This window comes from Corynebacterium phocae (assembly GCF_008693075.1).
Lineage (GTDB): Bacteria > Actinomycetota > Actinomycetes > Mycobacteriales > Mycobacteriaceae > Corynebacterium > Corynebacterium phocae.
The window spans coordinates 1-57,671 of record NZ_VXKJ01000034.1 but is presented as its reverse complement, the minus strand read 5'-3'; the positions used below and the strand labels follow the sequence as shown (position 1 = coordinate 57,671).

The window sequence follows — 57,671 nt, the reverse complement described above, 5'->3', positions numbered from 1 at the left end:
TTGCCCTCAAGGTCGCGGGCGGCCGCCGGGTCACTGGAAGCCTGCCCTGGACGAACCAACTCACCATTGACGTCGATGATGGAATCCATCTCTTGGGTGGCTTCGCGCAAATGGATGAGCTCGCCTTCCGGATTGACCTCCACGATTCCAGCCTGAACCGGCACGCCCATGGATACGCCAACGGCGCGACGGGAGACATCGGCAGCACTACGCGCATTCTCCAAGTCGCGGTGGAGAGTTTCTAGCTGGTTGTCCAGCGTGGCCTCCTGCGAGGAAAGCTGTTGAATGCGAAATGCCTGCGAAGTCGCGCTCCCGGAGAACCACATTGCCATACACACCCCAGCAATTAGCAGCGCAATGGAATAAGCCGAGAGCTTAGTTAGCAGACGAACCTCGCGCGAGGTGGTAACCCGGCGTCCACGTTCGCTAACAACCTGCTTGGATCCAAGCCGCGAGGCCGCAACGCGGTCTTTGTGGCTGCGGATCTGCACCTCCGTCCGGCTGAGCATCCCGGGTGCTAGACGTTTATCACTAGCAGGCCGGGCAGCCTGGCGCGCGGCAAAGTGGTCACGGCTAGTCCGAGTGCGGGTCAGCACCGAAGAATGCTGGCCTGCGGTACGTGGCACATAAGAGTCATTACCGGTCGTGTAGTCCCTGCTTATTGCCATGGTCCTTACGCGGCCTTTCTATCTAGGAGTGGGTGTGAGTCTGTCATGCGGTCTTTATGGGGTCGGGAGCTAAAAACTTGGGCTCGCCGTCTATTCGCTCAAGCGCGCGAACGCGAACCGAAGCGGCCCGAGGATTTTCAGCTATCTCCTCTTGGCTAGCCTTCTCCGCTCCGCGCGTTACCACCTTGAAATGTGCTGCGGTTCCGGGAAGGTCCATGGGCAGTCCGGCAGGAGTGGTAGAGGTGGCAAGCTGCTTGAAGGCACCTTTGACAATCCGGTCTTCCAAGGACTGGTAGCTCATAAACACTGCGCGCCCACCAACTGCCAGAGCGGAGGTGATAACGGGCAGGACTTGTTCGATGGCCTCAAGCTCGCGGTTGACTTCTACGCGCAGCGCCTGAAACGTGCGCTTGGCTGGGTGGCCGCCGGTGCGCCGGGTAGCCGCCGGGATAGTGTCGTAGAGCAGCTCCACCAGGCGGGCGGAATCTACAAAAGGCTCCGCTTCGCGCTCTTTGAGTACGGCTGAGGCGATCTTTCCGGCGAAGCGTTCATCGCCGTAAGTTTTAAGTATGCGGGCCAGGTCCCCATGTGAATAAGTGTTGAGGATATCCGCCGCCGTTAAGTGCTGGGTGGGGTCCATGCGCATATCCAGCGGGGCGTTGGTGCGGTAGGCGAAACCGCGGTCGAGTTGATCCAGCTGCATGGAGGATACACCCAGGTCAAACAGGGCTCCGGCGACGCCGTGCTCACGCGCGGTGGCAAAGATGGGGTCTGTGCCCGTGGCAATCGCGCTACCTACCTCATCGAAACGCGCGTGGACGCCAACAAAGCGGCTACCAAAGCGTTTCAGACGGTCAGTGGCAGATTCCAAGGACGCCAAGTCCCTATCAACGCCAATCAAGCTGGCGTGGGGGAACTTTTCTAGGAAGGACTCCGCGTGCCCGCCAGCCCCGAGGGTGCCGTCCACGATGACGGCGTTAGATCCGGCGGCAGATACGGAGCTGGAAAGGAGTTCGGCCATGCGCGCACGCATCACGGGAACGTGACCGTGGTTTTCTTCCGTGTCGTATCCGGTCACGGGGTTCTCCCTTCCTTGCTGGTTGGTGTGGGCTGGCTTAGTAGTCACAGCCAGATATAAACGAAAGTGCGTATAGAGCCCTGTCCGAGGCAGGTTCTGATATCGGGGAAGTACACCAGAATCATCCACCTCGGGCAGAGTCCGTACACGCACTTACTCTGTTGAGTCTTGTGCCTCCTACAGCAGGCCCATGAGGACGTCGTCCGCATCAGCTGCCGAGTAGGCGTCTTCGGTTTGCGCTTGGTACTCAGCCCACTTGGCTGCGTCCCAAATTTCGAGAAAATCCACCGAACCAATCACTACGCACTCCTTCTTAAGGTCTGCGTATTCACGATGAGCCGCGGACAAAGTGATGCGCCCACTGCCGTCAGGCCGTTGCTCATCCGCACTTGCTGCCAAGTTACGGATAAACGCACGGGCCTCCGGGCTGGTGCGCGAGACCGCCGCGGCCTTACGGGCCCGCTGGGCAAACTCTTCGCGCGGATACACCGCTAGGGAATGGTCTTGCCCCTTGGTCACCATCAACCCGCCCGCTAGTTCATCACGGAACTTCGCTGGGAGGGTCAACCGCCCTTTGTCATCAAGCTTGGGAGTGTAGGTTCCAAGAAACACGTCCGGACCCCACCTTCCTTGTGCTGTGAATGATTGTGATTGAAGCGCCGGTTTTCTCTACTGCTTTTAAATTTTCCGGAAAGAAAAGCTACCCTCTCTTCCACTGCGCCCCACTCTACCCCACTTTGCCCCACAAACTCTAGCTAAGCGCGCATGTTTCATAAGTGTAATTTTTAAAACAGCAGATAGAGGGCAGGAATTTCGGTGGGGAAACTTCCCCTACCCCCCGCCAAAACTATCCCCAATGCGCCACATTTGTACCAGCAACACACCCCAACCCCTTTAAACACCTCCAGCCACAGCAGTAGAATCACGCCCCGTTCCAGGCGCTTTTCACCGGACTGAGCCCAAGCGTGCAATCGGCGAAAATCCGCCGGACTTAACGAAGCCGCCCCGAGTTGGCTCATTTTAGTCAGGTTTCGAGATCTTTTGGATGAGACCGGCTAAGTCTGGCGACTGCGGCGTTAGGCCTACATTTTTTGCTCCTCGATTTGAGATTCTATTGCACATTCCCTCTTTATGGCTCTGACTAGGTGTTTCAGGGATTTCGTGGTGTGACGTCCGGACAAGTTCTCGCGTGTCACCGCAGTCACGCCCACGGGCAGGTGCCCTTGAATAGAGTATGCGCGCGAGGGCAAATTGGGCGGGACTGCAGAGCGAATTTCGCTGTCCGTACTGATTTCTCAAATTAAAAACGCGGCTAGTAATCCTAATGACCTGCTCAGGGGCAATATCTGGCCGCGACGGTTGCGCTGCAACCGCCCAGCCCACTAGCAGCAATACGAATACGGGGCAGTGATACACACAACAGAGTGACTACCCCCATCAGCTACCCGCTTAGTCAGGAAAAGTCACTGGTCCCACACCCGAATCTGCAGGCCACAATGTCAATATTAAATAAGTCACACTGGAATGACCCAAGTCAGGTTAAACACCTCCAGCCACAGCAGTAGAATCACGCCCCGTTCCAGGCGCTTTTCACCGGACTGAGCCCAAGCGTGCAATCGGCGAAAATCCGCCGGACTTAACGAAGCCGCGGCGGGCGGTGCGGGAGTGGGGCAAAGTGGGAGACGGTGGCAAACAAAAATCCGGTCCCGCCTTGATTAAAGGCGGAACCGGATACTAAGTAGCGTAGGTGGGCTTAATTACCCTCAAAGCGACGGCGGAAATTCTCCTCCAATTTAGAACCCGTACTACGACCACGGGAGCCACGCTTGCTAGCGCCGGAAACCCGACGCCGGGAAGGATGAACCGCCCCGGAAGGTTCCGCCGGCGCCGCCGAAGAACCGCGCAACATCCACACACCAGCGCCGAACATCACCAGGAAACCAACCACGGACAACGCTACGAACCACAAAGACTGCTGCGCCAACGCGACGCCGCCAACCATCATGGCCAGGCCCACGACTATTAAAGCGACACCGCGAAGCGTCAAGGTGCCCGACCGGCCACCAAAATTAATGTCCTGCTTCACAGAAGCGCCAAACTTTGGGTCCTCTGCCATCAAGGACTTTTCGATCTCTCGAAGTGTGCGCAGCTCTTGCTCAGAAAGAGACACGGGTTCCTCCCACGCAATTTAGGGTTTATACGGCACCGCCCCACAATAAGGAGGTGCGACTTTCACTTTATACAACGAGACTACAAAGCTTTTAGTTCCCATGCGCGCAATCTAAGCAAAACCCACCCCCACCGATGGCCCGGCGGGGATGGGAATGGGGGCACCGCGGGAATGGCGTCCGGTTAGCATGGCAACCGGTTAGGCAGCAGCGGCCACAAGCTCTGTTCCCTCAGCCGCATAAAGGAAGTCCGCGACAGAAGAGATGAGCGCCATCGCGTTATCTGCAGACACAGAGTCCTCCAGCCCGGAAATAAGGCGCGACCGCAGACGGGAATAGGGGCGGAATAACTCCACCCACTCCCCCGCCGCGCCGCCCACCAAGGACAGGCGGTCCCACGCGCTGGCGGGCAGACGCTTGCGGCGCCCCACCGAGGAATCAGCCACCCACGCACCCGCCGTGCGCAGCGCCGCCTGATAGGCGTATTCCACCGCTTGTTCGAAGTCACCGGCAGCGGCCCGGGAGCGCGCCCGGAGCAAAAGGTCATGCGCCTGGAGTAGGAAGCGGGTGCGCTTTCCGGACAGGGAGTTCCGGCCAAAGGCCGTGGTTGCGGAAATTACTTGAGCCATGATGGCCTTCCTTTCTACTGCGGTGAGTATGGGTGGTGGGTACGGGAAGAACTATAGGTGAGGGTGGGGACGGTGCTGGGATCTAAATTAGTACGTTTGTTCGAGGTTGGCAAGGGGTGTACGCACAAGGGAGGGATTTTTATTGCCATTTGCTAGCCGGGGCCGGAAAAATTTGTTTCGATAGAAGGCGTGACCTTTCATCTGCACCGCCTCAGCCCGGCCGAGTTTTCCCTGTACGCGCCGCAACTCGTGGACGTCTACCTCGCAGCCATGGGCTACAACCCCCAGGTGCGCGCCCACCGGGTCAGCACCTGGCGCCGCGACGTCGTCAGACCTGGGTTCACCGCGGTGATCGCGGAACGCAGAGGGCTTATCGCTGGCGTGGGCTATGGGTTTCTTGGTTCCCCCGATACCTGGTGGGACAGGCACCTGCGCCTGGGCCTGGAGAAGCAGGGCGGCCCCACCGCAGCCCAATGGGAAATGCTGCGCAGCTATTTCGAACTCACCGAAATCCACGTACACCCCAACTTCCAGGGGATGGGCATTGGCCGGGCACTACTCCAGGAGCTGCTGTGGAACATCCCGGCGCGCTACGTCCTGCTGTCCACCCCGGAGGTAAAAGACGAGTCCAACCGCGCCTTTGGGCTTTACCGCTCGGTCGGGTTTTTCGATATCCTCCGTGATTTCACCTACCCCGGGGATGAGCGCCCCTTTGCCGTCTTGGGCGCGGAACTGCCCCTGAAGGCCACACCGCAATAGCCGCGATAGCGCGGGCGGCAAGGTATCGTTAAACGCGTGAAAGATTCTGTGACTTCCCCCCACCGCCCAGGTCTACTCTCAGCACCAGACTTTGCCACCGCCGTCAAGGAGCAATTGGTCAAATATTTTGACTCCCGTCGTTCGGAGGTCTCCGGCATCGGGCAACCGGTGGTGGACAACACCCGTTTCTTGGAGGACTTTGTTCTCAACGGGGGCAAACGGATTCGCCCGCTTTATGCGTGGGCCGGCTTTGTGGGCGCGGGTGGGATGGACACAGACATAAGCCCTGCCGCCATGCTAGAAGTCGCTAGCTCGCTGGAGTTTATCCAAGCCTGTGCGCTCATCCACGACGATATTGTGGACGCCTCGGATACTCGGCGCGGCAACCCCACGGTGCATCGGCAGCTTGAGGCATTCCACCGGGCCCAAGGTTTATCCGGTGACCCCGCACGTTTTGGCCGCTCCGCCGCCATCTTGGTGGGGGATCTTGCCCTAGTGTGGGCAGAGGACATGTTCCAGTCCGCGCAGCTGCCAGCCACCGCGCGCGCTAGGGCGCTAGAGCCGTGGCGGGCCATGCGCACAGAGGTCATCGGCGGGCAACTGCTAGACATCAACCTGGAGGCCTCCGGCGCGGAGTCAATCGAGCTATCGGACGCCGTCAATAGGTTTAAGACCGCCGCCTACACCATCGAACGCCCCCTGCACCTGGGGGCGGCCATTGCCGGCGCGGACCCCGCACTCATCGAGGCCTTCCGGGGCTACGGGCGCGATATCGGCATTGCCTTCCAGCTGCGCGATGATGAATTGGGCGTCTTCGGTGACCCGAAAGTCACCGGAAAGCCCGCCGGGGATGATCTGCGCGAGGGAAAACGCACGGTACTCCTGGCGCTGGCACTCCAGCGCGCGCACCCGGCGGACGCTGCCATCCTGCGCAACCTGGTGGGGGTTACCGATGACCCGGCCGATATCGCCACGATGGCGGAAATAATTGAGACCTCCGGGGCCCGCGCGGAAATGGAACGCCGCATAGACGCACTAACATCTTCCGGCCTGGCCTACCTGCACTCCGCAGGCGTCCAGCCGGAGGTGGCGGACATGCTTGAGAACCTGGCCATCAAAGCCACCGCCCGAAAGAGCTAGCCATGGTGCGAACCCCCGAGGTAAGAACCAGCGTTACCCCCTGGCCCCTTAGACTAGGTGTGGCAGGCACCGTAGTCTTGGCCCTGGCATCCTTTGGCGGCGGGGCCACCCGTCACCGCGGCGGGGTCCTGGAGGCACTTGGGCTGTCTTTTTTCAGCTTCGGCCACGGCAGAAACTTATCGATCCTGGGATTTTGGACAGGCGTATTCCTCCTGGTGGCGGCCTGGGTGGGGGTGGGAAAATACCTCGTGGCCCCGGTCCTGGCCAAAAGGAATATTCCGGACGCTTTCTCCCGGCTGCGCACCACGGTGTGGGTATGGGTGGCACCGCTGCTACTAGCCGGCCCCATAGCCTCGCGTGATGTCTACTCCTACCTCATGCAAGGGGCCATGGTCCGCGATGGCTTTGACCCCTATACCCAGGGCGCGGCCGTCAACCCCGGGCCGTTCCTCTTGGAGGTGTCCCAGGACTGGCGTAACACCACTACCCCTTATGGCCCTTTGCACCTGTTGACGGGAAATATGGTCACCAGCGTGGTAGGCGACAACGTCACGGCCGGGATAGTTGTCTACAAGCTACTGTCCGTGGCGGGGTTCCTGGCCATCTCCTGGGCGGTGCCACGGATCGCCACGGCCCTAGGCGGCAACCCAGTAGTGGCGCTGTGGCTAGGGGTTGCCAACCCGGTCATGATCATCCACCTGGTTGGTGGAATGCACAACGAGTCCATCATGGTGGCCTTGGTCAGCCTGGGTCTGTTGGCGGCGCTGCGCGGCGGGCGCGGGTCCATGGCTGGGGGCGTTGGGCTCATCGCGCTGGCGGTATCGCTGAAGGCCACCGCCTTTTTGGCCATGCCGTTTGTGCTATGGCTGTTTATCAACCGCGCTACCCAACCGGCAAAGAAATTCGCGGCCTTCCTGGCCGGCGGGGTGGTAATAGTGGCAGAAACCGCCCTGGTGCTCGCGGCCGTCACCGCGCTATCCGGGGTGTCGTGGGGCTGGTTGACTGAGATCTCCGGGAACTCGAAGGTGATTAACCCACTGGCTGGGCCCACGCTGCTCACGGATTTCCTCACGCCGCTGCTGCAACTCTTCGACCCGGAGGTCACCTACAACGGAGTGCTATCCGCCGCCCGCACGGCGGGAATGATCTGCATGCTGGTGGGCCTGGTGGTTGTGTGGTGGCTGGCGCGCGGCGGCCGCCGGCAGGCTATTTTTGGCACCGTGGCCGCCTACCAGGTGGCGTTCGCGTTCAACTCAGTGACTCTGCCGTGGTACTTTGCGTCCAGCATCTCACTGGTGGGCACGCCTACTCCCCCGCGCTGGTTGCTCAAGCTAGCCACGGGCGGCTCCGTGGTGGTGGCGCTGGCCTTTGCCGGGGACGGCAACCACCAGCTCTACAACTGGTGGTGGATGCTAGCCACCGCAGCCGGCGCGTGGTGGGCTGCGGGGTGGATCTTTGACCCGCAAGCCACCAAAGCGCGGGCTTAAAACGCCGATGCCTGCGCGCGCCGGATGACCTCCCTGGCCAGGTGGCCGTGCAGGGCGTCAATTGGGCGCCCGGGCAGCGTGTCATCTGCGGTGAAAAGGTGCGCAAAGATTTCCTCATCGCTATAGCCCGCGTCTGTCAGTACCGTGATGGTGCCGGTGACGTACTTGGATACTTTGTCTTTGGCGTTGAAAAACAACTCCGGGACTAACCGGATACCGTCTTTGTTGCGCCAGGCGATCATCTTGCGGTCATGCAGCAGGTCATGCACGCGGGAAACGACAATTCCCAGGCGGTCGGCTACCTCGGGTAGCGTCAGCATCTCATCTCCGGAGAGGAGTTCATCAAGGTCGTATTTGTTTTCTTCTACTTCGCTCACGCCACCACTTTAACCCGGCTGGCACGGTATGGATCAATCTAGCTGGAAAATAGGCCATACTGTAAGGCATGAGTTCTTTGGCTATAGGCGACGTCCTAGATGACCGTTACCGGATTGACCGCCCCATCGCGCGCGGCGGGATGTCCACGGTATACCGCTGCGTGGATATGCGGCTGGGGCGTTCCGTGGCCGCCAAGGTCATGCATGAGCATTTGGCGGAAGATCCGCAGTTCGTGCAGCGCTTTACGCGGGAGGCCCGGGGCATGGCGCAGCTCACCCACCCCAATTTGGTGTCCATCCATGATTTCTCCGCCGGCGGACAGCCTATATTTTTGGTGATGGAGCTTATCACCGGCGGGACGTTGCGCGAGCTGTTGGCGGAGCGCGGACCCATGCCCCCGCACGCGGCCACTGCCGTTATGCGCGCGGTGCTCAGCGGGCTTTCGGTCATCCACGCCCGCGGCTTGGTACACCGGGATATCAAGCCGGATAACGTGCTCATTGACTCGGATAACCGGGTGAAGTTGGGGGATTTTGGGCTCATTCGCGCGGCCGCGCAGGCGGGCACCGGTAATCAGATAATTGGCACCGTGTCCTACCTCTCCCCGGAGCAGGTCACGGGGGATAACATCACGGCGGCCTCGGACGTGTATTCCGCGGGCGTGGTGCTCTACGAGCTGCTGACCACGGAGACGCCTTTTAAGGGGGACAGCCCCTTGGATCACGCTAAGGCGCGCCTGCACCAGGATGTGGCGGCGCCGTCTTCCCGCGTGGAGGGCGTTCCGCCGTTGTTTGACGCGTTAGTTGGTTCCGCCACGGCGCGCGATCCCCAGCAGCGCTTTGCCGATGCCGCCGAGTTCTTGGCCGCCCTAGACGACGTCGCCGCAGAGCTGGAATTGCCCGCTTTTGTGGTGCCGGTTCCCAAAAATTCGGCCGCCGCGCGCACGGCCGCCCAGCCCACTAACTTCACCGGTATCAACCACGACCCCGTTTTTGACGCTACCCGGGAATTTCCCGCAGTTGAAGATGAGCAGGCTCCCCCCACCCGCAGCGAGTCCGCTAGTGCTAGTTCCACCAAGGTGTCCCCGCCCTCCCCGCCCGAACGCCACAAGGAGACGCTGTTTGACCATGGGCAGACCCGCCAAGACAATCCGGAAACCCTCTACGACCAACCGGGCCGGTTGAGTTTTCACCACCCAGACTCACCCCGCCAAGTCCCGGCCCCCAGCTACCCCGGCCCGCAAGCTCGGCCGCAGGTTCCGGGGCAGGTTCCGGCGCAAGCTCGGTCGCAGGTTCCGGGGCAGGTTCCGGGGCAAGCTCGGTCGCAGGTTCCGGGGCAGGTTCCACAGCAGCACATGCCCCCGGCCGCGCCGGCTGCCGCCCCACTGCCGGCGCGCGTTCCCGGCCAGCTAGCTGGTGGGCACCCCGGCGGACAAGTCCCCGCGCTAGGGATGAGCCACACGGTGGAGCCGCACCGGCCCCGTCAAGTCCTGAGCAACCGCTCACCAGTGGTCTTCGTTCTCTGGCTACTGGCGGTCCTGGCGCTAGCCGCCGCGCTAGCTATCGGCGGACTGTCTCTTGGCTCAGGGGTTTACTTCTAAAGACCTCTAGCCATCGCGGCAGGTGGGGGACATCGAAAAACCGCCGCACTCCGGGGATAAGTTCCGGGGTGCGGCGGGGTAGAACAAAAGTGATCTACTTCTTACTTGTTCTGGTTGCGCAACATCTCTGATACCAAGAAGGAAAGCTCCAGGGATTGCTGCGTGTTGAGGCGGGGATCGACCGCGGATTCGTAGCGGCCGGGGAGGTCTACCTCGGAGATATCGGCGGCACCGCCAAGGCACTCGGTGACATCTTCTCCAGTGAATTCCAGGTGGATGCCGCCGGGGTGGGTGCCCAGCTCGCGGTGGACCTCGAAGAAGCCTTGGACCTCATCCAAAATCTTGTCAAAGTGGCGGGTCTTGTAGTTGTTCGAGGTGGTGAAAGTATTGCCGTGCATGGGGTCCGACTGCCAAATAACCTTGTGGCCGGAGTCCTCCACCGCTTTGACGATGGGGGGCAGCACGGTACGAATCTTGTCATGGCCCATGCGGACAATCATGGTCAGCCGGCCGGGCTCGCGGTCCGGGTCCAGGCGCTCGGCGTATTCCACGGCCTCTTGCGGGGTCACTCCAGGGCCCAGCTTGATGCCCACAGGGTTGCCGATGAGCGCCGCGAAGTTGACGTGGAAGTCTTCCAAGCCACGGGTGCGCTCACCAATCCACACCTGGTGCGCGGAGAGGTCATAGAGCTTGGTGTTGCCATTGATATCCTTGCCCAGCCGGAGCATGGAGCGCTCGTAATCTTTGAGCAAGGCCTCATGGGAGCAGAAGATCTCCGCAGAGCGCAGCGTGTGGTCATCCACGCCACAGGCGTTCATAAACGCCAGGCCGGACTCAATCTCACCGGCTAGCTGCTCATAGCGAGCACCTGCCGGGGAGTTGGCCACGAATTCACGGTTCCACTCATGCAGGCGGTAGAGGTCCGCCGTTCCGGAGGACGTCAGCGCGCGGACCAGGTTCATGGCCGCCGAGGAGTTCGCGTAGGCGCGGACCATGCGGGCGGGATCGTGGCGGCGGGCTTCCTCGGTGGGCTCTACGCCGTTGACAATGTCACCGCGGTAGCTCTTCAGGCCGGAGGCGTCCGTGTCAGAGGAACGGGGCTTGGCGTACTGACCGGCAATACGGCCAATCTTGACCACCGGGGTGGCCGCGCCGTATGTCAACACCACTGCCATCTGCAGCAAGGTCTTGATGTTGCCGCGGATGTGGGGCTCTGTGTTGGATTCAAAGGATTCCGCACAGTCACCACCCTGCAGCAAGAAGGCCTTACCTAGGGCCACGTCCGCCAGGCGGCGTTTGAGGGATTCAATTTCTGGTGCCACCACGATGGGAGGCACGGATTCTAGAATCTTGCGTACATTATCTGCTTGGCTCTGATCCCAGGAAGGCTGTTGTTTCGCGTCACGCGAGATTACATCTTGGAATTTCTCCTCAATGCCTTCTGGCAAGGGGGGAAGATCAGGCAAAGCGTCTTTGGGAATATCTACTGTCCAACTCACCAATTCATTTAAGCACAGTTAGGTGGTTGTATGCCCATTATTTTTCTATCCCCCGTTAGAAAATAGCTTTGTTGCTGGCAGATAGGGGTAATACAGCCTGGCACGCCCGGAACTTAGCCAAGTTGTGGCGCGCGTCCACCAGGGCGTCGTGGTTGCCATCCGGTACCGGCGGCAGCGCGGGCCGCCCGGCGAACTCCCAGTATTGGCGCAGCTCACGCGTGTAGCGCGGCAGCGTTCGCGGCAATCCCGTCATATCCCCCCACAGCTGCGCCAACACCACGTGGTCATAGGCGCCCACCCAGGCCCACAGCTGGACCTGGCTGGTGGGGCGGCACAGAAATTCCAGGACCTCCGCGCGGATGGTGTCCAGGGGTTTCCACGCCTTGCTGCTGGGGCTGGGCAACTGGTTGAGTACGTTCTCGCGCACCCAGGCGTTGGCCTTCGCGGCGTCAAAGTCTGTAGACACCGCGTAGTATTCGCGCCCGTCTTCAGCAACTATGCCAATGGAGACCAGCTCAATAGTCTGGCCATCTTCAATGAATTCGGTGTCATAAAAGTAACGCACGGCTCTCAGCTTATCGGCTGCTACCCGCCGCCACTAGACTGGGGTGCTATGACCGTCAATCTCAACCGGGCCGCCATGGCGCTGGCGTTAGTCCTGGTAGCCATTCGTGTTATTGACGTGGTGGCACTCGTGCGCGGCGAGGGGCTGGTGTTGTACTACCACCTGGACTTAGACGTCTACCGCGGCGGTGGGCGCGCGGTGACGCTAGCGCAGGAGCTGTACTCCGGGGGCATCGGCGTAGCAGGCGGCCAGCTGCCTTTTACCTATCCTCCCTTTGCGGCCGTACTTTTTGCGCCATTGGCGGGCCTGCCTTGGCCGGTACTCAGCGTGGCCTGGACGGCCCTGCTAGCAGCCGGGACGTGGTGGTGCGCCCGGCTTATCGCACCGGAGTGGCCATGGGCCGCGGCCTTACTACTACTGTGCGAACCTCTGGACCACAACCTGGCACTGGGACAAATCAATATCCTCCTTGCCGCAGCGGTACTCTACGATTCCGCGCTCCCCCGCCACCACCGCTGGCGCGGCGTAGCCACGGGGCTGGCCGTGGCCGTAAAACTTACGCCCCTGGTGTTTGTGGCCGCGCTAGTCTTCCACCGCGACCTGCGCGCTGCCGCCCGGGCACTAGCCACCGCCGGCCTGGCCACGGCGCTGGCCTTCATAGCGTTACCGGCCGATAGCCTCGAGTATTGGACCACCACGCTGCTAGACCCCAGCAGGATTGGGAGCTTGGAGTATGTCTCCAACCAATCGCTGCGCGGGGTACTAGCGCGCGCCCTGCCTGGACACGGTGATATCTGGTGGTTTACCGGGGTGGCCGCCGTGGGCGCAGTGCTGGCGGTTGCTATGTACCGCCACCGGGCAGATCCCCTGGCGCTGACGCTGCTAGCCAGCCTTGCAGCACTGCTGGGCTCCCCGGTGTCGTGGACCCACCACTTCCTCTGGCTTCCGCTGGGCGCGCTGTATCTGGCCTACCACGGGCGGTGGGCCTGGGCAGGAATGGTGTGGCTGGTGGCAGCCGCACGGCTTCCTTACCTGGTGCCCCACGGCGGCGGCGCGGAACACCACTGGCAGCTGTGGCACGCGGTAGTGGGAAACAGCTACGCCTGGGTCTGCGTGGCCCTGGCTTTGGGGGCTGCGGTACACGGCTCAATTGCCGGCGGGCGCAAGCTCCAGGAAAGGTAAGGGATTTTTCCCACCGCCCACAGCGCCAAGCCGCCGGCAGCGCAGATGCCCAGGCAGATGACAACCCATACGCGGGTGCTGCCCAGCGGGAACGGCCCTCCCAGGAAGATGTCCGCACCTAGGTAGTGGTGGAGAAAACCGAATCCCAAAGTCAGCGCGATGGGGTGGCCCAGATAGAGCGCCAAGGTATGCCGGCCCACGAACCTCAGCGGGGCGCACAGCGTGGGGATACGCGCGATTAACACCGCGGCCGCGATGGCCATGGGCAGCTCCAGGGCCTGTTCTGTAGCGCGCAGGAGGAGGTAGATCTCAGGGGTGCCCACCGTGGCCGCGCCGGGGGTTATCCATGGCAGGTCCAGGACCGCGTTGGGGCGGTGGTCCCAGCCATCGCGCACCGCCAGACCCGCTACGTAGCCCCCGATAGCCACCGTGTAGGCCGCGAAAGTCTTCCACGTGGGCCTAGCACAAGACTCGATTGCGTTGGCAAATTCCCGAATGTATTCGCGCAACAAGGCACCGGCCACAAACACCGGCAGGAACATCACTGCCTTGCCTATGGCGTAGAGGTCACCGGCAAAGCCCAGCAACAACAGCGGGAAGAAGCTAGCTACCAGTGCCTGCCACACCGGGCGGTTGCGCACCAACCACAAAAAACAGTTGTACAAAATCAGCGAATGCAGAAACCAGCCCATCGAGTGCCCCAACGCTAGAATTCCCAGGTTCTCCCCCACCCCACGCACAGGGTCACCAAAAGCCACGTGGTAGAGCAAGCTATTGGTGTGGAGCTCCACCAACCCCCACACCAGATAAGGAACCAGAAGAAACCACAACCGCCGGGTGAAAAGTTGGGAAAAGGTCATGGACAAAACCTTCGTGGAGAAATACCCACTGACCACGAAAAACAGCGGTAAACGCAACGGGTGAATAAAACTGTTGAGCTGGGCTAACCACGTAAGTTGGCCCTCCGGAACCGCTAGGGATACATGCAGCACAACCACGCCCATGATAGAGATACCCCGCGCCACGTCCGGCCATGCCAAGCGGACCCCCGCCATAGGGGATGTCATTGCGGAACTAATTTCCTTCCGGGGTCTTTTCCGCGCCCGCGGGGTAGCCGTTGCCCGCCTCCATGGATTCTTTGACCTTGGTGGCGTAGACATCAACGTAAGGCTGCTTGGCCAGCTTGGCCAGCTTGTGCATGAAAAAATCCGTGAATTCACGTTGAGTGCTATGTTCTGCGGGGTCCAATTCGCGTTGGGCGGCCCAGGCGTGCGGGTCAATAGGTTCTGCTACCACCATGCCCACCCGCTTGGGGCGGGGGATCCAGGTGCCAATGGGGTTGGCTTCGCGGGTGTTAAACATAGCCACGGGGACCACTGGGTGCCCGGTTTCCATTGCCAGACGGGCCATGCCGGTGCGCCCGCGGTAGACGCGACCGTCCGGGGAGCGGGTGCCCTCCGGATAGATGCAGATGGCCTCCCCCTCACTCAGCGCCTTGGTGGCCGCCGCAATCATGTCATCCGAGGCTGTAGCGCTAGTGCGATAAACCGGGATTTGGCCCACCGTGGTGAAAAACCACCTCTGCGCGCGGCCCACGAGGCCAGGTGAGGTGAAGTATTCCGATTTTGCCAGGAAGGTTATCTCCCGCGGGCACATTAGTGGGAAGAAAAAGGAGTCCATCACGGCCTGGTGGTTGGAGGCCACGATTACCGGTCCGGTGGCGGGGACGTTGTCCATCCCGCGGGCCCATGGACGGTTCCACACGCGCAGCGCTGGGCCAAAAATGACGTTTTTAAACAGCGAGTACCAGGTGTTTTTCACGTGCCGTGCTCCGATTTTTCCTTTTCAGTGACCGCAGATCTTTGTCTTTGATCTCTTCAGTTATCTTCTGGGATTCTTGAGGTTTTCCATCTCCTGCTAAGCAGCAGGTTGAGACTAGTTCTAGCCACTTGCCACTGTACGTGCCAAGTCCGCTACGCCAATCATACCCGCAGCGGACCCCAACTTAGCAGTAACAACCCGCGCAACCGGCCGGTGCCCGGCCCCCACGATGGAGCGCGCCATGGTTTGCGCTGCGGTGTCCAAGTAGATGTCCGCGTCCCCGGCCACTCCCCCGCCTAGGACAATGAGTTCTGGGTCTAGGACGTCCGCCACAATGGACAGGCCTTGGCCCAGCCACTGCGCAAAGTCTTCCATGACGGCCACCCCCAGGGGATCACCTTCACGGGCAGCCTGGGCTATATCCGCGCCCTTGGCATCCACGCCTAGCGTGGAGTCCGGAAATTTACCGCGCAGCTCCCGGAACGTGTCTGGAAGCGCCGTTCCGGAGGCGTAGCGCTCTAGACAACCGTGTTTGCCGCATGAACACTCCCGCCCACCGGGGACTACCACTAGGTGGCCAAATTCCGGCGCGGTGCCAAACGCGCCCCGGTAGATGGATTCCCCGGTGATAAGCGTTGCACCAATCCCGGTGCCTACCGCCATGAAAACCCAGTCCCGCGCTCCCTGCCCGGCTCCGAAGCGCCATTCCGCCCAGGCCGCAGAGTTGGCGTCATGCTCAATGACCACGGGGATATCTACCCGCGCTTGCAGGTTGGCGCGCACGGGGGCGTCAACCCACGGCAGGTGCGGGGCAAAGCGCACTATTTCCCGCTGCGGATCAATAAACCCGGCAATTGCCAGGCCCACCGCTGCGATGTCGAATTCCTGGCGCAGGTCCTCAATCACTGTGACTACGGCCGCGTCCAAGGCCTCCGGTTCCTGCGGCGTGGGCGTGGACCGCGAATGGATGAGCTCACCGTGGGCGTCAACTACTCCGGCGCGCAGATTGGTGCCGCCTATATCAAACCCCACTGTCAGGGGGGAGCTGGCGGCAGCCGGGGTGAGATTATGCATGGGTTTAAGGATATACCGGGCGGGGGATAAGAATCTAACCGCCGGAGCGGAGCAGGGCACGCAGGCGCCCACCCATGGTCTCCCACGTCCAGTTCTGCTCCACGTTCGCGCGCCCCGCAGCCCCCATCTCCCGGCGCAGGCCAGGATTGGCCAACAGCGTCTCTAGCGCGGCCACCAGCTGGCCCAGCTTGCGGCCGTTAATCACCAGCCCGGACTGCGGTGTCACCGTTTCAGGGGCACCACCTGAATTTCCTGCCACCACCGCAACGCTGGCGGCCTGTGCCTCGAGGTAAACGATTCCCAGGCCTTCAACGTCGAGGCCCCAGCCGCGGGTGCGCGCCGGCATGGCGAAAATATCTGCGGCCTGCAGCGCCTGTGCCAGCTCTGCGGTGTCTCTGGCCTCCCAAAACACCGCGCCTGGAAAGGACTGCGCCGCGATCTTTTCCAATTTTGCCCGGTAGCGCCCGCGTCCCACCAGCAGCAGTTGGGCACCGTTGGGGCTAAGCCGGGGCATGGCCCGCAGCAGCTGGTCCTGGCCCTTGCGGGGAACAAAGCGGGAAATACACACGATAACCGGCCGGGAGGGGTCCAGCCCGAAGTGTCTCTTGGCGGCTTCTTGGTCCCCGCCGGGGCGGAAATCCTGCAGACTCACCGCGCTGGGAAGGTGTGCCCACTGCGGGTTTGGGCCAAAGGCCCTGCGGAGGCGGCGCTTGGTGTAGGCCGAGATATAGGTGACCACGTCAGCGTGCCTGCCAATGGCCCGCAGCGCCACCCGACCTGGGGGCAGCATGGACCATCCCACCTCATGCCCGTGAGTGGAGGCGATAACCCGGCGGGCTCCGGCTTGTTTTGCGGCCTTACCCATCAGCGCTAGTGGCGCCGCTGCCCCAAACCACACCACCTCTATGTCCAGCTCCCGGATGAGCTGTTGCATACGGCGGGCGGTGGCGGGTGTGGGGAGCATAATCCGGTGGGGCCAGCGGATGACTTGGTACGGCGCGGCCGCGTCCCAGTGGGCGGCGGCCGCCTGGTCCTGGGTGGAGGCAAAAACCACTACCTCCTCCGGGTCCAGGGTTGCCAGGAAGTCCCGCAGGTAGGACTGGATACCACCGATGGTGGGCGGAAAGTCATTGGTAACAACTAAGGTACGCGGCATGTGCCCTAGGTTAGTGCGCTAGTAGCGCACGGCGCCAGCCACCGGCATGGAATTGAGTGGCACTACTTGCACCGGGATGCCGTAGGTAGAGGCGTGAACCACCTGGCCGTTGCCTATGTACATGCCAACGTGGGTAACCCCTGGGAAGTAGCCAATGATATCCCCGGGTTGCAGCTCATCCGTTGGCACCGGCCTGCCGCCGGCTATCTGCGCCTGGGAGGTGCGCGGGATTGTCACTCCTTGCTGGGCATAGGCCCACACCATTAGCCCTGAGCAATCAAATTGTTCCGGCCCCGTAGAACCCCACCCATAGGGTGCGCCTTGGCGGGTAAGCGCGGAAAGTGCGGCTTGGCCACCTGTCCCGGAGGCAGCCAGTGTGTCAAGCAAGGCGGGATCCAGCTCCACGTCCGGGCCGAATTGGCCCTCCCACGCGCGGCGTTGTTGCTCATTGAGCGAGTCCACGCGCTCCTCGATGGCCCGCCTTTGGAGCTCAAGGTCCGCCTTGTGCTTTTCAAGTTCGAACTTGCGGCGGGCTAGGTCCTCGCGCTTGGCCACAGCCTCAGCGACGGCTTCTTCTGACTTGGCGCGGGCTGCGCGGGAGTCCCGCGCTACCTTCGCGGAACCAATGAGCTTGCGGTGGGCGTCCCGGCTCAGGGCTCCCATGTAGCCCAGCCGCTCTGCGGCCTCTTGTGGGTTTTCGGAAGACAAGGTTGTACCTAGTACAGATCTGGTCCGACCTCGGTAACGGGCCAGTGCCAGCTGGTCAATATCGTCTTGCTGCTGCTGAACGGTCTGGGTTGCCTGCTCCAGTCCCCGGCGGGCGGCCTCTGCGCGGAGCTCGGCTTCCGCAACGGCCCTCTCCTGCTCCCCTAGCTTAAGCTCAAGTTCTTTGACTTCCTCGCTTTTAGCCGACACCTCGCGGGCAACCGCAGAAACTTCTTCGACTAGTGCGGCGATGTCCGCGTTAGGGTCTATCTCCAGGTTCCCGCCAGGAGTCACGATCCGCTCTCTGGGGAGAAGATCTTGTGCCGAGGCCATGCCGATGCCCACGGTAGCGCTGGCGATACATACACAGGCACCGAAACCCAACAAGGGGCGAACGCGGGAACGAACCGGAAGGTGATAAAAATAGCGCACTCAACAACCCTTTACACTGCAAAATCCTAGACCCCTGAGCTTGGCGGCAGGTGAAGTAATACACCGCGAAACTTAGGGTTTTCTTAAGTCTAACTACTATAGGAGATCGCGCCGTGCACTACAACAACTGCCCCACAACGAAACCCCACACCAGGGATATGTTCAGCTAGAGAGACTGAACCGGTGTGGGGTGACAAGTATTGGAGAGGGGTTTGAGTGCGTACTGAGACCGGTGAGAAAAGATGGCAGCCTCAGAAAGTTTAGAGTTAAGTAACTACCAGCGAGGCAGGTAACTCCTAGTAACGCACGATGGAGTGGATGGGCATGTAGTTGACCGAGCGCTGACCCACTGGGGCACCAGCATTGAGAGCGTCGATGATCATGCCGTTGCCAGCGTAGATGCCAACATGGGAAGCGCCGCCGTAGTACACCACGATGTCGCCGGGCTGGATATCAGCCATGGATACGCGCTGGCCTTGCGCTGCCTGAGCGTAGGAAGTGCGAGGGATAGAGATGCCAGCCTGAGCGTATGCCCAGGAAGTCAGACCGGAGCAATCGAAAGCGCTGGGTCCAGCGGCACCCCATACGTACGGCGCGCCCATCGCAGAGCGAGCAGCAGCAAGCACTAGCTCACCCTTGGAAGGAGCAGGAGGCGCGGGCGGGGCAACGATGTTGGATGCGTACTCAGCGATGGACTGAGGGGCAACCTGGCCGGCCAGGGAGGGCACGTAGGCGCCAATATTAGGCACGTTCTTGATGCCCGGGATATTTTCGATGCCATCTACATTTATAGAGAACCCGGTGTTCGGGATAACTACTTCAGTCGCCTGGGCGGTAGTTGGAACTGCCACGGATGCGGTTGCAGCGACTGCTGCGGTGGTTGCCATACGGCGGGTAGTGCCAGTGCTCTGCTTACGGTGCTTAGCCACAAATAACTCCAAATCGTTGTGCGCGCCTACTTCTTGCAAACTGCATCCTCCGCCTTCTCTGGGGCGGGTTCCGCTAGCCACTTTCCCACTTCAGCCCCAAGGGGTCTGAGGATATTTACCGGGAAGCAAGAAGCTCTGACCCTAAAAGCGGGCCAAACGTTCTTTGGTGGCAACATTACTGTAGTTGCTACCTCCGCCTGGCCCTCCACTAAATGAAGGAGTGAGCCAGATGCGGCGCGTGTTTAATACTGTGTTTAATTTCTTGGTGCCAGTGCCTGGCCTCAATGTCTCAATTAGGTTACGAAATATTGACCGTCCATGTCCATCCCGACACGGCACAGGCTCCGTTATCAAGCTGTTATCAATGCGTTATCATTTGTTTCCCAACCCCAATTTGAAGCGGGACCCATTCGCAGCCTTCCCGGAAAACCCCCACCTTCCTGCGCAAACGGCGAACCACAAAGCAACCCTTAGACACCGAAGAAAGACAGGCAGCCGCCGGAAAATTTAAAATGTGTTCCTGATCACACCTTTGTAACAGTGGCAACAAAACCCCCATAAAGCCCACTGGAAACTCACTCCCAAACATCAGACGTCAGCGCTTTCCGCAGCAATAGTTGACTCCTGCCCCACCTGTTTCAGTGTCTGGCCCATTTAAACCCCCGGGAGGTCATCCGACCCCAAGCCCGGCGCCCACCGGGAGCCAGCCGGGAGCCAGCCGGAACCCGGGGAACGGCAACAAACACACAACGCGAAGCCGTAGGAGATGTTGAACCCACAGCGGGCTGTAGAGCAGCGCCACCCAGCCACACCTGACTGCAAAGCAGCCACGCAACCACGCCCCGGACTGCCCCGCGTGGGCTAAACAGGGCGGCGCCTGGCGCGAGATTCACGCCCACCATGCCCGGGGGCATCCGCAGTGGCCTTCTCCCCCACCTAGCGCCCTTCCCGGCCGCGCCTAGCACCCCGCAACCCTATTTCCGGCCACACGAAGTCCAGCGGGCACCCCACGGAGCCTGGAAGGCCATGGAGGCTCGCCTCCCCCGCGCTAGGTTGCCGCAGCGCTAGCGTGTCTGCCCTGGCCTTGAGGCCGGCCTAGATAACCCGGCAGCAACCGCCCGGACAGAGAAGGCCCCGGGTGGCAAAAGGATGGGTCCGGCACCATGACGGTAAAACGACGAAACCGCCACCCCAGCGGAAAGCCGGGGCGGCGGTATACGGAGACAGTTTCTAAATCTAAGGCTTAAATGCGGCCGTTTTCCTCGTCGTCGCGCATGTTGGCCTCGTTGAGGCGACGGAACATGTCCATTTCCTCTTCGTGGTTTTCGTGTGCGATAGCGCGCTTCTTCGCCTGGATGGACGGATCCACCGGGGAGAAGACACCGTGGGTCTCTGAGTCGGCAAAGCCCAAGTGGTTGAGCTGCTTGGGAACGGGAGCACCAGCGTAAGGCAGCGGTACTGGATGACCGTGCTCATCAACTGGGCCCAGAGGCTGGTGAACCTCAATGTAGGCACCGTTAGGCAGCTGCTTGATGATACCGGTTTCAATACCGTGCTCAAGGACCTCACGGTCCGAACGCTGCAGACCAATGCAAATGCGGTAGGTCAGGAAGTAAGCGATTGGAGGCAGGATAAGGATACCGATACGGCCAACCCAGGTCATCGCGTTAAGCGAAATCTGGAAGAAGTTAGCCACGTGGTCGTTACCACCGGAGATGGTAACCAGCACGAAGAAGGTAATAGCCATGGCACCCAGACCGGAACGAACCGGAACGTCGCGGGGACGCTGCAGCAAGTTGTGGTGGGCGTCATCACCGGTGAACTTCTTTTCAATGAATGGGTACGCAATCAACAGCGCAACCATGGCACCGGCAACCAGCATGACCCAGAACGCACCGGGGATGGTGTGTCCGAATGGGTAAAGCTCCCACGCCGGCATAACACGGGCCAGGCCGTCAGTCCACAGCATGTAGATATCCGGCTGGGAACCAGCGGAGACCTGCGATGGGTTGTAGGGGCCAAGCAGCCAGATGGCGTTGATGGTCAGCAGACCAGACATCAGAGCAAGAACGCCGGCTACAACCAAGCCCATGCCGATAGCCTTCGTGGCGAAGACCGGCATAATGCGGACACCGACCACGTTGTTCTCAGCGCGGCCAGGTCCGGGGAACTGGGTGTGCTTCTGGAACCAGACGATAAGAAGGTGAGCCGCAATCAGGGCCAGGATGATGCCCGGGATGACCAGCACGTGGAGGATGTAGAAACGGTCCAGCATGAGGTCAGAGGGGAAGTCACCGTCGAAGATTGCCCAGTGCAACCAGGTGCCAATGATAGGCAGACCCAGGATGATGGCGGACATGATTCGAAGACCAACGCCAGACAGCAGGTCATCGGGCAGCGAGTAACCGAGGAAGCCCTCGATCATGCCCAGGAGAATCAGGGTGCAGCCAATGATCCAGTTTGCCTCACGTGGGCGACGGAACGCGCCGGTGAAGAAAATACGGAGCATGTGCGCAACCATGGACATCATAAACAGCAGTGCTGCCCAGTGGTGCATCTGGCGGATAAACAAGCCACCGCGAACCTGGAAGGAAAGATCCAGGGCGGAAGCGTATGCAGAAGACATCTCCACGCCATTGAGTGGAGTGTACGCACCGTCGTAGATGACCTTCGTGATGGAAGGGTCAAAGAACAGTGCCAGGTAGGTACCGGTCAGCAGGAGGATGATGAAGCTGTAAAGCGCCATCTCACCCAGCATGAAGGACCAGTGAGTTGGGAACACCTTGTTAAGCTGCGGGCGAAGGAAGCCCGAAGCGGTGAACCGCTCGTCGAGGTTATTGCCAATGTGGCCTAGTTTTGTGCTCATTATGACTTACGCTCCCAGAATGCCGGACCAACCGGCTCTACGAAATTGCCCGCTGCGATGAGGTAGCCCTCTTCGTCAACAGTAATAGGCAGCTGCGGAAGTGCACGTGCGGCGGGCCCGAAGACCGGCTTTGCGTACTGCAGAGCGTCAAACTGCGACTGGTGGCAGGGGCAAAGGATGCGGTTGGTTTGCTGCTCGTATAGCGAGGTGGGGCAACCAATGTGGGTACAAATCTTGGAGTAAGCGTAGTAATCACCGTAGTGGAAGTCTTCCTGGCCTTCGCGCTCGATGACCTTGCGGGCATCGGAATTGCGCAAACGGATCAGCATGACTGCGTTACGGTTGCCGTGGATGGAGTGCATCTGGGCTTCGTATACGTCTTTCTCCGGGTCGTAGAGTTCGCCGTCGTTGACGTCGCCCTCTGCCAACGGGAATACGGTTTCCATACCGCCCGCTGCAAGATCCTCCGGACGTACGCGCACGAGGCGGGTAACACCCTGAGTGGTCATGTGCGAACCGGACTGGGAAGTGTGCATTTGTGCAACCGCGCCAGTGTCACGGGCGAGGTAGAGCTTGACGCCCTTTTCAACCAAAGTCCAACCGGAGGTCCACAAGGTGCCGTCACCGGAGTAATCCAGTTCGTGGCGAACCTTCCAGGGGTTCTTGATAGTGCCGCCCAAAGGCGCGACCACGGTCAGCCCGAACAGTACTGCTGCTCCACCGAGCAGACCCATCAGGGTCTTGCGGCGACCCAGAGTCGAGGTGGACCAAGAGTCATTAAGCAGCGCGGTGAGGGTGCGGCGGTCGATTTCATCCGAAGCGCCGTCGTGACGGCGCTGAACGGAAACTTCCTCCGGCAGGATTTTCTTGACGTACTGAACAACAGCTACGCCCAGCGCCAGGATGGAGATACCAGAGGTAAGACCAAGTAGCGGGGTGTAGAGAAGGTGCCAAGCCAGGCCCTCATCACCGTGGGTCTTGAATTCCCACGGCCAGAAGATGTAGACGGCCAAGAATGCCACGGCGAAAAGGATGGACACCAAAGCCCAGATCCCTACGCCAATGCTAGCGCTCTTATCCGCTGGGTCATTGGGTACCTCAAAGCGCGGCTTGCGGAATGCAACAGTCACGCCATCCATCTCAGCGCCCAGGGCGGTGAGTTCTGCGTCGCTCATATTCTTGAGCTCGGCGTCTGTGTAGGTTTTCTTTACATTACTCATTGGCGTGATCCAATCCACATAGCGGCGGCACACAGAACGCTGATACCAATTATCCACATTGCTAGACCCTCGGCGACTGGGCCAAGACCACCAAGGTCATAACCAGCCGGCGATGGGGTTTCGCCTGCGGACTTGATGAAAGCGATGATGTCCTTCTTTTCGTCAGCCGTGAGCTGGCGGTCGGAGAACTTGGGCATGTTCTGCGGTCCAGTCAACATTGCCTGGTAAATTTCCTGCTCGTTCGCTGGACCCAGGGGTGGAGCGTACTTACCGGAGGACAGCGCGCCGCCCTGGCCGGTGAAGTTATGGCAGGAGGCGCAGTTCATGCGGAACAGCTCAGAACCCTTGGCAACGTCTGCCGGCTGAATCTGGCCATTGTAGTTAGCACCGCGCAGGGATTCCTGCGCTACTGTGCCGTCCTCGTTGTACACGATGTCTGGCCCGCCACCGTTGGCTGCGACAAACGCTGCAAGTGCTAGCGTCTGCTGCTCGGTGTAGCGGGGGGTCTTGCGCTCTGCCTGTGCGTCCATGGACATCATAGGCATGCGCCCGGAGTGTACCTGGAAGTACACGGAACCTGCACCAATACCTACCAGGGAAGGACCGCGTCCTTCTAGCCCCTGAAGGTTAGCACCATGGCAGGTAATGCAAGCGGTGTCATAGATGTCCTTACCCTCTTGAATGAGGGCCTGGTCATCTTTCTGTGCGGTCGCGACCTGAGCTTCCGGAGATAGCGCTGAGGCTAAGATTCCGGCGCCGGATAAACCGACGGTCAGCGCGAAAGCACCCGCAAGCGTACGCTTCGCCTTACGGCGGCGGCGGGTCTTTTTAGCCGCAGCTGCATCAGGGGTGCTGCCTGATGTCTGTACGACGTTATTCGGATTGGTATCCATTACTTTCCTTATTTTTGCTTCTTACGCGGAAATACATGGCTGGTGGCAAGCCTGCGGCTTACCTAGCTGCCTAACGAATGACGTAGATGACGAAGAACACGCCGATCCACACAACGTCCACGAAGTGCCAGTAGTACGACACTGCCATAGCAGCGGTTGCCTGAGCTGGCGTGAACTTAGACTTAGCGATACGGAGCAAGATGATAACGAAGGCCAACAGACCTGCCGTTACGTGTGCAGCGTGGAAGCCGGTCAAGATGTAGAAGACCGAACCAAAAACGCTGGATTGCACGGTCACGCCGTGGATAATCAATTCAGTCCACTCGTACGCCATGATGCAAAGGAAGACAACACCCAGTAAGAGCGTTACCATGTACCACAGTCGAAGCTTATATACGTCCCCCCTTTCAGCTGCGAAGACGCCGAACTGTGAGGTCACAGACGAAGAAATTAGAACGAACGTAATAATAAAGCCCATGGGCAAGTTAATATGTTCGGTCCAATGGGCCCAGTCGCCCTGTTGTCCGTTTGCTCGCGATGTGAACCACATCGAGAATAGTCCGGCGAAGAACATTAATTCCTGAGACAGGAACACGATGGTGCCAACGCTGACGATATTGGGTCGGTTCAGCGCGGCAACACGTGGTGCTGCCATACCTTGATTTGAAACTGTGCTCGTCACGCTTTCTAGTATGGCCGTTTAGTCCAACTAATACACGCGAATCCCCCCGCAGTTTTCAGCCAGCCCCCACGCTTTCCACAGCCCACACGCACCGGCTAAACACGGAAAAGAAATTTCCGCACCCGCGGGAACTTTTTCACTTTTGATACGACCCACCATCCCCGCAGGTAGAACGGCCGCACGCCCACAAAGGTCACCGGCCGAGGAGCACGCCCCACGTCCCCACCAACCAATCTGCGCCTTGCCCCACGCAACCAGAGGAAATCTTGAGAGACGTAAATCACATAGGCCACTGCGAACGCTTGGCCTGTTTGCAACTTTTGAATGACCCCCGGCCAAAAGTAGTACCTACCTGGACTTTTGCAGCGGACAGGGCTTCGTTGTTACACCCGGAGCCATAGGCCAGTCCCCTTTGGATCCACGCCGGGAGCGGTCGGGCGCAACTTTTTCTTTAGGGCCGGGAACTTTTTAAACTCCCATCCGACATGCCAAAACCCGAACTCCCTGGGAAGGGAGTCCGGGTTGGTTGAGAAGTTATTTTCTAGAAACCCATATCAGCTTTCGCTCGGATGGGCCCTAGGTGGCACAAGTGTGGCCTTTATTGGCTAGTGCTTTTCCTTCGGAAGACCGTACTGCAGGCACAGCCCACCGACGGCGATGACGAGGAGGACGGCTCCGGTAGCAATCATCCAGTAGTACAGGTAGATGATTCCCAGACCCAGGACAGCGATTGCGCCGGTCATGGCCAGCGGCCAAATGGAGTTGGGTGAGAAGAAACCAAGAATGCCTGCGCCGTCTTCAGTTTCTGCCTCCTCCCAATCTTCCGGGGCGAGGTCGGTCTTGGAGTCAGTCAGCTGCAGGTAAGCAGCCAGCATCAAGGCCATGATGGCCGCTAGAGCCATGGACACGATACCCACCCACTCCGCGACGTAGAGGTAGCCGTCATCACGCACATAGTTCACACCGAAGATGTAAACAATCTCTGCGACGATGAGGTAGGTAGCAATTCCGTAAAAGACGTTTGATCCAGCACGCATTTTTAAATTTCCTCGTTCCTTATGCCGCTACGTTGGTGTCGACGTAGTTGTCTCCGGTGCGGGTGTCGCGCAGGGAGCTGAATGGCTTGGTGGTAACGGCGTATGGTTCTTCGCCGATGGTTGCCAATGCCTCAGAGTTAGGTGCGTCCGGGTTGTTGGTGCGGAACTCCATGTACTGGGAGAACTGCTCCGGGGTAACAACGCGTAGCTCGAAGTTCATCATCGAGTGGTACGTACCGCACATCTCAGAACAGCGTCCTACAAAGGCACCTTCCTGGTTGATTTCTTCAACCTGGAAACGACGCTCCTGCTGGTTAGCTTCAGGGTGAGCGTAGACGTCGCGCTTGAACAAAAACTCGGGGACCCAGAAGCCGTGAGAAACGTCAGCGGATGCTAGACGGAACTCAAGGGGGGTATGGGAGGGAAGAACCAGAACCGGAATTTCCTCAGTGCTGCCCACGGTCTCAACCTGGTTGTAGTTCAGGTAGGAAAGATCACCCATGGACTTGCCGTGAATTGGGTTAGGGTTCTTAACGCCATCAGGGTCATGGGAGGACTTCTCCGCCAAAGCATTGCGCTCTTCGTCGGTGCCGTCATATTCCTGACCAGTCCCGCTAAGGTCGGAAGACACGTTGGCGTAACCGAACTTCCAGTTCCACTGGTAAGCAGTTACATCAACGGTGACCTTGGGATCTTTGTCCAGAGCCACAACTTTTTGCTGTGCCTGCACGGTAAAGAAGAACAGGCCCATAATGATAAGAACCGGTACGACCGTGAGAACCATTTCCAGAGTCACGTTGTACTGCAGCTGCTTGGGGAATTCTCCCCTGCCTTCCTTCTTGGCGCGCTTTGCGCTCCACCGGAAGATTGCGGTGAGGAAGAGCCCCCACATAACAAAGCCAATGAACCAGGCTACTGCCCAGGTCCAAATCCAAAAGTTGTACATCGATTCCGCTTCCGGAGTGATGCCCTTTGGCCAACCGAATCCTAGGAGATTTTCTACGGCACCCGGCGCTTGTACGTCACAAGCTGCCAGGGCGGTAGCACCCAAGGTCAGTACGCCAGCCAGGCCCGCTTTCCGGGCGAAACTATGCTGTTTACGCTGTCCCACGTGTGTTCTGCCTTTCTGTCCACACTAAACTTCTCGAATACTCACAGAGCATTCCTACCCACTCAGGATAGTGCATACAGGTGTTATAGAAGTCATTTACAGACGCATTCAAACGATTAAGAGGGGCTAGCCTGCGCCTGCAGTTAAGTGCCATTACTTCCCTAATACTACAGTTGATTAGCCCAATCCCCTAAGCAAGGCAGGGCCCCACCACGGCGCGCTAGCACAACCCCTGTGTGACATTTCACAACCTCCACTCACTGACCCTATCCGAAAGTTTGCACCCTAAAGGGGAAAGTCCAGCGGGCCGGCACGGGCCCCACCGGTTAATTCAGCGCCGTTGGAACCACTACCCCGGGCGTGGCTTGGTAACACTCCGCGTGCGTTTGGCCGTAAAGTGGATAGACAGGGACGCCGCCCGACGGTGGATTTTGATACATATAATAAGGAGCAAAATAAACATGTGCGGTCTTTTAACCATGCTCACTGCCCGGGGCAATGCAACTGAGTACCTTGCGGCAACTGAGCAGGCCTTGCCTTGCATGCGGCATCGGGGGCCAGATGCAGCCGGTACGTGGCACGATGATGACGCCATTTTTGGCTTTAACCGCCTGGCTATCATCGACATTGAGCACTCCGACCAACCCCTGCGCTGGGGTCCAGAGGATAACCCAGAGCGCTACGCCTTGACCTTCAACGGGGAAATCTACAACTACATTGAGCTCCGTGAGGAGCTTGGGGAACTGGGTTACTCCTTTAATACTGAAGGCGACGGTGAGCCAATCGTGGTGGGCTACCACCACTGGGGCGCGGACGTGGTCAACCACCTGCGCGGCATGTTCGGGTTTGCCATCTGGGACTCAGAGACAAAGACGATGTTCGCCGCACGCGACCAATTTGGCATCAAGCCACTTTTTTACGCCACCACGCAGGCAGGCACGGTCTTTGCCTCAGAGATGAAGTGCATCCTCGAAATGGCCGAGGACATCGGTCTAGATCTCAGCCTTGACCGGCGCGCAATCGAGCACTACGTTGACCTGCAATATGTACCCGAACCTGAATCCCTCCACGCCAATATTCGGCGCGTGGAATCCGGCTCCACCGTCACCCTGCGCCCCGGCGGGGAGGTAATCTCCACCCGCTACTTCCGGCCCAGCTTCCCCATAGCCGCGGTAGCCAAGGGCGACGAGCAACAGCTATTTGACAAGATAGCCACCGCGCTAGAGGACTCCGTGGAAAAACACATGCGCGCGGACGTCACCGTGGGTTCTTTCCTGTCTGGGGGAATCGACTCCACCGCCATCGCCGCCCTGGCCAAGCGCCACAACCCGGACCTGCTGACCTTTACTACCGGCTTTGAACGCGAAGGCTACTCCGAGGTAGATGTGGCGGCGGAATCTGCCGCGGCCATCGGCGTAGAACACATTGTCAAGATTGTCTCCCCGGAGGAATACGCCGCCGCCATCCCCAAAATCATGTGGTACCTGGACTACCCCGTGGCGGATCCTTCCCTGGTGCCGCTGTACTTCGTGGCAGAAGAGGCCCGCAAGCACGTCAAGGTTGTGCTCTCCGGTGAGGGCGCCGATGAACTCTTTGGTGGCTACACCATTTACAAGGAGCCGCTGTCCCTAGCTCCGTTTGAAAAGGTCCCCACTCCCCTACGCCAAGGGCTGGGCAAACTCTCCCGCATTCTGCCCGACGGCATGAAGGGCAAATCACTGCTCGACCGCGGCTCCCAAACCATGGAGGAGCGCTACTACGGCAACGCCCGCTCCTTTAACTTCGAGCAAATGCAGCGAGTTATCCCCTGGGCCCAACGCGAGTGGGATCACCGTGAGGTCACCGCCCCCATCTACGCGGAGTCACAAGGTTTTGACCCGGTTGCCCGCATGCAACACCTAGATCTGTTCACCTGGATGCGCGGGGACATCCTGGTCAAAGCGGACAAGATGAACATGGCCAACTCCTTAGAGCTGCGCGTGCCCTTCCTGGATAAGGAAGTATTCAAGGTCGCGGAAACTATCCCACACGATCTGAAGATTGCCCACGGCACCACCAAGTATGCACTGCGCAAAGCCATGGAACAGATTGTTCCCGCCCACGTGCTCAACCGCAAGAAGCTAGGATTTCCCGTCCCCATGCGCCACTGGCTGGCAGGCGAGGAACTCTACGGCTGGGCGCAAGACACCATCAACGAATCCCAGACCGAGGACATCTTTAACAAACCCGAGGTCCTGGAGATGCTCAAGGAGCACCGCGATGGCGTAAGCGATCACTCCCGCCGCCTGTGGACAGTTCTGGCCTTTATGATCTGGCACGGTATTTTCGTAGAAAACCGGATTGATCCCAACATTGAGCAGCGCGATTACCCCGTGCGCCTCTAACCAGCACCGCCCAACCGCGTTGAGCTACCTGACCCCCGCACCGCGTGCCTCCACGGCACATAAGCCGCGGGGGTCTAGTCATCCCCACCCCACCAACAGCCATCCCACCAAGACCCCAACACCCACCCCGCAAAAGAGCCCCAGCACCTGTACGGTGCTGGGACTTTAAGCAAAAAGCGCGGCGCGTTTAGTTGAAGGAATCACCGCAGGCGCAGGAGCCGCCGGCGTTGGGGTTGTCAATGGTAAAACCCTGGGATTCGATGGTGTCAGCGAAGTCAATGGTTGCACCGGTGAGGTACGGGACTGACATTTTGTCAACGGCGAGCTTAACTCCGCCAATGACGTCGGTCTTGTCACCGTCTAGCGTGCGGTCATCGAAGTAGAGCTGGTAGCGCAAACCTGCGCAGCCACCTGGTTGCACGGCTATGCGGAGCGCGAGATCCTCGCGACCTTCCTGCTCGAGCAGGGCCTTGGCCTTGGCAGCGGCGGCCTCGGTCAAAATGACGCCAGTTGCAGAAGCTGGGGCGGTCATGTCATCTCCTTTGATTAAGGTATATAAATAGTTTTAGAAAGTGTGGTCTCCACCATACTCGCCAACGGCGAGGGCAACAAGGCCAGGCTACACTCTCCACCCAACACCCGCCCGTTAGTAGTTATTCCCATATCGAGCTATGACCTTGTAACCTTGGATATGTGAGTAAATCGACTAATAGCCCCAAGAATCCCAGTGGAAAGACCCGCAGCGTTAAAGCCAGCGCTCTTTTTAAGAAAAAAGCGGATCCCTCCCCTACGGCGCAGGCCAAGCCTGAGCCCAAAGCACAGCCCCGGCCGGAATCCCGGCCGGAGACTGAGCAGGAGTCCGGCTTGAAAGACCTCCCGAAGGGCTATACCCCACCCAAGGGCCGCCCGACGCCAAAGCGCGTTGAGCAGGAGATTAAGCGCGGCGTACGCCGCGATCCCAGTGGTGTTTCTGCTGCCCAGCGGCATACTAACCGCAAGAAGCTGAAGCAGTCCATGTCCAAGCAGGAGTGGAAGGAATTTAAAAAGAAAGAGCGCGCGGAGCGCCGCGAGCATGACAAGCACGTCCAAGAGCGCATGGCTGCGGGCGATGAGCGCTACCTCATGCCCCGCGACAAGGGTGAGGTACGCCGGTTCGTGCGTGACTGGGTGGACTCCCGCAGCTTTATCAATGAGTGGGTCATGGTAGTGGCAATCGTGCTGATGGTCTTGCTGTTTGTCTCTACGGCGGCCCCTAATTTTGCCAACTGGTTGACTATCGCGTCCATGGTGGTCATTGTGGTGTTTGCCGTTGAGGGCGTCTACCTTGCCCGCAAGTGCAACAACGCGGTGCGTGTGAATTTCCCGGGTACTACGGAAGCCGGGTTTAACTTGGGCTTCTACGCCTACTCCCGCGCGTCCCAGCCGCGGAAGTGGCGGACTCCGCGCCCGCAGGTGGAACGCGGCGCGAAAATCAGTTAAGGGTTGGCAACCGACGATGGACAAGGAGTAGTCATGACTGATTTCCTGGAGGTTACGGCCCCAGCGCGCTCCGCTGCCGATGCCACCTTGCTTGCGCTTTCCACGAGCCCGCGCGGTGTGTCCTTTGGCCGCCTTGGCGCGGTGGCGGCGTGGCTGGCCGGGTGCCAGGATTGCGTTCCCCCGGCGCGCATCAGCAGCCCGCGGGTGGTGGTCTTTGCCGGGCAGCACGGGATTGCCGCACGTGGCGTTTCGGCTTTTGCGCCGGAGGCTACTACCCAGCAGCTCCAGGAATTGGAAGATGGTCTATCGCCGGCGCACGCTCTTGCACGCATTGCTCACCCAGGCGGGGCGCATGGTAGCGCCCCGGCAATTGTCACGGTTGCTACCCCACCTAGCGGCGCTATTGACGTTGCGGACGCGCTTAGTGAACAGCAGTTGGAAGACGCCTTCACGCTGGGCCGCGAGGTAGCAGACAAAGAAATTGACGCGGGCGCGGATTTCCTCATTCCCGCAAATCTAGGCGTGGGAAGCACTACCGTGGCTGCCACCGTCATGGGGCTTATCACCGGTACTGAGCCGGTAGCCATCATTGGTCCGGGTTCCGGTATTACTGATCAGCTGTGGAAGGCAAAAGTCCGGGTTATCCGGGACGCCATGTTCCGCGCCCGGGATTTGCGCCATCTTACTTATCCCCGGGATATCATCCGGACTATTGGCGGCTATGATTTGGCCGCGCTAACAGCCTTTATCGCGCAGGCGGCCGCGCGCCGGACGCCAATGCTCATTGACTCCCCGTTGACCGCCGTGGCCGCGGTGCTGGCGGAGCGGCTGGCTCCCGGCACGGCCGCCTGGGTCCAGGCGGCCAGCGTTACCGCTGAGCCCGCCCACCACCTGGCGCTTGAGGACTTAGGCCTCCAGCCCCTGCTGGACCTGAAACTCACCACCGGCATGGGCGTAGGCTCACTATCCGCGCTCCCGCTCATCCATGGTGCGCTGGAGATTGTGGCGGAGGAAGTTTCTGCCACGCGCGAGCTCCTCAATCAACCGGAAGACCAGCAGGAGAAGTAACCGTCTTCTGCGAAGCCGTCCAGCCCGGCGTCCGGGGACGGCCACCCCGGGCGGTGACCCACCCTGTCACCGGAGAGCAGCTACCCGGTGAGCTTGTGCAACCAGCCATGCTTGTCTTCCACGGTGCCACGCTGAATGCCGGTGAGGCGCTCGCGTAGCTTCATGGTGGTTTCGCCGGGCTCGTTGTTGTTGACCACAAAGTCAATGCCGTCTCCCAGAACGTGGCCCACTGGGGTGATTACGGCGGCGGTGCCGCACGCGAAGGCTTCCGTCATTGCGCCGGAGGTGGCGTCTTCGCGCCACTGCTCATAAGAGATTTTGCTTTCCTTGACTTGAAGGCCCATGTCTTGGGCTACCTGGAGCAGGGAGTCACGGGTGATCCCGGGCAGCAAGGATCCGGACAGCTCTGGGGTGACCAGAGTCTGGTTTCCTGGCTCGCCGTAGATAAAGGCCAGGTTCATCCCGCCCATTTCTTCGATGTACTTGCGCTCAATGGCGTCCAACCAGACCACTTGGTCACAGCCCTTGTCCGCTGCTTGTGCCTGCGCCAGGAGGGAGGCTGCGTAGTTGCCGGCAAACTTGGCGGAACCGGTTCCACCAGGAGCCGCGCGGACGTAGTCTTTAGACAGCCATACGGACACGGGCTTGATTCCGCCGGAGAAGTACGCACCCGCTGGGGAGGCAATGACTGCGTAGCGGTAGGCGTTGGCGGGGTGAACACCCAGCCCCACTTCCGTGGAGATCATAAAGGGGCGCAAGTACAGTGCCTCTTCCCCACCGGCGGCCGGCACCCAGGCTTTGTCTATGTCCACTAAGCGCTGCAACGACTCGATGAAAAGTTCCGTTGGTAGCTCCGGCATGGCCAGGCGCCGGGCGGAGGCTTGCAGGCGCTTAGCGTTGGCCTCGGGGCGGAAGGTGACCACGGAGCCGTCGGCCTGACGGTAAGCCTTGATTCCTTCAAAGATTGCCTGACCGTAGTGGAACACCATTGAGGCCGGGTCCATGGCAAAGGGTTCGTAGGGGCGCACGCGGGCGTCGTGCCACCCCTTGTCCTCGCTCCAATCAATGGTCACCATGTGATCGGTAAAGATGTTGCCAAAACCGGGATTGGCCAAGGTCTTGGCTATCTTTTCGGCGCTGGCGGAGTGGGGGTTGGTTTCGGTAGTAAATTCCAGTTCAGTCATGGTTGTCAAGAATACCGCACTCAAATAATCCCATGGCATAAAACCCTGAAACCATTTTTTGGGATCTCCTGGCTACTCCGTCCGCTTAGCTACAATGGGTAAACGTATATACCCAAGACCGGTCACACAAGAACCGGCTTCGTACACATCAATCCAAGGAGAACTAGTGGCTAAGACTGAAAAAGCAGGACCAATTCTGGGGCTGGCACCAAAACTCAAGTCTGCGGTAAAAGCACCAGAAAAGGCAGAGACCTACCTCATCCCTGTCCTCAAAGGAACTGATGGACTGGAGCTTCCCTCCACCAACTTGGTGGGCGGCAAGCAGCTGCGCGAGGTATTCGACACGCTGTCCGCACTGGGAGCAACCGGCAAGTCAGGTGAGGTCACCCGCGTTCCAGCCCCTGCCAAATCCCCCGCTCACGTGATTGTTGCCGTGGGGCTTGGCGACCCGGAGGAAATCTCCGCAGAAACCGTGCGGCGCGCCGCCGGTTCCGCCGCACGCGCCTTGTCCGGCGCGGGACACGTGGCCACCACCCTCGGTGATTTTGGGCTAACAGCAGCAGTGGAAGGGATCATGCTGGGCGGCTACGTTCACCGTGGCAACAAGACGGACAAGCTCAAGAGCCAAGATAAACCCGCCAATTTCACCTTCTTGATTGGCTCCACGGATGAGGATAAGGCAGCGTTTAACACTGGCGTCATCAACGCGGAGGGCACCATCTTGGCCCGTGACTTGGTCAACACCCCGGCCAACTTCCTCTACCCAGAGTCCTATGCCAACTTCATTGCCAAGCACGCCAAGGGCACCGACGTGAAGGTGGATATCCTGGATGAGAAGGAATTGGAAAAGCAGGGCTTTGGCGGAATCATGTCAGTTGGAAAGGCCTCCCAGCGCCCACCGCGTCTGGTGCGCCTGACCTACAAGTCCGGTAAGAAGGCCAAGAACGTAGCGTTGGTGGGTAAGGGAATTACCTTTGATACCGGCGGAATCTCTTTGAAGCCTGGTGCCGGTATGTGGGACATGATTTCCGACATGGGTGGCTCCGCTGCTGTGGCCGGTGCCACTTTCGCTGCCGCCAAGCTGGGGCTAGACGTCAATATCACCACCTACCTGCCACTGGCAGAAAATATGCCTGACGGTGGCGCTACCCGCCCGGGCGACGTTGTCACTCACTACGGTGGCATCACCTCTGAGGTTTTAAATACTGACGCTGAGGGCCGCATGGTGTTAGGCGACGCCATGGCCTTGGCTTCGGAGGCCAAGCCTGATTACCTCATCGAAACCGCCACCCTCACTGGTGCCCAGCTAGTTGCACTGGGCAAGCGCACCGCCGGTGTCATGGGCTCAGAGGATTTCCGTGACCGCGTGGCCAAGCTGGGCCGCGAGGTAGGCGAAAACGCCTGGGCCATGCCGCTACTTGAGGAGCATGAGGAATCCATCAAATCCCCGGTGGCCGATATCCGCAACATTGACGGCAACCGTGAAGGCGGCATGGAATACGCCGGAACCTACCTGTCTAAGTTCGTGGGCGAAGGCATTGAGTGGGTCCACATTGACGTGGCCGGTCCTGCTTGGAACGGCGGATCCCCTTATGGCTACAACGTCAAACGCGCCACCGGTGCCCCGGTGCGCACTATCCTGGCTACTCTCGCCGATATCGCCGCGGAGTCCGGCAAGGAAAGGAAGTAACCAACAGGTCCAACTCAAGGCCCGTCCCGGGCCGGAGTTGGGTAGGCCACACTTATACCGGGGCCACTCTTACGTAGAAGGGGTTAGCAGCTATGTGAAGCTGCTGGCCCCTTTTACGCGTTGTCCTCGCGGTTCAAGCGTTCGCGCCTTTGGCGTTGTTCCTCACGCTTGCGCAAAATTCTTTCGCGCTCCATGCGCTCACGCATGCGTTGGGGGTACCCGGTTTCCTCCACGTCATAAATGGGGGCGCCAAGCAGCTTTGCCACGGCATCAATTCCTTTGGGTCCCCCGATGGGACGGCGGATAAAGTCCCCTTCTTCGTCTACTAAAACCACGGACATCTCATTGACCACGGTTTCTGGTTCAACAAACCCTTCGACTAACCCGCGCCCCTGTGCCCAACTTTTCAGTTGTTGGGCGTCCTCCGCGCGAACAGTATCCCCAGGTGCGCGGGGTGGTCGCAGCTGGGATTTTGAAGAATTTCGACGGAATGGATTGAACATGGAAATACACTCTACCCGCACTCAGGGGAAAAGCAGGGCCAGATTGTCACCTCTAGGGCTTAAACGCGGTAGGATTAGGCGAGAACTTTTTCAACTTACTTCCAACTTTTAGGAGTTAAAACAACCATGGCGCACTCCGTAGAGATGCCCGAACTGGGCGAATCCGTAACCGAAGGCACGATCACCCAGTGGCTTAAGTCCGTTGGAGACACGGTAGAGGTAGACGAACCTTTGCTTGAGGTTTCCACCGACAAGGTTGACACCGAGATCCCCTCCCCGGTTGCCGGCACCATCCTTGAGATCAAAGCTGAGGAAGATGACACCATCGACGTCGGCTCCATCATTGCCATCATCGGCGAGGAAGACGAAGCCGGCTCCGGTGATGACTCTGACGACTCTGATGATTCCGCTGAAGAAGAGTCCAAAGAATCTGAATCTGAATCTGATTCTGATTCCGGCTCTGATGCTAAGGAAGAGAAGTCTTCCGGCGGCTCGGGTGACGCGGAAGATGTCACCATGCCAGAGCTTGGTGAGTCCGTCACTGAAGGCACCATCACCCAGTGGCTGAAGTCCGTTGGTGACACCGTTGAGGTGGATGAGCCACTGCTTGAGGTCTCCACTGACAAGGTTGACACCGAAATTCCTTCCCCGGTTGCTGGCACGCTGGTAGAGATCCTCGCCGAAGAGGATGACACCATTGAGGTTGGAGCCGTTATCGCCCGTATCGGTGATGAAAACGCTGGTTCTTCTTCATCTTCCGACAAGGATGACAAGAAGGAAGAAAAAGAGGACAAGAAGGAAGACAAACAAGATAAGCCTCATGCGGACAAGAAGGAAGATAAATCCTCCGGCTCCGGTAAGGGTGAAGAGGTTGTCATGCCTGAGCTCGGTGAGTCCGTCACTGAGGGCACCATCACCCAGTGGCTCAAGGCCGAAGGCGACACCGTTGAGGTAGACGAGCCCCTGCTTGAGGTTTCCACCGACAAGGTTGACACCGAAATTCCTTCCCCAATCGCTGGCACCCTGGTCAAGATTTTGGCTGAGGAAGATGACACCATTGAGGTCGGTGCCGCTATCGCGGTAATCGGTGACGGCAGCGCTGACTCTTCCGAGGACAAGGACGAAAAGAAGGAAGAGAAGAAGGACGAAGACAAGTCCGCAGAAAAGGCCAAGGAAGACGCCGCCAAGAAGGCCGAGGAAAAGGCTGAGGCCAAGGCTGAGGAAAAGAAGGCTGAGAAGAAGGAAGAGCCAAAGAAGTCTGCTTCCTCCGAGTCTTCCTCCGAGTCTTCCTCCAAGGTCAACAATGGCGGAAATATTCCTTACGTCACCCCGCTCGTACGCAAGCTCGCTGACAAGCACGGCATTGACCTCAACACCGTTGAGGGCACTGGCGTTGGCGGACGTATCCGCAAGCAGGACGTCCTAGCTGCCGCTGAGGGTGGCAAGGATAGCGCTGCTTCCGGCGAATCCTCCAGTGATCCACGTGCGCGCTGGTCCACCAAGTCCGTGGATCCAGAAAAGCAGGAGCTCATTGGCACCACCAAGAAGGTCAACCGTATCCGTGAGATCACGGCTACCAAGATGGTTGAGGCCCTGCAGATTTCTGCTCAGCTCACCCACGTCCAGGAAGTCGATATGACCTCCATCTGGAACATGCGTAAGACCGCCAAGAAGCCATTCATTGACAAGCACGGCGCGAACCTCTCCTTCCTGCCTTTCATTGTCAAGGCTACGGTTGAAGCTCTGGTCTCCCATCCGAACGTCAACGCTTCGTACAACCCGAAGACCAAGGAGATGACCTACCACCCAGACGTCAACGTCGCTATTGCTGTTGACACCCCACGTGGCCTGCTGACCCCAATCATCCACAAGGCACAGGATAAGACCTTGCCGGAGATTGCTCAGGCCATCGCGGAGCTGGCTGACAAGGCTCGCAACAACAAGCTGAAGCCAAACGACCTCACCGGTGCTACCTTCACAGTCACCAACATTGGTTCCGAAGGCGCGCTTCTTGATACCCCAATCCTGGTTCCGCCACAGGCCGGTATCTTGGGCACCGCAGCTATCACCAAGCGCCCGGTAGTTATTACCGAGGATGGCCAGGACGCAATTGCTATCCGCTACATGTGCTACCTGCCGTTCACCTACGACCACCAGGTGGTAGACGGTGCTGACGCGGGTCGCTTCATCACCACCATCAAGGACCGCCTTGAGACCGCTGACTTTGAAGCAGACCTCGACATTTAATGAGCTGTTAAAAGCCGCTGAGTCTCCACCCCGGAGCAAACTCCGGTAATAAGAGGCCGCCCCCGTTTAGAAGCGTGGGCGGCCTTTTGGGCGTTTTAACGCCCCTGCGGAAAAACCTCCGGGTCCTAGAGCACGCGGATGGGCAGAACATGGTGCCTAAGCGGGAAAACCGCGCCGGAAAACGGTGAAGCACCGCGTTGCGCCCACAGGTGAGCTAGCCCCGGGGTTCCCAAGGGGCGCGGCCGTACATGATTGCCTCACCCACTCATCTCCGGAGGTTCTCTCCCCTGACCTATCCCCCACGGGGTTCGCGTAGATCCGTTTGAGCAGTTTTCCACCGCAGGAAATTTTTGGTCTTAGGCGGGGGTGGCTAGAAACCACCTGCCGCACAGGTGACGGGGGCCACTATACTTAGCAACATGCTAAAGCAAGATTGGTTCCGGGTTGCCTTGGGAATGTACGTAGTGGCTTTCGGGGCCAATCTTTTCGCGCCTATGATTTTGGCTTATCAGCGCTTTACTGGATTGACGGCGCTTCACACCACGTTTCTTTTCGGCTTCTATGCAGTCGGTCTCACGGTGGCACTTTTTATCGGTGGACCGCTTTCTGATATTTACGGCAGGCGGACCATCATTCGCCCGGCGTTGTTGTGCACTGCGGCGGGGTCTTTGTTATTTCTTTCCGGCTATTCCGGTAATTTCACTGTCCTGCTCACAGCGCGCCTTATTGTTGGCGTCGCGGTGGGCCTTACCATGGCGGCAGGTGCGGCCTGGATGAAGGAACTGAGCCCATCTGTGGCTGTGGGGGCGCAGCGCTCCTCCGTGGCACTGACGTTGGGCTTTGCCACCGCACCACTTATCGCGGGGCTGCTTAGCCAGTTCTTGCCGCTTCCCACCATTGCCCCGTACGTAGTCCACCTTGCCCTCACGGTGTTAGTTATTCCGCTGGCCTGGATGGCACCAGCCTCCCCACCTAGAGCACTATCAAGAGCACTACCACAGGACTCGTCTAAGCCAGCCCGGCGCGCGTGGTTGCCCCGATGTCTAGCCACCCCCAAGTTCATCCCCGTGCTCGCTTACGCGCCGTGGGTATTCGGTAGCGTCACCACCGCTTTCGGTTTCCTGCCACTGCTGGTTAAAGACCACACGTCCTTTCCTATCGCGGTTGCCGGCACCCTGGCGTTTCTCACCATGGGGACGGGGGCGTTGGTGCAGCGGATAGCCCGCAGCTGGTCGGCAGTTGTTGGTCTCTTCGCGGCTGCAGTGGGTATGGGACTGGCGTTTGTTATCGCGGTGAACCGGGAGCACGCTTGGGTGTTGTGGCTGCTGCCGGTGGCGGCGGTTGTCCTAGGGTTTTCCTACGGCGTAAACATGGTCAACGGCCTGGCGGAAACTCAGGCGCTGGCCCCCGCGGCGGAGTTAGGCGCGGCTACGGGGGTGTTTTACACCCTTACTTATGTGGGATTTTTTGCGCCTTTTCTCCTTTCCTTTGTGGGTCCACGGATGGGCTACGGCGCTACTTTCGCCTTCGGGATGGTGGCCGCATTCCTTGCCATGGTGCTGGTCACATTTTCTTATAGGGGTAATCGGGGTTAATTTTTCCCAGAGCCCATATAATTGGAGGCGGTTTATAAGGCCACACTTACCCCAACAAGGAGTGTCAGAAAAATGTCATTTATCACCCGCCACTTGGGACCAGATGCTGATGAGCGCGCAACTATGCTGAACAGCGTCGGCTACGACAGTGTGGAGGCGCTGGTTTCGGCCGCTCTTCCCGCTAATATCCGTGCTGAGGAGGATCCTCAGCTACCCGCCGCTCTTACGGAGTTTCAGGCGCAGGAGAAACTGCGCGGGTACGCGGAGAAAAACACCCTACTGAAGTCTTTCTATGGTCAGGGATTCTCTGACACCATCACCCCGCCGGTTATCCGCCGCGGTCTGCTGGAAGACGCTGGTTGGTACACGGCGTATACCCCGTATCAGCCAGAGATTTCCCAGGGCCGCTTGGAGGCCCTGCTGAACTTCCAGACCCTCATCGAGGACCTCACCGGCCTGCCGATTGCCAACGCCTCCCTGCTGGATGAGGCCTCCGCCGTCGCGGAGGCCGTGGGGCTGATGTCCCGCGCGGTGAAGAAGGGCCGCCGCGTGGTCCTGGATTCCCGCCTGCACCCCCAGGTCATCAACGTTGCCGCTGAGCGCGCCCGCGCCATTGAAGTGGAAGTGGAAATCACCGACTTGCGCGAAGGCCTTGTGGGTGAGGACATTGTGGGCGCAGTCATCGCTTATACGGGCACTGAGGGTGACATCTTGGACCCCCGCGCCTTGATTGAGGAGCTGCACACCCGTGGCGCCCTGGCCACTGTCGTGGCTGACCCCATGTCCCTGCTGCTGCTCGAGGCACCGGGTGAGTTCGGCGCTGATATCGTTACCGGCTCCACGCAGCGCTTCGGCGTACCACTGTTCTTTGGTGGCCCGCACGCTGCCTACATGGCGGTCACGGAGAAGCTGAAGCGCCAGATGCCCGGCCGGCTGGTGGGCGTCACCAAGGACCAGGACGGCTTCCCGTCCTACCGCCTGGCACTCCAGACGCGTGAACAGCACATCCGCCGCGAGCGCGCTACCTCTAACATTTGTACCGCCCAGGCCTTGCTGGCCAACGTAGCCTCCATGTACGCCGTCTATCACGGCCCGGTGGGACTAAAAAACATCGCGGAGCGCATCCACGCCCGCGCCACCGCCTTCGCCGCCACTGTCAAGGGTGCCGGCCTGAAGCTGGTCACGGATAGCTTCTTTGACACCGTGACCGTCACCGGCGTTGACGCCGCAGCGGTGAAGGCCAAGCTGCAGGAAGCCGGCTACTTGGTCCGCGCCATCGGCGCAGACAAGGTCTCTGTCAGCTTCGGTGAGTCCGCTTCAGAAGCTGACGTCGCGGCACTGGCAGCAGGCTTTGGTATCTCTGCGGTACAAGAGGCTAAGGCCGCTTTGCCGGAGGATCTCAAGCGTAAATCCCCGTACCTGACACACAAGATCTTTAATTCCACGCACTCGGAGACGCAGATGTTGCGCTACCTGCGCAAGCTCTCCGACCGGGACTTGGCGCTGGACCGCACCATGATTCCGCTGGGCTCGTGCACCATGAAGCTCAACCCCACCGCGGCCATGGAGCCTATCTCCTGGCCGGAGTTCGCGGGCATTCACCCTTATGCGCCGGAGGAGACCACCGCCGGTTGGCGCGAGCTCATTGAGGAGCTTGAGGAATGGCTGTCCCAAATCACTGGTTACGCCAAGGTTTCCATCCAGCCCAACGCTGGTTCCCAGGGTGAGCTAGCGGGTCTTTTGGCCATTCGCCGCTACCATGTTGCCAACGGTGACACCGAGCGTGACATCATTCTTATCCCGTCTTCGGCGCACGGCACCAACGCTGCGTCTGCAACGCTGGCTAACTTGCGCGTGGTGGTGGTCAAGACTGCCGATGACGGCTCTATTGACGTCGCTGACTTAGACGCCAAGATTGAGCAGCACGGCAACCGTATGGCCGGCATTATGATTACTTACCCGTCCACCCACGGCGTGTTTGATCCGGAGGTCCGCGAGGTCTGCCAGAAGGTCCACGCGGCCGGCGGCCAGGTCTACATTGATGGCGCTAACATGAACGCGCTGTCCGGCTGGGCTAAGCCGGGTGAGTTTGGCGGGGACGTCAGCCACCTGAACTTGCACAAGACTTTCACCATCCCGCACGGTGGCGGCGGTCCGGGAGTTGGCCCAGTGGGCGTGGCGGAGCACCTGGTTCCTTTCTTGCCGGGGGATCCCAACGCAGAGATGGACGCCAGCACTCCGCTGGATTCCTCCCAGGGCGTGCCGGTGACCTCCACTAAGTATGGCTCCGCCGGCGTGCTGCCTATTTCTTGGGGCTACCTGGCCATGATTGGCACCCAGGGTGTCGCGGACGCCACCGCGGGCGCTATCCTGTGCGCCAACTACCTGGCCAAGAACCTCAAGGACTCCTTCCCGGTTCTCTACACCGGCAATGAGGGTCTGGTTGCACACGAGTGCATCTTCGACCTCCGCGAGTTGACCGATGCCTCCGGCGTCACGGCTGCCGATGTCGCCAAGCGACTCATCGACTACGGCTTCCACGCCCCCACCCTGTCCTTCCCCGTCGCCGGCACCCTCATGGTGGAGCCCACCGAGTCTGAGGATTTGGGCGAGCTGGACCGCTTCATTGAGGCCATGCGCGCTATTCGCGCGGAGATTCAGGAAATCATTGACGGCAAGGTGGAGTACGAGTCATCTGTCATCCACAACGCGCCGTACACCGCAGAGATTGTTACTGCCGATGAATGGCCGTTTAAGTTCACCCGTGAACAGGCTGCCTACCCGGTAGCCAGCCTGCGCCGCAACAAGTACTTCCCACCGGTGCGCCGCATTGATGAGGCCTATGGTGACCGCAACCTGGTGTGCGCTTGCCCACCGCCGGAGGCCTTCGCGGAGAACACAGAAAATACCGCGGGCTAACCGCTCCCCCCGTGCGGACTGACCATGCATGTCTACCAGGCAGGCTGACGGTCTAGCGCGGGGGCATCTCAGCCAACTTTGACCGATCAAGAATTTAAAAGCAAGGATTACTTATGTCTGAACTACGCAATTCCCCGCTCCACGAAAAGCACGCGGAACTTGGTGCTTCTTTCACCGCCTTTGGCCCGTGGAACATGCCACTGAAGTACAACAATGAGCTCGAAGAACACCGCGCGGTGCGCAACGCAGCGGGCTTGTTTGACCTTTCCCACATGGGCGAAATCTGGGTCAAGGGCCCTGACGCCGCCAAGTTCTTGTCCTATGCCCTCATCTCTGACATCACCAACGTCAAGGTGGGCAAGGCCAAGTACTCCATGATTTGCGCGGAAGACGGCGGAATCATCGATGACTTGATTTCTTACCGCCTGGAAGAAAACAAGTTCCTGGTGGTTCCCAACGCCGGTAATGCCCAGGTGGTGTGGGAGGCATTCCAGGAGCGCGCCGAGGGCTTTGACGTGGAGCTTGAAAATGAGTCCTTGGATGTGGCCATGATTGCCATTCAGGGCCCCAAGGCCGTGGAAATCCTCCTCCCACTAGTAGAGGACAACAAGCAGGAGGCCGTAGCTGAGCTTGGTTATTACGCCGCCATGATGGGCAAGGTGGCGCGCAAGTTTGCCATCATTTGCCGTACCGGTTACACGGGCGAGGACGGCTTTGAGCTCATTGTCTACAACTCCGACGCCCCGGAGCTGTGGGATGAGCTCATCAAGGCCGGCGCGGAATATGATCTCAAGCCTTGTGGCCTGGCCGCCCGCGACTCGCTGCGCTTAGAGGCCGGTATGCCGCTCTACGGCAACGAGCTCTCCCGTGATATCACCCCGGTGGAGGCCGGCATGGGCCGTGCTTTTGCCAACAAGGAAGCTGACTTTGTGGGTGCTGGCCCTATGCGCCAGCGCCTGGAGGAAGGTCCCCAGGTTTCCATCACTGGTCTTACCTCGGACCAGCGCCGTGCCGCCCGCGCGGGCGCTGCGGTATTCATCAAGGGTGAGGACGGCGCGGACAAGCAGGTAGGAACGGTTACCTCCGGTCAGCCTTCGCCTACGCTTGGTCACCCGGTTGCCATTGCACTTTTGGAGACCGCAGCCGGACTGGAGCCCGGCGCGGAGGTGGAAGTGGACATTCGTGGCAAGCGCTACCCGTTCAAGGTCACGCAAATGCCCTTCTACAAGCGCCAGAAGTAAACCCACCACACGCCATAACCGCAGGGCCCGGCAATTAGCGCAAAATCGCGCGCAAACCATTGCCCCGCGCATAAGATAGAGCATTAAAGCCCCCAAGGAAAGGAACTTCCATGTCAAACTTGCCAGCAAATTACTCTTACTCCGAGGACCACGAGTGGATTGATGCCCCAGCCGCTGAGGTTGCGGGCAAGACCCTCAAGGTTGGTATCACCTCCGTTGCAGCTGACCGCCTAGGTGAAGTTGTCTTCGCCGAACTCCCCGAGGTTGGTGACGCTGTCACCGCTGGTGAGACCTGTGGTGAGGTGGAGTCCACCAAGTCCGTGTCTGACCTGTACTCCCCTGTTACCGGCACCGTAACCGCCGTTAACGACGCCGTGCATGATGATTACTCGCTCATCAACAGTGATCCCTTTGAGGCCGGCTGGCTGTTCGAGGTTGAGGTCTCCGAGGCAGGCGACCTGATGACCGCTGAAGAATACGCTTCCCAGAACGGCGTCTAAGCGCCCCCTCATTTAAAACCCCAGCCTCCCGCCCTGCGGTGTTGGCTGGGGTTTTACCATGCCTCGAAACCGCCCCGCCCGCCCGGTGCCCCACCACACACCGCACACCGCACCGCCGCACGCCACTTCGCACCGCCCCACCGCACACCGCACCGCACCGCACACCGCACCGCACCGCACACCGCACCGCACCGCACACCGCACCGCTCAAGACAGAAGCAGGTCAAGCAGCAGGACAAACAGCTATAGTCACCACGGATTTGCATGTCCGACACAGAAGTTCCTATAGTCCTATAGAAACTATTTCTATCAAAATATAGAAAATCACTCTACAAAGGACCTCATGGAATCTACCGCCACCGGAGCCTGGCTCCTAGTCTCATCCTCTTTCGTGTTACTTATGACCCCAGCGCTGGCCTTCTTCTACGGCGGGATGTCACGGGTCAAGGCGGTGCTTAACATGTTGATGATGTGCTACGCCGCGTTAGCCATAGTCCCCATCGTCCATGTTTTCTGGGGTTTCAACCTGGCCTATGGCAAGGACTCTTTCCTTGGCTTCTTCGCCAATCCCTTTTCCGGCCAAGATTACCTCCACACCTTGGATACCCCCAGTTCGTCTGGCTACCCACTCATCTTTGATGTCATCTTCCAAATGACTTTTGCCGTCATCGCGTGCGCCATCATCGCCGGGTCTATCGCAGAACGTACCCGCTTTACCGCATGGCTCCTCTTCATCCCGGCTTGGGTAACCCTGGTCTACTACCCCTTGGCTCACATGGTCTGGGGTGGCGGGTTACTAAGCCACTCCGCAAACTCAATCTCTGGTTTCCTCTTCGGTCACGAAGGCGGGCACGCACACGTAGCACCCATCGACTTCGCTGGCGGCACCGTGGTTCATATTTCCGCCGGTACCGCCGCATTGGTATTAGCGCTAATGGTAGGCCCGCGCCGTGGCTTCAAGAAGCAGGTCCACCGTCCCCACAACCTGCCCATGGTCATGCTGGGCACAGGGTTGTTGTGGTTTGGCTGGTGCGGCTTCAACGCCGGCTCTGCACTCAGCGCCGGGGGCTTGGCCGCACTGGCATGGCTCAATACCGCTGTAGCCGCCGCAGCCGGCGGGATTGGCTGGTTGGCCTACGAGCGCTACCGTGACGGTTACGCAACTCCCCTAGGCCTTGCCTCCGGACTCGTGGCCGGCCTGGTGGCCATTACTCCCGCAGCCGGCGCACTCACGCCAACTACCTCAGTTATCCTAGGATTTTCCGCCGGTCTGTTGTCTTCGAGCTTGGTCAGCCTAAAATACAAGCTGGCCTTTGACGACACACTAGACGTTGTTGCCGTCCACCTAGCCGCCGGTGTCTGGGGCACACTAGCAGTCGGGGTGTTGGCCAGTAATCGGTCCTGGCAGCTAGTTTGCATCCAAACTGTAGTGGCACTTGCAGCAATGGCATTTTCCGGGGCCCTAACCTGGGCCATCGCCAAAGCCATTGACAAAACCGTAGGTCTGCGCTTAGACCCGGAGACTGAGCACAACGGCGCGGACAAGATTCACGGCGAATCCGCCTACGACTGGGGAACGTCCCCCTTCTCCAGGTTCTAGGACCCACGAACTCAATTTAGCTTGTATAGGCGCACGGCTTATACACTTACTACCTATGACCGCACCCCGTGAACCTTTCTTTCCTGCCCACAAATCCATCCGCGCTGACACCCAACAGCTAGAGATTAGACACCTTGGCCGCATGGATTACCAAGAAGCCTGGGACTACCAAGCTGACCTGGCTAAGAAACGCGCAGCGGGCGAGACGGGTGACGCTATCTTAGTAGTCGAGCACCCCAACGTCTACACCGCTGGCAAACGCACCTTGCCGGAAGACCGTCCCACTAATGGCCTGCCTGTCATCGACGTGGACCGCGGGGGTCGCATTACATGGCACGGCGAAGGACAGTTGGTCGTCTACCCCATTATCAAGCTCGCAGAACCAGTAGATGTGGTTGATTACGTCCGACGCCTGGAGGAAGCCATCATCCACACGGTGCGCCAGCTAGGAGTTACTACCGCCGGGCGTATTGATGGCCGCAGCGGCGTGTGGGTACCGGGGGCCACCATACCGCTAGACCCAGCCGCGCCTGACCGCGACCGCAAAATAGCCGCCCTAGGTATCCGCATTACCCGCGGGGTGACCATGCATGGCCTGGCGCTTAACTGCAATAACACCTTGGAGTACTACTCCCACATCGTTGCCTGTGGTATTGATGATGCCGACGTCACCACGCTCAGCTTAGAACTTGGCCGCGATGTCTCCTTGGCGGAAGCCGCCGCACCCCTGTTGGAGGCGCTGGCAGACGCTTTAGAGGGCCGGTTAACGGTTACCAACCACACTTTTGCCTCCGCCCCTGACCCAACCAAATTGGCTAATGAAAAACGGCGGAAAGCCAGGGGCTTTCACAACAATGCCTAAAACGCGTAGGGTGGTTAACCGTGAGTGATAAGCATGGAGACCGTAGGCTACTTCGTATCGAGGTAAAGAACTCTGAGGTTCCTATCGAGCAAAAACCTCGGTGGATCCGCAACCAGGTTCGGACCGGCCCCGGCTACGAGGACATCAAGAAGAAGGTTCAGGGCGCTTCCCTGCACACAGTGTGTCAGGAGGCCGGCTGCCCGAACATCCACGAATGTTGGGAATCGCGTGAGGCAACCTTCCTCATTGGCGGGGAAAAATGTACCCGCCGCTGCGATTTCTGCGACATCAAAACCGGCAAACCCGATGACTATGACAAGGATGAGCCACGCCGTGTAGCAGAAGAGGTTCAAAACATGGATCTCAATTACTCCACGATTACCGGCGTGACCCGTGATGATCTTCCGGATCAGGGCGCTTGGCTCTACGCGGAGGTAGTCCGCCAGGTTCACAAACTCAATCCACATACGGGTGTAGAAAACCTCACCCCGGATTTCTCTGGAAAGCCAGACTTGCTTGAGGAAGTCTTTGACGCCCGCCCGGAGGTCTTTGCCCATAACCTGGAGACTGTCCCCCGGATCTTCAAGCGCATCCGTCCTGCTTTCCGTTATGACCGGTCCCTGGATGTCATCCGCCAGGCCCACGAATACGGGCTGATTACCAAGTCCAACCTCATCCTTGGCATGGGCGAAACCCAGGAGGAAATTGAGGAAGCTCTCCGGGATTTGCGTGAGGTGGGTTGTGACATCATCACCATTACCCAGTACTTGCGCCCTGGCCCCCGTTTCCACCCCATTGAGCGTTGGGTTCGCCCGGAGGAGTTTGTTTCCCACTCCAAGCTGGCCAAAGAGTTGGGCTTTGGTGGCGTGATGTCCGGGCCACTCGTGCGGTCTTCTTACCGCGCCGGCCGTCTCTACGTCCAGGCCATGAATGCCCGTGGAATGGAAATACCAGAAAACCTCAAGCACTTAGAAGAGTCTTCCGGCGGTGCTACTGCCCAGGAAGCTTCCTCGCTTCTGAAGAAGTACGGCCCCTCGGAAGAAACCCCCGTGACCACCCGCATGGTCAAGGCGCGGTAAATCCAGCCACTAGAGGGACCTACCAACAAGGTTAGGCAAAATACCTACTAAGGTATGAAGGGCACCTGGGCAACCAGGTGCCCAACTACAGTTTTTTAATCCCAACCTCTAAGGTAGGAACCATGGCTAAAGGTGAAGATAAGGCAGTCCTGCGGACTGCAAAGAAGGAAGAACGCGCCGCTAAGCGCAAGCGCAACAAGGAAGCCCGCTCACAGATGTGGCAGGCCTTCAATATCCAACGCAAGCAGGACAAGGCACTTGTTCCGCTTATGCTGTTGGCTATCATCGGCGTTGCCCTGGCATTCTTCCTCATTGGCCTACTCTTTGGCGGCCAGTGGTTCATGCTCATCCTGGGCCTGGGCGTGGGCTTTGTTCTGGCCATGTTCATCTTCACCCGGCGTCTTGAGCGCGACATGTACAAAAAGGTTGAGGACCAACCCGGTGTTGCCGGCTGGGCGCTTCAGCAGCAGCTCAAAAACACCATGGGCATTGTCTGGGACGTTAAACCTGGCGTGGCCGCCACCCGCCAGCAGGATATGATCCACCGGGTTATTGGTAACTCCGGCGTTATCTTAGTGGGCGAAGGCAACCAAAGGCGCCTGCAGCCCACACTGAAGCAACTCAAGGCACGCATTGACCGTATTGCCGGCGGCGTACCCGTCTACGAGGTCTACGTTGGGGACGGTGAGGACCAGGTTCCATTAACCAAGCTTCGCACCCACATAATGAAGCTCCCTCGCAACTTCAAGAAGGATGAAACCCTAGCGAACATCAAGAAGATCACCGCCATGGACAACATGCCCGGTGCCAACCCCGGCCTTCCCAAAGGCCCCATGCCACGCCAGGCTCAGAACATGGCCGGCATGAACCGCCGCATGCGCCGCGCCGCTGAGCGCAACAAGTAAGCGCCGTCCAGCAGACAAAAGGCTGGTTTCCAGACAGCCTCGTGACAGACAAAAGCCGGGCCCCAGAACGGGACCCGGCTTTCGCGCGTCTTGCTCTCCCCCACCCGCGCCGCAAATATATCTGAGCCTCTAGAGCAAGTCCTCATCGAAGAAGTTCTCGTCCACCTCGTAGACCGTGTAGCGGAGTGCCTTCTGAACTGCAACGTCGTACTCCAGCATCAGCTCGGTGAGGCGGATACCGTCAATCAAGATAATCCTGCCGTTTCGGTAGCGAGCCGCAGCATCCTTGGCTCCCTGGGTAAAGCTGGAGGTGGTGATGAACACCCCCAGGTGAGCTCCTTGCAAATCGAGAGAGCCGATGAAGTGTTGGTATGGGCTGGGATTTTCGGCTTCCGCTGACAGCAAATTCATTGATTACCTCATCAATCTCTTTTGCAGTTACGTGAGACGGTGGACAGGGAAATGCCCGACTCGTTCGCCCCCAGGGCTTTGACCAGTTCCTCGCCCTCCGGGTGAAAACGCAACCAATCCATGCTTCGCAGATTACCGCGTATAGTGCCTTGTCTCTACGCTTACGTGGTGGCAGAAGCTCCAGGAAACGAGCCTTGACGCATTTTCGCAGATAGCCAAACGGGCTCACCTGCCGGCGTGACAAGCTTCCTGGGGCGGGTGCCATTGCGGGAGTCACGGCGGGTACCGCTGCGCTCGTTGGGCTTTGTGCCAATAAATTCTTCAGCCTCGACGTCGATGCATTCATGGGCAGCTGCTTGGAGCAGCAGTCGGAAAATTAGATGGCGCTATATGCTCATTCTAAGATGACGCTCGACAACAAAGGGAAGGACCAGCCACGCAGGTGCCTTTGACCCCGATGATGCGTTGGTTGGAGTCAAGATAGAGCACGTGAACTACAACGCAATTCTGAGCGACTTGGACAGCTCCTGGCGTTCATTGAAGAAGTAGCGGGCTGCTTCGAGAGTCTCTGGGTCTACCTGGAAGTAGGGGTCATGTTTCCCCTTGGGGTCATCGAAGAAGTCGACAGGGTTGATTCTAAAGGAACGCTGCGCTTGGCTGGGCTTAAATGCCTTCTCCCACTCCGGGTAAATATGACTGATATTATTGACGGTTTCGAAGCGGCCGGTCTCGCGGAAAAGGTTGTACGCGGTCTCAAGCATCAGAATGTCTGCCGGAGACAGGTAATCACTACCTGGGTCCGAAATGGTGACCAAAGCATAATCTTGGGTCTCAAAATGTTCCTTCCACCACAATGCATCTGATTCGGATGTCCAACGAGGATCCACCTCAGCGTCAGGTTTGCACACCTTCATCAGGTTGTAAGCCTCAGAGGCCACAGGTCCATAGCGAAGCGCAGAGTAGTGATCGCTAGTCACGTCGTTACCAAAATTACGTAGGCTCAAGCGATCCGTGGCCCATAGGAGCTTGATGAGCTTGAGATACATGCCTCCGTCAATGCTTCGAGGATCTGAAGCGCTCTGCTGCAGAAAGAAGTTGACCGCCTGGGCAGACTTGATTGCCGAAATGCTGGGCTGGGCTGACACAGGAACGCCTTCCTTTAGTTAGCTCGATCATTCTCAATCCAGTCTACGCGCGAGACATTTGAGTGTGGGCTGAGATTCTAGGGGGCAAAATTGACTGTGTGCCAAAGTTGAACTTGAAGACAAGGAAATGCTCCCTCCGCTCGGCGCTGCGTTCGTCCATGGATATGGTGATTCGCCCACCTCGGAATTTCCAGGAAACCTCTATCGGCAAACGGCTGTTAAGCGTAAATGACTACGGTCCCGGTTGCCCGGTCGTGCATGCCCCGGCCGTCCATGTCCACGAGCGCGGCGGGAAACAGGAAGCTTGTCAGCCCGGTGCGTACAATTGCGCGCCACAGGCCAACAGGTGCACCCGGCTCATCTAGACGGGCAATTCCCATTCCTAATAAAGCCATTCCCGGCGTCCGGGCAAACAGCCAGCCGCCAATTACGCCCACCACGGCCCAGAGCAGGTAACCAAGGAAAGCTGCGCCGCCCAGCAAATCGGTGAAGTGCGCAATGGTCGAGGCCAGGAGCATACAGGCAATCCAGTCGATGAGGATAGCAAAGGCACGCCTGCTCACAGGAGCAAGTGCGCCGGTTCCCTTCTCCGGGAGTCCGAGCCTTTCCCCGGGCCATTTACCGGGAGTATCGAAATCATTTTCACCGGGGATGTTTGGCCCGTCGAGCCAGGTGCGTTTGTCAGCCATGCCTTCTAATCTACTTCGCCGTTGACCTGTTGTGCGAAACCGGCTGACACGGGTTTAGGCGGTGGTACCATGTTCCGTAGGTTTTCCACCCACACTCAGGTATCTGTTAACCTATAGGAAATAAGACCCCAAATTAGCCCAACAGAGGAGCTTTCAGCCCATGGCATTCCAATCCATTTCGGATGTAGTTGAATTCATCGAAAAAGAAAATGTCGAATTCGTTGACATTCGATTCACCGACGTCCCCGGCTCCGAGCATCACTTCAGCATCCCAGCCAAGATGTTCACGGAGGAAGCCGCTGAAGAAGGCCTAGCCTTTGACGGCTCCTCCATTCGCGGTTTTACGACCATCGATGAGTCTGACATGACATTGCTGCCCGACCCGGCAACCGCCATGCTGGACCCCTTCCGCACTGCGAAGACTCTGAACATCAAGTTCTTCGTACACGATCCTTTCACCTTTGAGCCGTTCACGCGCGACCCGCGCAACGTTGCCCGCAAGGCTGAGGAGTACTTGGCTTCCACCGGCATTGCTGACACCTGTTTCTTTGGCGCTGAAGCTGAGTTCTATCTTTTCGACTCCGTGCGTTACGCCGCTGACGTTAACTCTGGATTCTACGAGGTTGATACCAACGAGGGTTGGTGGACCCGTGGTGATGAGACCAACTTTGATGGCTCCCCGAACACCGGCTACAAGACCCGTATGAAGGGTGGCTACTTCCCCACCGCACCGTACGACCAGCACGGCGAAGTCCGTGACGCTATCGCCCGTCACCTAACGGAGGCTGGCTTTGAGGTTGAGCGTTTCCACCATGAGGTCGGTGGCGGCCAGAATGAGGTCAACTACCGCTTTAACTCCATGCTCCATGCGGCGGATGACATCCAGACTTTCAAGTACATCGTAAAGAACACCGCGCTGGAGTTTGGCAAGACCGCAACCTTCATGCCAAAGCCACTGGCCGGTGACAATGGCTCCGGTATGCACGCTCACATGTCTCTGTGGAAAGACGGTTCCCCGTTGTTCTACGATGAGGCCGGCTACGGCGGTCTTTCTGACACTGCCCGCTACTTCATCGGCGGAATCCTGGACCACGCCGGCGCAGTTCTGGCGTTTACCAACCCCACCCTGAACTCCTACCACCGCCTGGTTCCGGGCTTCGAGGCCCCAATCAACCTCGTGTACTCCCAGCGCAACCGCTCAGCCGCAATCCGCATCCCGATCACCGGATCGAACCCCAAGGCCAAGCGCATTGAGTTCCGTGCACCGGACCCATCAGGCAACCCATACTTTGGCTTCGCCGCCATGATGATGGCCGGTTTGGACGGCATCAAGAACCGTACCGAGCCACACGCTCCAGTTGATAAGGACCTCTACGAACTCCCGCCAGCAGAGGCTGCCTCCATTCCGCAGGCACCGACTTCCTTGGAAGCCTCACTTGAAGCACTCAAGAACGACTCCGACTTCCTCACCGAGGGTGACGTCTTCACCGAGGACCTCATTGAGGGCTACATCAACTACAAGTACGAAAACGAGATCACCCCGAACCGCATGCGCCCAACACCGCTAGAGTTCGAGATGTATTACGACTGCTAGTCGTAGAAGTCGTACTATAAGCGTCTCAGCCCGTCTCTGAGCTCATGTGAGCTCAGAGACGGGCTTTCATCTGTTACCGCTGGGCCAACAGTTCAGTCCGCCGCCACTGCAGATACCCGCCACCAACTTGTCCGACTGGAGGGAAAAGCGAACTCAGAAATGAGCAGGGGAAAGCTGCTAGCAATTGATGCTGAAGAATCCTGGTTGAAGCCACATCTGACCGGGATTAATTTGTATAAGCTCGCGCTCCGGAACCAAAAGGGACTAAGCTTTTTATCTGGTCGCCCACGGGCCCGATCCATTCTAAAATTAGCCAGCCACGCCAAATCCGTCCGACTATCCGAAAGCGCGGTGTCACCGGCTTTGTGAACTGTTGCCTCGCGGAATAAAGAAGCTAAGCCAACCTCGGCGGGCATAGCCAACGGAAACACCATCGCCACCGCACCTTCCAGCGCCATTCCGGACATTTCGAAAGGCCACCCCAGCTGATGCGGACCTCAACGTTAACTGCTCCTTATCAGCCAACTTCGAGCCTGCGCCACTCAACCAAGGCCGGTGCCACCCATACCAATATCACTGAGCCATTTCCGAATATCCTGCGAATTTTCTACTTCAAGCTATAATCAGTCTAAACCGCAATCAATGAGGTAACAATGAGTCCTAAAATCGGAGCAAGGCTGCGCGAGGAAAGAGTTGCCCAAAACCTCTCCTCCGGAGATGTAAGCGCCCAAACCAAGATTCCGCTGGATCGGCTGTACCTTCTCGAAGAAGACCAAGTGGATTTTACAAACCGAGATATCAATCGGATTCTCCGGATTCTCAAAAAGCCCGTAGCTTGGCTAATTGAGCCCGAACTCCCGGTTATTGCCCGCCGCTACAAATCTTTAGACCTAAAACGGAATACAGAATTTGATCTGGCGCTGGAATACCTAGCTTACGATGTAAGGCATTTGCTGGATATCGATGTACTTGCTGGGGTCGAACGTCCGCATTTTGACGTGACTCGCACCCACCGGCAAGCTGCGGTTCTTGCTAGCAAAATTCGCAGCAGTTCACAAACGTCCCCCACAGCTCCGATTCTGAATATCAGCGCTTTATGTGAAGAGTTAGGTCTCCTGGTGTTCGCAGCCGAATTTCCGGATACGAACAATGCAGGCGGCTCCATGTTAGAAATATTGGCAACAAAAGATGACCGAACTATTGGTATCGCTCTGATCGATTCTTCAAAGCACTATTTTCTTCAGCGTTTCACCCTTGCCCACGAGCTCTGTCACTGGCTCATTGGAGATGACTTCGAGACTGCGCCAGAAGATAAATCGACTTTAGTGCCGAGAGGAAATGTCTCCGAAAAAATCAGCGACGAAGCCTTTTGCAATTCTTTCGCCGCTCATCTTCTCTTCCCAGAGGAAGCTCGGCGGAAAGTAGTCCAAACTAGCTCGATGGAGAAGATCGGACAATCGGCCACTAAGCTAGCCCTCCAATATCAAATTAGCTGGCATTCAACCGTAGATCTCCTAATGTCGTCGGGCCTAATTGAGAAACCCACTGCCGAATTATTGAGAGAAGATCCGTTCCTTGATTCGAAGGTAATGGACAGTCAACCTCCCGCTGCTATAGAGCAGGTCAGCTTAACCTTTAGAGCTGCAGTCGAACGGGCCAAATCACGGGGGGTCCTAACCCCCATGCAGGCAGAAAAATATCTCTATGGCTTCCGACCGAATTGAGATTATCCTCGACACTGGGCCACTGAGTCACTTCTCTCAAACGAGTAGCCTGTGGATTCTCGAGAAGATGGCAAAAGAGTCCGTCACACTCTCTACGACCATTGATGTCCAGCAGGAACTGAATGAACGACCGGATCTAAACGCAAATATTTTAAATGCTCAATTTCTCGAACTTAGGTCGCTGGATTGGGAAACGCGGTTCGAGGCGTTGAAACTCGGTGATATTCTGGCTAGTCAACGAGGTGGCTATAAGATTGCTGAAGGCCAGGACGATGGCGAAGCCTCATGTATCGCCGTTGCTCTCCTTTCTCAAAGATCCGGGCTTCCTTGCGTGCTAATCGATGACGGAGCCGGCCGACGCCTTGCTCGCGAAAAGGCCCTCGTTTGCTTAACAACGCTCGATCTTCTCGCCTGTTTGGTCCGCTTAGAAATCCTGTCCCGCGAGGATGCTGAAGGCGTCGTCGACCGCCTTGGCCAGCCTCATGGTCCTCAAGGGGCTGAGAAACCTTACCGATTACCCTTTGCTGATGGAGGCGAGTTTTCCAGAGCTTATCAGCTCTACGGTAAAGGAGATCCGCCCATAGCGACCGAAAATTGCGAACCCTGTCTGGAAGCCAACAATATTCAACTTGACGCACCGAAAAACTTCCGTCGCTCTTTCTGCCACCTCTTCCAGAGCAGACTGGACTGACATCCCCTGCAAGGAATCAAATCTTTTTCCAGGTCGGAAAATCCAATAGTGGCACACCGGTAGTAGCTTGAGCGCAGCGACTTTCCAGGACGGCGAACAGCCTGCGAATAGGGTGTTTTAGCGTTCAGTGGTCAGGAAAAGCCCAGGGTGAAAGAATCTTTTATTTCCTCCAGCCCCTGAGTCTCCCGGAGACTAAAAGGGACGGAGAACACTCAAACCGCCTTGTTAAAATGGTCAGCACGCCTAGCCGTGAGCCGCAAGGCCTACCTCTTGCTTGGACTGCGGTGCCTGCGCGCGGATATCGGCAAGAATGTTCGCGAAGATGGTGTGCTTTCCGTCTTTGCCCACAATGGGGTGGCTGGTAAACCGCGCAGCGTGTGCCAGGCGGTCGGCAATCTCATTGAGGTGGACACCGGAGTGACCGGGAACCCACTGGACCTCAATGGTGCCACCCAATTCGGCGTATGCACTGACAAGGAACGCGATTTTCTCAATGACTGCCATTGTGTCTCTAGAGAACGTGAGCTGCTCGCCTGCCAGGCACTTCTGCAGCCCCTGGACAACCGCGCGGGAGTCGGTATGCACTACCAGAGCCTTGCCCACTCCCCACCAGTTCTTAATGGCGGTGAGAACCCCGATAGCCTCACAGTAGTTTGAAGTCATACGCTTGCCACCACGCCGGCGAACTGGGACCGTGAAGAATCTCCCGTCCACCGATACCCCGGCGGCGGTGGCTACGTGGCCCGAGAGCGCGCGCGAGGCATCGGTGTAGACTGCTGCCTTCTGCTGCGCAAATCGCACCGGGGCTGCCCCACCCTCCGGCGATGAGCTTGCAACGCCCATGACAGACGGCAAGCCGGGCATGTGCACGGCACCAGCAGGCCCCAACACACGGTTATGGTCTGCCAAGACGGTGCCCGGTGTAGCGTCCTTGCGAAGTCGGGCTAAGCAATCCCGGACATGGTCCTGGTACTCCTTCCGGTACTCACCATCCGCGATGCTCACAAAACACCGGCCGTCGGTAGTAGGCAGGAAGTACCTGCACATCCAGCACGCGCACGCCTGCCCCTCTGAGTCCTGGTACATACTGTGGCGAACAGCGAACGCATGATCCAAGGAAATAGCGCGCACTGCCTTTTTCACCGCGGATTGCTCGGCTGACTCCCGCCTGGAGCCTTCACCCTTGAACAAGCACCCGGTGCGACTATTGCGCACCTCAGTGTGGAAATGGAAGCCCATTCCCCCATCGCGCGTTTCGACCGGAACCATCCTGGTTACAGCGGTCAAGACCTCATGCGCGGGCCCTTGTCCAAGCAGCGACGCCGCTTCCGCCGGGGACATACGAAAGTACTCAGAAATGACCCAACTTGCCGCTGGCCAGCGCTTGCACAAGTCCTTACAAACCTCCGCGGCAACGAACTCATCAGTCCCCTGCACCAAGTACTGCTCCAAGAGGTACTCCTGGATCAGGCCCGTGACCTGCGCTTCGACCTGCGCCTTTTCTTGGAGCCGGCGCTTTTCAACGACCTCGCGCATGGCCTTGCGCTCCCGCGCAGATGTGGCCATATTCAAAGGGGTGGGTACTGGTGACGCCATGGTGTTCTTCTTTCTTGGTTGTGGCCGTCCGCCTATCGGACTGCCGTTAAGAAAGAATCTATAGGCAAGGGTGGACACACTTATTGCGCATTTCGATCACATGTTCCACTACCTAAAGAGTGTGTTCGCTAGCGCGGTGCATCTGCACCCCGCGAGGGAACTGATGCCGGTGCGCGAAAGGTGACCATTGCTGGGTGTTTTTCGAATCAAGTACCCGATTTCCCGAATGGGTGATGTCAGCCTGCAAAGGCGCATGCACCGACATCCTCATCCTGCTGCCCCGCGTATCACGCTTCCCCCGGCCCCGGCGGCAGCTACACCGAACGCAAGGAACGATTAACCGTTAGGCGCTCCACCTTCCTCAACCGTTACGGGGCCCAGGAAGCTAGCAAACGACCGCCGGGAGATAAGTTCACCTCACCGGAAACTTCCTGTTTAGAACAGCCGGGAAGATAGCGTAGTAAACGCGGAGCTAGTTCTATTGTGCGGGAAATGCTCCTGGGGTTTGGAAGGAGCCGGCGCAGGTGGAGCGGCCTCCGGTTCCGGTTTTGCGGGAGCCGGCGCTGATGGAGCGGTCTCAGGTTCCGGCTGGGCCAAATCGCGCGGAAGCGCGGTGGTCGCTAGCTGCTCCTCGATCCATTCCTTTTGGGAATAGACCTCAGCGAAGTTAGCAATGGGAACGTCAATGGAGGCTGCGGCGGACGCAACACCGGCTACCGCGCCGTTATAGAACAGCGGTCCGCCGGAATCACCAGGCCGGCTCAGAGCCTTATCCAAGTGCCTCACGGAAAACATGATGCCGTCATTGTATGTACCCGGGAAATGGTAAGTGCCCCCGGTCTTAGTTTGCGCAGTGGCCAGTACTTTGCCGGTTCCCACACCCCATCCATAGATCTGCGCAATCTCATCTCGCTTGATGGGCTCAGAAGGCAAAGTAGCGTAGCTGTCCATGCCCAGTCCTTCCGGCACCTTGATTAGGACAATATCTCCGGCTGGTGCCCACTTTGCCTCAGTACCCTGCGCCTGGCGGCGGTTGGGGGCTTCCGTGCCAATGTAGACAGGGAAATTACCCTGCCCCTCAATCACGCAGTGCCTTGCCGTGAGAACCCAATGTTCCGCGATGGCTGTAGCGGTACACCCACGGATGGAGACCACCGCCTTGGCTTGAGCATCATCATCCTTGACGGGCTGACCGTTGGCTAGACCGTGAGCGGGGGCCACCGCCAAAATACTTGCCAGTGCCGCGCTGCCGATTGCTGCGCCTAGGGAACGAAAAACTGCCACGGTACGAAGTCCTTCCTGTAATCGTCGTTTTTAGGTTACCCACTGTAGCCGGATTGGCCAGCAATGTCAGTAACCCGCTGGCAGTTGACTCGCCCATCTATCTGGTGTGTAATGTCATATCCTTGCTAACGAACAATGTCATAGCTTTGCTCACACACGATGTCATAGCTCTGCTCACGGATCTGGAAGGATTTTAGGTACC

The 57,671-nt window shown here is 58.8% G+C and carries 50 protein-coding genes (1 of these 50 running past the window's edge); 21 read left to right on the top strand and 29 right to left on the bottom strand.

From position 1 onward, the window contains the following. The 5 genes from ftsL to F4V58_RS03735 form a co-directional block, all read right to left on the bottom strand. A protein-coding gene (gene ftsL, locus F4V58_RS03755) for a cell division protein FtsL (RefSeq protein ID WP_150385702.1) crosses the window boundary here: on the bottom strand, positions 1-668 show its 5' portion. It extends 112 nt beyond the left edge of the window; 668 of the gene's 780 nt are visible here — the first part of the coding sequence; it begins with the start codon at positions 666-668; the stop codon falls past the left edge of the window. Positions 669-711: 43 nt separating this feature from the next. Further along, a complete protein-coding gene (rsmH, locus tag F4V58_RS03750; RefSeq protein ID WP_281247320.1) occupies positions 712-1,746 on the bottom strand; it encodes a 16S rRNA (cytosine(1402)-N(4))-methyltransferase RsmH in 1,035 nt (344 codons plus the stop codon). 177 nt (positions 1,747-1,923) lie between these two features. Beyond that, positions 1,924-2,358 carry a division/cell wall cluster transcriptional repressor MraZ gene (mraZ, locus tag F4V58_RS03745; RefSeq protein ID WP_075733480.1) on the bottom strand — a complete coding sequence of 145 codons (435 nt, stop codon included), beginning with the start codon at positions 2,356-2,358 and terminating at the stop codon, positions 1,924-1,926. 1,141 nt (positions 2,359-3,499) lie between these two features. After that, a complete protein-coding gene (locus tag F4V58_RS03740) occupies positions 3,500-3,916 on the bottom strand; it encodes a DUF3040 domain-containing protein (protein WP_075733476.1) in 417 nt (138 codons plus the stop codon). Between the two features lie 198 nt (positions 3,917-4,114). Then, a complete protein-coding gene (locus F4V58_RS03735; RefSeq protein ID WP_075733474.1) occupies positions 4,115-4,543 on the bottom strand; it encodes an SAV_6107 family HEPN domain-containing protein in 429 nt (142 codons plus the stop codon). A 189-nt stretch (positions 4,544-4,732) separates the two neighbouring features. Between F4V58_RS03735 and F4V58_RS03730 the strand changes: the two genes are divergently transcribed. The 3 genes from F4V58_RS03730 to F4V58_RS03720 are packed head-to-tail and all read left to right on the top strand — an operon-like array spanning position 4,733 to position 7,929. Further along, positions 4,733-5,302, top strand: a complete 570-nt coding sequence (locus tag F4V58_RS03730; RefSeq protein ID WP_075733472.1) for a GNAT family N-acetyltransferase — start codon at positions 4,733-4,735, stop codon at positions 5,300-5,302. A gap of 36 nt (positions 5,303-5,338) precedes the next feature. Beyond that, the gene (locus F4V58_RS03725) at positions 5,339-6,442 is read left to right on the top strand and encodes a polyprenyl synthetase family protein (protein ID WP_425429751.1); all 1,104 of its coding nucleotides are present in this window, start codon (positions 5,339-5,341) and stop codon (positions 6,440-6,442) included. Between the two features lie 59 nt (positions 6,443-6,501). Next, positions 6,502-7,929, top strand: coding sequence for an alpha-(1->6)-mannopyranosyltransferase A (locus F4V58_RS03720; protein ID WP_342743299.1), 1,428 nt, complete (start codon positions 6,502-6,504; stop codon positions 7,927-7,929). On the opposite strand, the gene F4V58_RS03715 is transcribed toward F4V58_RS03720, so the two are convergent. Next, positions 7,926-8,306: an Rv2175c family DNA-binding protein gene (locus F4V58_RS03715; protein WP_075733468.1), complete on the bottom strand. Its 381-nt coding sequence runs from the start codon at positions 8,304-8,306 to the stop codon at positions 7,926-7,928. The genes F4V58_RS03720 and F4V58_RS03715 overlap by 4 nt on opposite strands. A gap of 68 nt (positions 8,307-8,374) precedes the next feature. Here F4V58_RS03715 and F4V58_RS03710 point away from each other — a divergent pair, with 68 nt between their 5' ends. Beyond that, positions 8,375-9,907 (top strand): protein kinase domain-containing protein, encoded by a 1,533-nt coding sequence (locus F4V58_RS03710; RefSeq protein WP_084559671.1) that lies wholly within the window; start codon positions 8,375-8,377, stop codon positions 9,905-9,907. A 101-nt stretch (positions 9,908-10,008) separates the two neighbouring features. Here F4V58_RS03710 and F4V58_RS03705 read toward each other — a convergent pair whose 3' ends face one another. After that, positions 10,009-11,406, bottom strand: a complete 1,398-nt coding sequence (locus tag F4V58_RS03705; protein WP_075733466.1) for a class II 3-deoxy-7-phosphoheptulonate synthase — start codon at positions 11,404-11,406, stop codon at positions 10,009-10,011. 55 nt (positions 11,407-11,461) lie between these two features. Beyond that, complete coding sequence (locus tag F4V58_RS03700; RefSeq protein WP_075733464.1) at positions 11,462-11,971, bottom strand: polyadenylate-specific 3'-exoribonuclease AS; 510 nt, start codon at positions 11,969-11,971, stop codon at positions 11,462-11,464. Between the two features lie 48 nt (positions 11,972-12,019). Between F4V58_RS03700 and F4V58_RS03695 the strand changes: the two genes are divergently transcribed. Further along, complete coding sequence (locus F4V58_RS03695; protein ID WP_084559670.1) at positions 12,020-13,153, top strand: glycosyltransferase 87 family protein; 1,134 nt, start codon at positions 12,020-12,022, stop codon at positions 13,151-13,153. Here the strand turns inward: F4V58_RS03695 and F4V58_RS03690 are convergent. The 12 genes from F4V58_RS03690 to ctaC all read right to left on the bottom strand — a co-directional run bounded on the left by F4V58_RS03690 (position 13,069) and on the right by ctaC (position 27,079). Beyond that, positions 13,069-14,220 carry an acyltransferase family protein gene (locus F4V58_RS03690; RefSeq protein ID WP_169833305.1) on the bottom strand — a complete coding sequence of 384 codons (1,152 nt, stop codon included), beginning with the start codon at positions 14,218-14,220 and terminating at the stop codon, positions 13,069-13,071. The genes F4V58_RS03695 and F4V58_RS03690 overlap by 85 nt on opposite strands. 7 nt (positions 14,221-14,227) lie before the next feature. After that, positions 14,228-14,974, bottom strand: a complete 747-nt coding sequence (locus F4V58_RS03685; protein ID WP_075733460.1) for a lysophospholipid acyltransferase family protein — start codon at positions 14,972-14,974, stop codon at positions 14,228-14,230. 120 nt (positions 14,975-15,094) lie between these two features. Beyond that, positions 15,095-16,048 (bottom strand): ROK family protein, encoded by a 954-nt coding sequence (locus tag F4V58_RS03680; RefSeq protein ID WP_075733458.1) that lies wholly within the window; start codon positions 16,046-16,048, stop codon positions 15,095-15,097. Positions 16,049-16,082: 34 nt separating this feature from the next. Continuing rightward, entirely contained in the window at positions 16,083-17,204 is a 1,122-nt protein-coding gene (locus tag F4V58_RS03675) for a glycosyltransferase family 4 protein (protein WP_075733456.1), read from the bottom strand. An 18-nt stretch (positions 17,205-17,222) separates the two neighbouring features. Further along, a complete protein-coding gene (locus tag F4V58_RS03670; RefSeq protein WP_245803028.1) occupies positions 17,223-18,341 on the bottom strand; it encodes a C40 family peptidase in 1,119 nt (372 codons plus the stop codon). Between the two features lie 296 nt (positions 18,342-18,637). Then, entirely contained in the window at positions 18,638-19,270 is a 633-nt protein-coding gene (locus tag F4V58_RS03665) for a C40 family peptidase (protein ID WP_075736465.1), read from the bottom strand. Between the two features lie 1,243 nt (positions 19,271-20,513). Continuing rightward, entirely contained in the window at positions 20,514-22,136 is a 1,623-nt protein-coding gene (gene qcrB / locus F4V58_RS03660) for a cytochrome bc1 complex cytochrome b subunit (RefSeq protein ID WP_075733454.1), read from the bottom strand. Beyond that, positions 22,136-23,356: a cytochrome bc1 complex Rieske iron-sulfur subunit gene (gene qcrA / locus F4V58_RS03655; protein ID WP_075733452.1), complete on the bottom strand. Its 1,221-nt coding sequence runs from the start codon at positions 23,354-23,356 to the stop codon at positions 22,136-22,138. The genes qcrB and qcrA overlap by 1 nt, the downstream gene beginning before the upstream one ends. Further along, a complete protein-coding gene (gene qcrC / locus F4V58_RS03650) occupies positions 23,353-24,249 on the bottom strand; it encodes a cytochrome bc1 complex diheme cytochrome c subunit (protein WP_075733450.1) in 897 nt (298 codons plus the stop codon). The genes qcrA and qcrC overlap by 4 nt, the downstream gene beginning before the upstream one ends. Before the next feature lie 70 nt (positions 24,250-24,319). Continuing rightward, positions 24,320-24,931, bottom strand: coding sequence for an aa3-type cytochrome oxidase subunit III (ctaE, locus tag F4V58_RS03645; protein WP_428840528.1), 612 nt, complete (start codon positions 24,929-24,931; stop codon positions 24,320-24,322). A 605-nt stretch (positions 24,932-25,536) separates the two neighbouring features. Further along, entirely contained in the window at positions 25,537-25,968 is a 432-nt protein-coding gene (ctaF, locus tag F4V58_RS03640; protein WP_075733448.1) for an aa3-type cytochrome oxidase subunit IV, read from the bottom strand. A gap of 19 nt (positions 25,969-25,987) precedes the next feature. Further along, on the bottom strand, positions 25,988-27,079 hold the full coding sequence (gene ctaC / locus F4V58_RS03635) for an aa3-type cytochrome oxidase subunit II (RefSeq protein WP_075733446.1): 1,092 nt from the start codon (positions 27,077-27,079) through the stop codon (positions 25,988-25,990). Positions 27,080-27,540: 461 nt separating this feature from the next. Between ctaC and asnB the strand changes: the two genes are divergently transcribed. Beyond that, positions 27,541-29,463 (top strand): asparagine synthase (glutamine-hydrolyzing), encoded by a 1,923-nt coding sequence (gene asnB / locus F4V58_RS03630; protein ID WP_075733444.1) that lies wholly within the window; start codon positions 27,541-27,543, stop codon positions 29,461-29,463. A gap of 187 nt (positions 29,464-29,650) precedes the next feature. Here the strand turns inward: asnB and F4V58_RS03625 are convergent, their stop codons facing one another. Beyond that, a complete protein-coding gene (locus F4V58_RS03625; protein WP_075733442.1) occupies positions 29,651-29,995 on the bottom strand; it encodes a HesB/IscA family protein in 345 nt (114 codons plus the stop codon). A 161-nt stretch (positions 29,996-30,156) separates the two neighbouring features. Between F4V58_RS03625 and F4V58_RS03620 the strand changes: the two genes are divergently transcribed. Together F4V58_RS03620 and F4V58_RS03615 are read left to right on the top strand one after the other, a co-directional pair. Further along, the gene (locus F4V58_RS03620) at positions 30,157-30,942 is read left to right on the top strand and encodes a DUF3043 domain-containing protein (RefSeq protein WP_075733440.1); all 786 of its coding nucleotides are present in this window, start codon (positions 30,157-30,159) and stop codon (positions 30,940-30,942) included. 33 nt (positions 30,943-30,975) lie between these two features. Beyond that, positions 30,976-32,010, top strand: a complete 1,035-nt coding sequence (locus F4V58_RS03615) for a nicotinate-nucleotide--dimethylbenzimidazole phosphoribosyltransferase (protein ID WP_075733438.1) — start codon at positions 30,976-30,978, stop codon at positions 32,008-32,010. An 80-nt stretch (positions 32,011-32,090) separates the two neighbouring features. Here the strand turns inward: F4V58_RS03615 and F4V58_RS03610 are convergent, their stop codons facing one another. Next, positions 32,091-33,194 (bottom strand): branched-chain amino acid aminotransferase, encoded by a 1,104-nt coding sequence (locus F4V58_RS03610; RefSeq protein ID WP_075733436.1) that lies wholly within the window; start codon positions 33,192-33,194, stop codon positions 32,091-32,093. 166 nt (positions 33,195-33,360) lie between these two features. On the opposite strand from F4V58_RS03610, the gene F4V58_RS03605 reads away from it, so the two are divergent. Then, complete coding sequence (locus tag F4V58_RS03605) at positions 33,361-34,884, top strand: leucyl aminopeptidase (RefSeq protein WP_075733434.1); 1,524 nt, start codon at positions 33,361-33,363, stop codon at positions 34,882-34,884. Between the two features lie 113 nt (positions 34,885-34,997). Here F4V58_RS03605 and F4V58_RS03600 read toward each other — a convergent pair whose 3' ends face one another. Beyond that, positions 34,998-35,387, bottom strand: coding sequence for an oxidoreductase (locus F4V58_RS03600; RefSeq protein ID WP_075733432.1), 390 nt, complete (start codon positions 35,385-35,387; stop codon positions 34,998-35,000). A 126-nt stretch (positions 35,388-35,513) separates the two neighbouring features. On the opposite strand from F4V58_RS03600, the gene sucB reads away from it, so the two are divergent. The 9 genes from sucB to F4V58_RS03550 all read left to right on the top strand — a co-directional run bounded on the left by sucB (position 35,514) and on the right by F4V58_RS03550 (position 48,335). Continuing rightward, on the top strand, positions 35,514-37,634 hold the full coding sequence (gene sucB, locus F4V58_RS03595) for a 2-oxoglutarate dehydrogenase, E2 component, dihydrolipoamide succinyltransferase (RefSeq protein WP_075733430.1): 2,121 nt from the start codon (positions 35,514-35,516) through the stop codon (positions 37,632-37,634). A 419-nt stretch (positions 37,635-38,053) separates the two neighbouring features. Continuing rightward, positions 38,054-39,229, top strand: coding sequence for an MFS transporter (locus F4V58_RS03590; protein ID WP_075733428.1), 1,176 nt, complete (start codon positions 38,054-38,056; stop codon positions 39,227-39,229). Positions 39,230-39,301: 72 nt separating this feature from the next. Further along, entirely contained in the window at positions 39,302-42,148 is a 2,847-nt protein-coding gene (gene gcvP, locus F4V58_RS03585) for an aminomethyl-transferring glycine dehydrogenase (RefSeq protein ID WP_075733426.1), read from the top strand. 113 nt (positions 42,149-42,261) lie between these two features. Further along, positions 42,262-43,389, top strand: coding sequence for a glycine cleavage system aminomethyltransferase GcvT (gcvT, locus tag F4V58_RS03580; protein ID WP_075733424.1), 1,128 nt, complete (start codon positions 42,262-42,264; stop codon positions 43,387-43,389). Between the two features lie 110 nt (positions 43,390-43,499). Next, positions 43,500-43,889, top strand: coding sequence for a glycine cleavage system protein GcvH (gene gcvH, locus F4V58_RS03575; protein ID WP_075733422.1), 390 nt, complete (start codon positions 43,500-43,502; stop codon positions 43,887-43,889). Positions 43,890-44,232: 343 nt separating this feature from the next. Then, positions 44,233-45,489 (top strand): ammonium transporter, encoded by a 1,257-nt coding sequence (locus tag F4V58_RS03565; RefSeq protein WP_075733420.1) that lies wholly within the window; start codon positions 44,233-44,235, stop codon positions 45,487-45,489. A gap of 55 nt (positions 45,490-45,544) precedes the next feature. Beyond that, the gene (gene lipB / locus F4V58_RS03560; protein ID WP_075733418.1) at positions 45,545-46,351 is read left to right on the top strand and encodes a lipoyl(octanoyl) transferase LipB; all 807 of its coding nucleotides are present in this window, start codon (positions 45,545-45,547) and stop codon (positions 46,349-46,351) included. A 20-nt stretch (positions 46,352-46,371) separates the two neighbouring features. Then, a complete protein-coding gene (lipA, locus tag F4V58_RS03555) occupies positions 46,372-47,430 on the top strand; it encodes a lipoyl synthase (protein WP_075733416.1) in 1,059 nt (352 codons plus the stop codon). A gap of 122 nt (positions 47,431-47,552) precedes the next feature. After that, positions 47,553-48,335, top strand: coding sequence for a DUF4191 domain-containing protein (locus F4V58_RS03550; protein ID WP_075733414.1), 783 nt, complete (start codon positions 47,553-47,555; stop codon positions 48,333-48,335). Between the two features lie 129 nt (positions 48,336-48,464). On the opposite strand, the gene F4V58_RS03545 is transcribed toward F4V58_RS03550, so the two are convergent. From F4V58_RS03545 to F4V58_RS03530, 4 genes are all read right to left on the bottom strand, one after another. Then, positions 48,465-48,746, bottom strand: coding sequence for a restriction endonuclease (locus tag F4V58_RS03545; protein ID WP_075733412.1), 282 nt, complete (start codon positions 48,744-48,746; stop codon positions 48,465-48,467). Between the two features lie 161 nt (positions 48,747-48,907). Next, entirely contained in the window at positions 48,908-49,111 is a 204-nt protein-coding gene (locus F4V58_RS13035; RefSeq protein WP_425429756.1) for a transposase, read from the bottom strand. A 129-nt stretch (positions 49,112-49,240) separates the two neighbouring features. Then, on the bottom strand, positions 49,241-49,792 hold the full coding sequence (locus tag F4V58_RS03535; protein ID WP_282958300.1) for a Panacea domain-containing protein: 552 nt from the start codon (positions 49,790-49,792) through the stop codon (positions 49,241-49,243). 317 nt (positions 49,793-50,109) lie between these two features. Further along, positions 50,110-50,580 carry an RDD family protein gene (locus F4V58_RS03530; protein WP_075733409.1) on the bottom strand — a complete coding sequence of 157 codons (471 nt, stop codon included), beginning with the start codon at positions 50,578-50,580 and terminating at the stop codon, positions 50,110-50,112. Between the two features lie 160 nt (positions 50,581-50,740). Between F4V58_RS03530 and glnA the strand changes: the two genes are divergently transcribed. The 3 genes from glnA (at position 50,741) to F4V58_RS03515 (ending at position 54,589) form a co-directional block, all read left to right on the top strand. Next, entirely contained in the window at positions 50,741-52,174 is a 1,434-nt protein-coding gene (glnA, locus tag F4V58_RS03525; RefSeq protein ID WP_075733407.1) for a type I glutamate--ammonia ligase, read from the top strand. A 653-nt stretch (positions 52,175-52,827) separates the two neighbouring features. Beyond that, complete coding sequence (locus tag F4V58_RS03520; RefSeq protein WP_075733405.1) at positions 52,828-53,898, top strand: ImmA/IrrE family metallo-endopeptidase; 1,071 nt, start codon at positions 52,828-52,830, stop codon at positions 53,896-53,898. Then, on the top strand, positions 53,879-54,589 hold the full coding sequence (locus tag F4V58_RS03515) for a PIN domain-containing protein (protein WP_075733403.1): 711 nt from the start codon (positions 53,879-53,881) through the stop codon (positions 54,587-54,589). Before F4V58_RS03520 ends, F4V58_RS03515 begins: the two co-directional genes overlap by 20 nt. A 243-nt stretch (positions 54,590-54,832) precedes the next feature. Here the strand turns inward: F4V58_RS03515 and F4V58_RS03510 are convergent, their stop codons facing one another. Both F4V58_RS03510 and F4V58_RS03505 read right to left on the bottom strand, forming a co-directional pair. Further along, positions 54,833-56,185, bottom strand: coding sequence for a ribonuclease H family protein (locus F4V58_RS03510; RefSeq protein ID WP_075733401.1), 1,353 nt, complete (start codon positions 56,183-56,185; stop codon positions 54,833-54,835). Positions 56,186-56,620: 435 nt separating this feature from the next. Beyond that, entirely contained in the window at positions 56,621-57,469 is an 849-nt protein-coding gene (locus tag F4V58_RS03505) for a trypsin-like serine protease (protein WP_075733400.1), read from the bottom strand. Positions 57,470-57,671: the final 202 nt, after the last annotated feature.

Excerpts from the sequence above, each read along its gene's own strand:
- F4V58_RS03735 (WP_075733474.1), bottom strand. The coding sequence starts at position 4,543 with ATGGCTCAAGTAATTTCCGCAACCACGGCCTTTGGCCGGAACTCCCTG.
- F4V58_RS03710 (WP_084559671.1), top strand. The coding sequence starts at position 8,375 with ATGAGTTCTTTGGCTATAGGCGACGTCCTAGATGACCGTTACCGGATT.
- F4V58_RS03695 (WP_084559670.1), top strand. The coding sequence starts at position 12,020 with ATGACCGTCAATCTCAACCGGGCCGCCATGGCGCTGGCGTTAGTCCTG.
- F4V58_RS03690 (WP_169833305.1), bottom strand. The coding sequence starts at position 14,220 with ATGACATCCCCTATGGCGGGGGTCCGCTTGGCATGGCCGGACGTGGCG.
- F4V58_RS03680 (WP_075733458.1), bottom strand. The coding sequence starts at position 16,048 with ATGCATAATCTCACCCCGGCTGCCGCCAGCTCCCCCCTGACAGTGGGG.
- F4V58_RS03675 (WP_075733456.1), bottom strand. The coding sequence starts at position 17,204 with ATGCCGCGTACCTTAGTTGTTACCAATGACTTTCCGCCCACCATCGGT.
- qcrB (WP_075733454.1), bottom strand. The coding sequence starts at position 22,136 with ATGAGCACAAAACTAGGCCACATTGGCAATAACCTCGACGAGCGGTTC.
- qcrA (WP_075733452.1), bottom strand. The coding sequence starts at position 23,356 with ATGAGTAATGTAAAGAAAACCTACACAGACGCCGAGCTCAAGAATATG.
- qcrC (WP_075733450.1), bottom strand. The coding sequence starts at position 24,249 with ATGGATACCAATCCGAATAACGTCGTACAGACATCAGGCAGCACCCCT.
- ctaF (WP_075733448.1), bottom strand. The coding sequence starts at position 25,968 with ATGCGTGCTGGATCAAACGTCTTTTACGGAATTGCTACCTACCTCATC.
- asnB (WP_075733444.1), top strand. The coding sequence starts at position 27,541 with ATGTGCGGTCTTTTAACCATGCTCACTGCCCGGGGCAATGCAACTGAG.
- F4V58_RS03625 (WP_075733442.1), bottom strand. The coding sequence starts at position 29,995 with ATGACCGCCCCAGCTTCTGCAACTGGCGTCATTTTGACCGAGGCCGCC.
- F4V58_RS03615 (WP_075733438.1), top strand. The coding sequence starts at position 30,976 with ATGACTGATTTCCTGGAGGTTACGGCCCCAGCGCGCTCCGCTGCCGAT.
- F4V58_RS03610 (WP_075733436.1), bottom strand. The coding sequence starts at position 33,194 with ATGACTGAACTGGAATTTACTACCGAAACCAACCCCCACTCCGCCAGC.
- F4V58_RS03600 (WP_075733432.1), bottom strand. The coding sequence starts at position 35,387 with ATGTTCAATCCATTCCGTCGAAATTCTTCAAAATCCCAGCTGCGACCA.
- sucB (WP_075733430.1), top strand. The coding sequence starts at position 35,514 with ATGGCGCACTCCGTAGAGATGCCCGAACTGGGCGAATCCGTAACCGAA.
- F4V58_RS03590 (WP_075733428.1), top strand. The coding sequence starts at position 38,054 with ATGCTAAAGCAAGATTGGTTCCGGGTTGCCTTGGGAATGTACGTAGTG.
- gcvP (WP_075733426.1), top strand. The coding sequence starts at position 39,302 with ATGTCATTTATCACCCGCCACTTGGGACCAGATGCTGATGAGCGCGCA.
- gcvT (WP_075733424.1), top strand. The coding sequence starts at position 42,262 with ATGTCTGAACTACGCAATTCCCCGCTCCACGAAAAGCACGCGGAACTT.
- gcvH (WP_075733422.1), top strand. The coding sequence starts at position 43,500 with ATGTCAAACTTGCCAGCAAATTACTCTTACTCCGAGGACCACGAGTGG.
- F4V58_RS03565 (WP_075733420.1), top strand. The coding sequence starts at position 44,233 with ATGGAATCTACCGCCACCGGAGCCTGGCTCCTAGTCTCATCCTCTTTC.
- lipB (WP_075733418.1), top strand. The coding sequence starts at position 45,545 with ATGACCGCACCCCGTGAACCTTTCTTTCCTGCCCACAAATCCATCCGC.
- F4V58_RS03550 (WP_075733414.1), top strand. The coding sequence starts at position 47,553 with ATGGCTAAAGGTGAAGATAAGGCAGTCCTGCGGACTGCAAAGAAGGAA.
- F4V58_RS03545 (WP_075733412.1), bottom strand. The coding sequence starts at position 48,746 with ATGAATTTGCTGTCAGCGGAAGCCGAAAATCCCAGCCCATACCAACAC.
- F4V58_RS03535 (WP_282958300.1), bottom strand. The coding sequence starts at position 49,792 with ATGTATCTCAAGCTCATCAAGCTCCTATGGGCCACGGATCGCTTGAGC.
- F4V58_RS03530 (WP_075733409.1), bottom strand. The coding sequence starts at position 50,580 with ATGGCTGACAAACGCACCTGGCTCGACGGGCCAAACATCCCCGGTGAA.
- glnA (WP_075733407.1), top strand. The coding sequence starts at position 50,741 with ATGGCATTCCAATCCATTTCGGATGTAGTTGAATTCATCGAAAAAGAA.
- F4V58_RS03520 (WP_075733405.1), top strand. The coding sequence starts at position 52,828 with ATGAGTCCTAAAATCGGAGCAAGGCTGCGCGAGGAAAGAGTTGCCCAA.
- F4V58_RS03515 (WP_075733403.1), top strand. The coding sequence starts at position 53,879 with ATGGCTTCCGACCGAATTGAGATTATCCTCGACACTGGGCCACTGAGT.
- F4V58_RS03510 (WP_075733401.1), bottom strand. The coding sequence starts at position 56,185 with ATGGCGTCACCAGTACCCACCCCTTTGAATATGGCCACATCTGCGCGG.